This is a genomic window from Streptomyces sp. NPDC020681, from assembly GCF_044334895.1.
Classification (GTDB): Bacteria; Actinomycetota; Actinomycetes; order Streptomycetales; family Streptomycetaceae; genus Streptomyces.
On record NZ_JBIRTX010000003.1, the window covers coordinates 229,230 to 285,758 of the forward strand.

Annotated in this window: 55 protein-coding genes, 1 tRNA gene and 1 pseudogene (2 of these 57 running past the window's edge); 11 read left to right on the top strand and 46 right to left on the bottom strand. The window is 68.5% G+C overall.

The features are described from left to right. Nucleotides 1-553 carry the 5' portion of a 3-hydroxyacyl-CoA dehydrogenase family protein gene (locus tag ACH4YL_RS08130; RefSeq protein WP_398505958.1) on the bottom strand. Its footprint begins 296 nt before the window's first position, so 553 of the gene's 849 nt are visible here — the first part of the coding sequence; it begins with the start codon at nt 551-553; the stop codon falls past the left edge of the window. Nucleotides 554-809: 256 nt separating this feature from the next. Here ACH4YL_RS08130 and ACH4YL_RS08135 point away from each other — a divergent pair, with 256 nt between their 5' ends. Continuing rightward, complete coding sequence (locus ACH4YL_RS08135) at nt 810-1,382, top strand: cob(I)yrinic acid a,c-diamide adenosyltransferase (RefSeq protein ID WP_398505960.1); 573 nt, start codon at nt 810-812, stop codon at nt 1,380-1,382. Nucleotides 1,383-1,504: 122 nt separating this feature from the next. On the opposite strand, the gene ACH4YL_RS08140 is transcribed toward ACH4YL_RS08135, so the two are convergent. Further along, nucleotides 1,505-2,080 carry a hypothetical protein gene (locus ACH4YL_RS08140; protein ID WP_398505962.1) on the bottom strand — a complete coding sequence of 192 codons (576 nt, stop codon included), beginning with the start codon at nt 2,078-2,080 and terminating at the stop codon, nt 1,505-1,507. A gap of 163 nt (nt 2,081-2,243) precedes the next feature. Here ACH4YL_RS08140 and ACH4YL_RS08145 point away from each other — a divergent pair, with 163 nt between their 5' ends. From ACH4YL_RS08145 to ACH4YL_RS08155, 3 genes are all read left to right on the top strand, one after another. Next, nucleotides 2,244-3,440, top strand: coding sequence for a sensor histidine kinase (locus ACH4YL_RS08145; RefSeq protein ID WP_398505964.1), 1,197 nt, complete (start codon nt 2,244-2,246; stop codon nt 3,438-3,440). Then, complete coding sequence (locus ACH4YL_RS08150; RefSeq protein ID WP_398505966.1) at nt 3,437-4,087, top strand: response regulator; 651 nt, start codon at nt 3,437-3,439, stop codon at nt 4,085-4,087. Before ACH4YL_RS08145 ends, ACH4YL_RS08150 begins: the two co-directional genes overlap by 4 nt. Nucleotides 4,088-4,350: 263 nt before the next feature. Further along, nucleotides 4,351-6,111 carry a glycosyl hydrolase family 18 protein gene (locus ACH4YL_RS08155; RefSeq protein WP_398506621.1) on the top strand — a complete coding sequence of 587 codons (1,761 nt, stop codon included), beginning with the start codon at nt 4,351-4,353 and terminating at the stop codon, nt 6,109-6,111. Nucleotides 6,112-6,241: 130 nt separating this feature from the next. On the opposite strand, the gene ACH4YL_RS08160 is transcribed toward ACH4YL_RS08155, so the two are convergent. From ACH4YL_RS08160 to ACH4YL_RS08280, 25 genes are all read right to left on the bottom strand, one after another. Next, the gene (locus ACH4YL_RS08160; protein ID WP_398505968.1) at nt 6,242-6,691 is read right to left on the bottom strand and encodes a DUF2550 domain-containing protein; all 450 of its coding nucleotides are present in this window, start codon (nt 6,689-6,691) and stop codon (nt 6,242-6,244) included. Nucleotides 6,692-6,830: 139 nt separating this feature from the next. Beyond that, nucleotides 6,831-7,214, bottom strand: a complete 384-nt coding sequence (locus tag ACH4YL_RS08165; protein ID WP_398505970.1) for a F0F1 ATP synthase subunit epsilon — start codon at nt 7,212-7,214, stop codon at nt 6,831-6,833. Nucleotides 7,215-7,325: 111 nt separating this feature from the next. Beyond that, entirely contained in the window at nt 7,326-8,768 is a 1,443-nt protein-coding gene (gene atpD / locus ACH4YL_RS08170; protein ID WP_398505972.1) for a F0F1 ATP synthase subunit beta, read from the bottom strand. Further along, nucleotides 8,768-9,685, bottom strand: a complete 918-nt coding sequence (locus tag ACH4YL_RS08175; protein ID WP_398505974.1) for a F0F1 ATP synthase subunit gamma — start codon at nt 9,683-9,685, stop codon at nt 8,768-8,770. Before ACH4YL_RS08175 ends, atpD begins: the two co-directional genes overlap by 1 nt. 20 nt (nt 9,686-9,705) lie before the next feature. Further along, nucleotides 9,706-11,298: a F0F1 ATP synthase subunit alpha gene (gene atpA / locus ACH4YL_RS08180; protein WP_398505976.1), complete on the bottom strand. Its 1,593-nt coding sequence runs from the start codon at nt 11,296-11,298 to the stop codon at nt 9,706-9,708. Between the two features lie 133 nt (nt 11,299-11,431). After that, nucleotides 11,432-12,247, bottom strand: a complete 816-nt coding sequence (locus tag ACH4YL_RS08185; RefSeq protein ID WP_398505977.1) for a F0F1 ATP synthase subunit delta — start codon at nt 12,245-12,247, stop codon at nt 11,432-11,434. Further along, on the bottom strand, nt 12,244-12,792 hold the full coding sequence (locus ACH4YL_RS08190) for a F0F1 ATP synthase subunit B (protein WP_398505979.1): 549 nt from the start codon (nt 12,790-12,792) through the stop codon (nt 12,244-12,246). Before ACH4YL_RS08190 ends, ACH4YL_RS08185 begins: the two co-directional genes overlap by 4 nt. A gap of 50 nt (nt 12,793-12,842) precedes the next feature. Continuing rightward, on the bottom strand, nt 12,843-13,073 hold the full coding sequence (gene atpE, locus ACH4YL_RS08195) for an ATP synthase F0 subunit C (protein WP_137993321.1): 231 nt from the start codon (nt 13,071-13,073) through the stop codon (nt 12,843-12,845). 81 nt (nt 13,074-13,154) lie between these two features. Beyond that, nucleotides 13,155-13,967: a F0F1 ATP synthase subunit A gene (gene atpB / locus ACH4YL_RS08200; protein WP_398505981.1), complete on the bottom strand. Its 813-nt coding sequence runs from the start codon at nt 13,965-13,967 to the stop codon at nt 13,155-13,157. 225 nt (nt 13,968-14,192) lie between these two features. Further along, on the bottom strand, nt 14,193-14,630 hold the full coding sequence (locus ACH4YL_RS08205) for a hypothetical protein (protein WP_398506623.1): 438 nt from the start codon (nt 14,628-14,630) through the stop codon (nt 14,193-14,195). Between the two features lie 262 nt (nt 14,631-14,892). After that, nucleotides 14,893-16,245, bottom strand: a complete 1,353-nt coding sequence (locus tag ACH4YL_RS08210; protein WP_398505983.1) for an MraY family glycosyltransferase — start codon at nt 16,243-16,245, stop codon at nt 14,893-14,895. Between the two features lie 94 nt (nt 16,246-16,339). Beyond that, complete coding sequence (gene glyA / locus ACH4YL_RS08215) at nt 16,340-17,605, bottom strand: serine hydroxymethyltransferase (protein ID WP_398505985.1); 1,266 nt, start codon at nt 17,603-17,605, stop codon at nt 16,340-16,342. 118 nt (nt 17,606-17,723) lie between these two features. Beyond that, nucleotides 17,724-18,368, bottom strand: a complete 645-nt coding sequence (locus tag ACH4YL_RS08220; protein WP_398505987.1) for a protein-tyrosine-phosphatase — start codon at nt 18,366-18,368, stop codon at nt 17,724-17,726. Next, on the bottom strand, nt 18,365-19,012 hold the full coding sequence (locus ACH4YL_RS08225; RefSeq protein ID WP_398505989.1) for an L-threonylcarbamoyladenylate synthase: 648 nt from the start codon (nt 19,010-19,012) through the stop codon (nt 18,365-18,367). Before ACH4YL_RS08225 ends, ACH4YL_RS08220 begins: the two co-directional genes overlap by 4 nt. Nucleotides 19,013-19,049: 37 nt before the next feature. Next, nucleotides 19,050-19,895 (bottom strand): peptide chain release factor N(5)-glutamine methyltransferase, encoded by an 846-nt coding sequence (gene prmC / locus ACH4YL_RS08230; protein WP_398505991.1) that lies wholly within the window; start codon nt 19,893-19,895, stop codon nt 19,050-19,052. A 24-nt stretch (nt 19,896-19,919) separates the two neighbouring features. Next, nucleotides 19,920-20,999: a peptide chain release factor 1 gene (gene prfA, locus ACH4YL_RS08235; protein ID WP_398505993.1), complete on the bottom strand. Its 1,080-nt coding sequence runs from the start codon at nt 20,997-20,999 to the stop codon at nt 19,920-19,922. Nucleotides 21,000-21,158: 159 nt separating this feature from the next. After that, nucleotides 21,159-21,383: a 50S ribosomal protein L31 gene (rpmE, locus tag ACH4YL_RS08240; RefSeq protein ID WP_398505994.1), complete on the bottom strand. Its 225-nt coding sequence runs from the start codon at nt 21,381-21,383 to the stop codon at nt 21,159-21,161. 160 nt (nt 21,384-21,543) lie between these two features. Beyond that, the gene (locus tag ACH4YL_RS08245) at nt 21,544-22,647 is read right to left on the bottom strand and encodes an LCP family protein (protein ID WP_398505995.1); all 1,104 of its coding nucleotides are present in this window, start codon (nt 22,645-22,647) and stop codon (nt 21,544-21,546) included. A 179-nt stretch (nt 22,648-22,826) separates the two neighbouring features. Next, nucleotides 22,827-24,872, bottom strand: coding sequence for a transcription termination factor Rho (gene rho, locus ACH4YL_RS08250; protein WP_398505997.1), 2,046 nt, complete (start codon nt 24,870-24,872; stop codon nt 22,827-22,829). 391 nt (nt 24,873-25,263) lie between these two features. Beyond that, the gene (gene thrB, locus ACH4YL_RS08255) at nt 25,264-26,184 is read right to left on the bottom strand and encodes a homoserine kinase (protein WP_398505999.1); all 921 of its coding nucleotides are present in this window, start codon (nt 26,182-26,184) and stop codon (nt 25,264-25,266) included. A 364-nt stretch (nt 26,185-26,548) separates the two neighbouring features. Next, nucleotides 26,549-27,619, bottom strand: a complete 1,071-nt coding sequence (thrC, locus tag ACH4YL_RS08260) for a threonine synthase (RefSeq protein WP_398506000.1) — start codon at nt 27,617-27,619, stop codon at nt 26,549-26,551. Nucleotides 27,620-27,626: 7 nt separating this feature from the next. Continuing rightward, nucleotides 27,627-28,919, bottom strand: a complete 1,293-nt coding sequence (locus ACH4YL_RS08265; protein ID WP_398506002.1) for a homoserine dehydrogenase — start codon at nt 28,917-28,919, stop codon at nt 27,627-27,629. Nucleotides 28,920-29,042: 123 nt separating this feature from the next. After that, nucleotides 29,043-30,434 carry a diaminopimelate decarboxylase gene (gene lysA, locus ACH4YL_RS08270; protein ID WP_398506004.1) on the bottom strand — a complete coding sequence of 464 codons (1,392 nt, stop codon included), beginning with the start codon at nt 30,432-30,434 and terminating at the stop codon, nt 29,043-29,045. Nucleotides 30,435-30,468: 34 nt separating this feature from the next. Next, the gene (gene nrtL, locus ACH4YL_RS08275) at nt 30,469-31,437 is read right to left on the bottom strand and encodes an ArgS-related anticodon-binding protein NrtL (RefSeq protein ID WP_398506006.1); all 969 of its coding nucleotides are present in this window, start codon (nt 31,435-31,437) and stop codon (nt 30,469-30,471) included. Nucleotides 31,438-31,492: 55 nt separating this feature from the next. Further along, the gene (locus ACH4YL_RS08280) at nt 31,493-31,927 is read right to left on the bottom strand and encodes a response regulator (protein ID WP_398506007.1); all 435 of its coding nucleotides are present in this window, start codon (nt 31,925-31,927) and stop codon (nt 31,493-31,495) included. Nucleotides 31,928-32,182: 255 nt separating this feature from the next. Here ACH4YL_RS08280 and ACH4YL_RS08285 point away from each other — a divergent pair. Continuing rightward, nucleotides 32,183-32,254: transfer RNA gene (locus tag ACH4YL_RS08285), tRNA-Arg, on the top strand. A 492-nt stretch (nt 32,255-32,746) separates the two neighbouring features. On the opposite strand, the gene ACH4YL_RS08290 is transcribed toward ACH4YL_RS08285, so the two are convergent. From ACH4YL_RS08290 to ACH4YL_RS08315, 6 genes are all read right to left on the bottom strand, one after another. Further along, a complete protein-coding gene (locus ACH4YL_RS08290; protein ID WP_398506009.1) occupies nt 32,747-33,667 on the bottom strand; it encodes an NADP-dependent oxidoreductase in 921 nt (306 codons plus the stop codon). A gap of 228 nt (nt 33,668-33,895) precedes the next feature. Further along, nucleotides 33,896-34,315 (bottom strand): site-specific integrase, encoded by a 420-nt coding sequence (locus ACH4YL_RS08295; RefSeq protein ID WP_398506011.1) that lies wholly within the window; start codon nt 34,313-34,315, stop codon nt 33,896-33,898. 305 nt (nt 34,316-34,620) lie between these two features. After that, a complete protein-coding gene (locus ACH4YL_RS08300; RefSeq protein ID WP_398506013.1) occupies nt 34,621-35,601 on the bottom strand; it encodes a GNAT family N-acetyltransferase in 981 nt (326 codons plus the stop codon). A 479-nt stretch (nt 35,602-36,080) separates the two neighbouring features. Next, complete coding sequence (locus tag ACH4YL_RS08305; protein WP_398506015.1) at nt 36,081-36,746, bottom strand: dihydrofolate reductase family protein; 666 nt, start codon at nt 36,744-36,746, stop codon at nt 36,081-36,083. Then, nucleotides 36,746-37,252, bottom strand: a complete 507-nt coding sequence (locus ACH4YL_RS08310; RefSeq protein WP_398506017.1) for an SRPBCC family protein — start codon at nt 37,250-37,252, stop codon at nt 36,746-36,748. The genes ACH4YL_RS08305 and ACH4YL_RS08310 overlap by 1 nt, the downstream gene beginning before the upstream one ends. Nucleotides 37,253-37,255: 3 nt before the next feature. Then, nucleotides 37,256-37,597 carry a metalloregulator ArsR/SmtB family transcription factor gene (locus ACH4YL_RS08315; RefSeq protein ID WP_359114055.1) on the bottom strand — a complete coding sequence of 114 codons (342 nt, stop codon included), beginning with the start codon at nt 37,595-37,597 and terminating at the stop codon, nt 37,256-37,258. A 285-nt stretch (nt 37,598-37,882) separates the two neighbouring features. On the opposite strand from ACH4YL_RS08315, the gene ACH4YL_RS08320 reads away from it, so the two are divergent. Next, a complete protein-coding gene (locus tag ACH4YL_RS08320; protein ID WP_398506019.1) occupies nt 37,883-38,245 on the top strand; it encodes a hypothetical protein in 363 nt (120 codons plus the stop codon). A 105-nt stretch (nt 38,246-38,350) separates the two neighbouring features. On the opposite strand, the gene ACH4YL_RS08325 is transcribed toward ACH4YL_RS08320, so the two are convergent. Continuing rightward, on the bottom strand, nt 38,351-38,836 hold the full coding sequence (locus ACH4YL_RS08325) for a DUF4234 domain-containing protein (protein ID WP_398506020.1): 486 nt from the start codon (nt 38,834-38,836) through the stop codon (nt 38,351-38,353). Nucleotides 38,837-39,481: 645 nt separating this feature from the next. Between ACH4YL_RS08325 and ACH4YL_RS08330 the strand changes: the two genes are divergently transcribed. Further along, on the top strand, nt 39,482-40,411 hold the full coding sequence (locus tag ACH4YL_RS08330) for a calcium-binding protein (protein WP_398506022.1): 930 nt from the start codon (nt 39,482-39,484) through the stop codon (nt 40,409-40,411). A 164-nt stretch (nt 40,412-40,575) separates the two neighbouring features. Here ACH4YL_RS08330 and ACH4YL_RS08335 read toward each other — a convergent pair whose 3' ends face one another. Next, nucleotides 40,576-41,859: a phosphatase PAP2 family protein gene (locus tag ACH4YL_RS08335; protein WP_398506024.1), complete on the bottom strand. Its 1,284-nt coding sequence runs from the start codon at nt 41,857-41,859 to the stop codon at nt 40,576-40,578. 582 nt (nt 41,860-42,441) lie between these two features. On the opposite strand from ACH4YL_RS08335, the gene ACH4YL_RS08340 reads away from it, so the two are divergent. Both ACH4YL_RS08340 and ACH4YL_RS08345 read left to right on the top strand, forming a co-directional pair. Continuing rightward, the gene (locus ACH4YL_RS08340; protein WP_398506026.1) at nt 42,442-43,053 is read left to right on the top strand and encodes a hypothetical protein; all 612 of its coding nucleotides are present in this window, start codon (nt 42,442-42,444) and stop codon (nt 43,051-43,053) included. Nucleotides 43,054-43,076: 23 nt separating this feature from the next. Further along, nucleotides 43,077-43,811: a hypothetical protein gene (locus tag ACH4YL_RS08345; protein ID WP_398506028.1), complete on the top strand. Its 735-nt coding sequence runs from the start codon at nt 43,077-43,079 to the stop codon at nt 43,809-43,811. Between the two features lie 23 nt (nt 43,812-43,834). Here the strand turns inward: ACH4YL_RS08345 and ACH4YL_RS08350 are convergent, their stop codons facing one another. After that, a complete protein-coding gene (locus ACH4YL_RS08350) occupies nt 43,835-44,836 on the bottom strand; it encodes an ArsR/SmtB family transcription factor (RefSeq protein ID WP_398506029.1) in 1,002 nt (333 codons plus the stop codon). 123 nt (nt 44,837-44,959) lie between these two features. On the opposite strand from ACH4YL_RS08350, the pseudogene ACH4YL_RS08355 reads away from it, so the two are divergent. Then, a pseudogene (locus ACH4YL_RS08355) lies at nt 44,960-45,100 on the top strand (peptidoglycan-binding protein); the annotation flags it as partial. Nucleotides 45,101-45,184: 84 nt separating this feature from the next. After that, entirely contained in the window at nt 45,185-45,583 is a 399-nt protein-coding gene (locus tag ACH4YL_RS08360) for a peptidoglycan-binding protein (RefSeq protein WP_398506031.1), read from the top strand. On the opposite strand, the gene ACH4YL_RS08365 is transcribed toward ACH4YL_RS08360, so the two are convergent. The 10 genes from ACH4YL_RS08365 to ACH4YL_RS08410 all read right to left on the bottom strand — a co-directional run. After that, the gene (locus ACH4YL_RS08365; protein WP_398506033.1) at nt 45,556-47,049 is read right to left on the bottom strand and encodes a metallophosphoesterase; all 1,494 of its coding nucleotides are present in this window, start codon (nt 47,047-47,049) and stop codon (nt 45,556-45,558) included. The genes ACH4YL_RS08360 and ACH4YL_RS08365 overlap by 28 nt on opposite strands. A gap of 101 nt (nt 47,050-47,150) precedes the next feature. Beyond that, on the bottom strand, nt 47,151-48,296 hold the full coding sequence (locus ACH4YL_RS08370) for a helix-turn-helix domain-containing protein (RefSeq protein ID WP_398506035.1): 1,146 nt from the start codon (nt 48,294-48,296) through the stop codon (nt 47,151-47,153). A gap of 72 nt (nt 48,297-48,368) precedes the next feature. Next, on the bottom strand, nt 48,369-49,406 hold the full coding sequence (locus tag ACH4YL_RS08375; protein ID WP_398506037.1) for an alpha/beta hydrolase: 1,038 nt from the start codon (nt 49,404-49,406) through the stop codon (nt 48,369-48,371). A 184-nt stretch (nt 49,407-49,590) separates the two neighbouring features. Then, entirely contained in the window at nt 49,591-50,094 is a 504-nt protein-coding gene (locus ACH4YL_RS08380; protein WP_398506039.1) for a hypothetical protein, read from the bottom strand. A 15-nt stretch (nt 50,095-50,109) separates the two neighbouring features. Next, nucleotides 50,110-51,750: a restriction endonuclease fold toxin-2 domain-containing protein gene (locus ACH4YL_RS08385; RefSeq protein WP_398506041.1), complete on the bottom strand. Its 1,641-nt coding sequence runs from the start codon at nt 51,748-51,750 to the stop codon at nt 50,110-50,112. A 132-nt stretch (nt 51,751-51,882) separates the two neighbouring features. Further along, nucleotides 51,883-53,139, bottom strand: a complete 1,257-nt coding sequence (locus tag ACH4YL_RS08390; protein ID WP_398506043.1) for a transcriptional regulator — start codon at nt 53,137-53,139, stop codon at nt 51,883-51,885. Nucleotides 53,140-53,388: 249 nt separating this feature from the next. Next, nucleotides 53,389-54,153: a phosphate ABC transporter ATP-binding protein gene (locus ACH4YL_RS08395; RefSeq protein ID WP_398506625.1), complete on the bottom strand. Its 765-nt coding sequence runs from the start codon at nt 54,151-54,153 to the stop codon at nt 53,389-53,391. 89 nt (nt 54,154-54,242) lie between these two features. Further along, nucleotides 54,243-55,178, bottom strand: coding sequence for a sortase (locus ACH4YL_RS08400; RefSeq protein WP_398506044.1), 936 nt, complete (start codon nt 55,176-55,178; stop codon nt 54,243-54,245). Continuing rightward, entirely contained in the window at nt 55,175-56,473 is a 1,299-nt protein-coding gene (locus tag ACH4YL_RS08405; RefSeq protein WP_398506046.1) for an Ig-like domain-containing protein, read from the bottom strand. The genes ACH4YL_RS08400 and ACH4YL_RS08405 overlap by 4 nt, the downstream gene beginning before the upstream one ends. Nucleotides 56,474-56,493: 20 nt before the next feature. Then, a protein-coding gene (locus ACH4YL_RS08410; protein ID WP_398506048.1) for a hypothetical protein crosses the window boundary here: on the bottom strand, nt 56,494-56,529 show its 3' end. Its footprint extends 870 nt past the window's final position; the window shows 36 of its 906 coding nt (coding positions 871-906); its start codon lies beyond the right edge, outside the window — the gene reads right to left on this strand; its stop codon occupies nt 56,494-56,496.

A 56,529-nucleotide genomic window follows, 5' to 3' on the forward strand; every position in this document is an offset into this window, starting at 1 on the left:
CGACGTCGCGGTTGACGACGATGCAGGTCTTGCCGACGGACTCGGCGAACTCCCGTGTGGTGGCGAGGGTTTCGTCGCTCGTCTTGTAGCCGCGTACGAGCTCGCACAGCTGCATCATCGGGACGGGCGAGAAGAAGTGCGCGCCGACGACGCGCTCCGGACGCTCCGTCACCGCCGCGATCTTGGTGATCGGGATGGCGGAGGTGTTGGAGGCGAGTACGGCGTCCTCGCGCACGATCTTGTCCAGCGCGCGGAAGATCTCGTGCTTGACCTCGAGCTTCTCGAAGACCGCCTCGACGACGATGTCCGCGTCGGCGACGGCGTCCAGCTCGGTGGTGGCGGTGATGCGCGCCAACGCCGCGTCCGCGTCCGCCGCTTCGAGCTTGCCCTTGGCGACGAACTTGTCGTACGAGGCCTTGATGCCGTCGGTGCCGCGGGTCAGGGCCTCGTCGGTGACATCACGCAGCACGACGTCCCAGCCCGCCTGGGCCGAGACCTGCGCGATACCGGACCCCATGAGTCCGGCTCCGATGACGGCGAGCTTCCTGGCCACTGCGGCACCCCTTAACACCTGTTTACATTTCTGCTCTCCGGCGGAGGTTAGCGCTCGTGAGGTGCCGTGTGGCGGTGAAGAGATGCGCGTCACGTCTCAGCTGACGGACATCACACCGGTACGCGCCATTCCATGGGCCGTACTGAGTAATTGAGCCCCTCCGGTAGCCCCGCCGCGCCGTGCACGGGCGCGCCTTCGGCAGCGGTTCGCAGGCGCCCGCGTGCCACGACGGCCGGTGCGTAACTACGCTGGACCCATGGTCAATCTGACGCGCATCTACACCCGTACCGGCGACCAGGGCACCACGGCGCTCGGCGACATGAGCAGGACTGCCAAGACGGATCTGCGGATCGCCGCGTACGCCGACGCAAATGAGGCGAATGCCGTCCTTGGGACGGCGATCGCGCTCGGACAGCTTTCCGAGGACGTCGTCAAGGTCCTCGTCCGCGTCCAGAACGACCTGTTCGACGTGGGCGCGGACCTGTCGACGCCGGTGGTCCAGGACCCCGAGTACCCGCCGCTGCGGGTCGAGCAGTTCTACATCGACCGGCTCGAGGCGGACTGCGACCGGTTCAACGAGGAGCTGGAGAAGCTCCGCAGCTTCATCCTGCCGGGCGGCACACCGGGCGCGGCGCTGCTGCACCAGGCGTGCACGGTGGTACGCCGCGCGGAGCGCTCGACGTGGGCGGCGCTCGAGGTCCACGGCGAGACGATGAACCCGCTGACGGCGACCTACCTCAACCGCCTGTCCGACCTCCTGTTCATCCTGGCGAGGACGGCGAACAAGGAAGTCGGAGACGTGCTCTGGGTCCCCGGCGGAGAACGCTGACTCCGGCCCCGGACACACCCCCTGCCGGGGGTCCGGGGGTCGCCCCCCGGAAAATGCAGCATCCTGGCGAGGACGGCGAACAAGGAAGTCGGCGACGTGCTCCGGGTCCCCGGCGGAGAGCGCTAGCGCTCGATCCGGACCGGCTTGCGTTCGGACTTCGCCTCAGCCGGCTGCTTCTTCGGCCAGATCGTGTACGTGAGCGCGATCAGGCCGTGGATGCCGGCTGCCCTCAGCGCGGTGAACTGCCAGGAGCTGAGCGAGCCCGTCCGGCCGTCGTCCCCGACGTACCAGATCGCGATCTGCAGCAGGGCGACGGCGACCGCGGCGGCCAGCACCGTGCGCAGCCACAGCTTTGCCTCGTGCTTGGCCCGGGCCGTGCCGTACTGCGGCGGTTTCACCGGCGGCGGGCCGCCCGCGAAGCGGTGGGCGACGCGGGCGTCGATCCACTTGATCGTGTAGTGGCCGTACGCGACCGTGTAGCCGATGTAGAGCGCCGCGAGCCCGTGCTTCCAGTCCGGCTCCGCGCCGTTCTTGAGGTCGATCGCCGTCACGACGAGCAGCACGATCTCCAGCAGCGGCTCCAGGAGCAGCAGGCCCGCTCCCAGGCGCGGCATCTTCAGCAGATAGCGGGTGGCGAGTCCGGCTGCCAGCAGCACCCAGAAGCCCACCTCGCAGATCACGATCAGCGTGACGATCACGGCACTCTCCTCTCTCGGTTCCCTTCAAGGCTCCCGTCCCCAAGGCCGCCGATCGTCGTCGCCAGTGACGAAGTGGCACTGCATCCTTCGATGTAGCGCGATGCGGCAGGGCTTCACCCGGGACGTGGAGGACCGCACGCCGCCCGCCGTGTTTGATGGGTGCGTGACCGGTCTCCCCCGCCCCCACCGCGACGATGTACTCATCGCCGTCGCCGGACTCCTCGGCGGCCTGCTGCTGTGGGCGCTGGGTCTGGACACGCACCGCGAGCAGGGCGTCGGCCCGCGCTGGCTGGCGCTGCTGCCGCTGGCGGTGATGAGCGCGGCCGAGCTGCTGCGCCGGACGATGCCGAGCACCGCGCTGGCCATCGGCTGCGCGGCGATGCTCGCCGACCAGTTCACGGCTGGCAACGTCGGCACCATCGCGCTCTTCACGGATCTGGTCTACGCGGCCGTGCTGTACGGCTCACCCGCCGCGGCCCGCCGTATCCCCGCCGTGTCGATGATGGCCACCGCCGCCGTCACGGTCACCCTGCTGGTCGTCTTCCAGCAGGCGGAGGCCATCCTGGTGGGCCTGCTCTTCGGTCTGGTGACCGTGGCGCCGGCCTGGACCGGAGTGAGCGTGCGCACGCATCGCGACGCGGCCGAGGCGGCGCGGCTGCGGGCCGAGCAGACCGCGCTGCTCGCCGAGATCGACCGTACGCAGGCGGTGACCGCGGAACGCGCCCGGATGGCCCGCGAGCTGCACGACATGGTGGCCAACCATCTCTCGGCGATCGCCATTCACTCCACGGCCGCGCTCTCCATCGACGAGCCGAAAACCAGCCGCGACGCGCTGTCGGTGATCCGCGAGAACAGCGTGGAGGGTCTGGCCGAAATGCGTCGGCTCATCGGGCTGCTGCGGGACAGCGGTGGCGGAAACGAGCCCGCCGCGGCGCCGACCCTGGCCGCGGTCGACGCGCTGCTCGCGCAGGCGCGGACCAGTGGCGCGTCCAGCGGTCTGGAGTTCGCGCTCGCCGACCGGCGCGACGAGGGCGTGCCGCTGCCGGCGCCGGTGGAGCTCGCCGCGTACCGCATCATCCAGGAGTCGCTGACCAACGCGCTCAAGCACGCGTCGCCCGGCGAGGTCTCGGTCGCTCTGGTCCAGGACCGGCGGACGCTGACCGTGGAGATCACCAGCCCGTACGGCGACCGCCCGGGTCCGCGTGCCCCGGGCTCGGGAGCCGGTCTCGTCGGGATGCGCGAGCGGGTGGCGCTGCTGGGCGGTGAGTTCGCGTCGGGTCCGGTCACCGCCGCCGAGGGCGTGAAGATCTGGCAGGTACGGGCCGAACTGCCCGTCGACGAAGGGAACGCGCGGCCATGACGATCCGGGTACTGGTGGCGGAGGACCAGAGTGCCGTACGCGCCGGTCTGATCCTGATCCTCGGCAGCGCGCCGGACATCGAGGTCGTCGGTGAGGCCGCGGACGGCGAGGCGGCGGTGCGGCTCGCCCGTGAGCTGCGGCCCGATCTGGTGCTGATGGACGTTCAGATGCCGCGTCTGGACGGGGTGTCGGCGACCCGGCAGGTGGTGGCGGAGCGGCTCGCGGATGTGCTCGTGCTGACGACGTTCGATCTGGACGAGTATGTCTTCGGTGCGCTGCGGGCCGGCGCGGCGGGTTTTCTGCTGAAGAACACCGACGCCAGGGATCTGCTGGCGGCGGTGCGCACGGTGGCGGGCGGCGAGGGGCTGATCGCGCCGGCCGTGACGCGCCGGCTGATCGCGGAGTTCGCCTCGCCGACGCCCGTACGGTCGCCGGACGCGCCCGATCCGGCGATCCTCGATGTGCTCACCAGGCGCGAGCGCGAGGTCCTTTCGTGTCTCGGCGAGGGCCTGTCGAACGCCGAGATCGCGGTGCGGCTCTCGATGGCGGATGCGACGGTGAAAACCCATGTGAGCCGCCTCCTGGCCAAACTGGAGCTGCGCAGCCGGGTCCAAGCGGCGGTGCTGGCGCAGGAGTTGGGTGTCTGACTTGCCCCTCTGAAGCACCCGTCACACCTATGGTCTGGACCTATTGACGATTGGTCCAGACCTTCCTACTCTCACCGCAACACCCACTGCGGTGAGCCACGCAGGGTGCGCAGTGCACGGACCACCCCCGATCGTCCGGACCTCCTCGAGGAGCACGCGTGAACACGCAATCCCCACTGCACAGCACCGGAACCAGACACAGATCCAGATCCAGATCGAGAATCGTCGCGGCCCTGACCGCGCTGGTGCTCCCGCTGGCCGCCATGGTCGGCCTCGCCACTCCCGCCGAGGCAGCCACTTCGGCGACCGCCACCTACGCCAAGACCCAAGACTGGGGCACCGGCTTCGAAGGCAAGTGGACGGTGAAGAACACCGGAACCACGACGCTCAGCTCGTGGACCGTCGAGTGGGACTTCCCCTCCGGAACCGCCGTCACCTCGGCCTGGGACGCCGACGTCACCAGCTCCGGCACCCACTGGACCGGCAAGAACAAGAGCTGGAACGGCACCCTCGCCCCGGGCGCCTCCATCTCCTTCGGCTTCAACGGCACCGGCTTCGGCTCGCCGTCCGGTTGCAAGATCAACGGTGGCTCCTGCGACGGCGGCACCATCCCCGGCGACAACCCGCCGTCCGCGCCCGGCACTCCGAGCGCGAGCAACATCACCAACACCGCGGTGACGCTCAGCTGGACGGCCGCCACCGACGACAAGGGCATCAAGAACTACGACGTGCTCCGCGACGGCACCAAGGTCGCGACCGTCACCGGACTCACGTACACCAACACCGGCCTGACCGCCGGCACGGACTACTCGTACTCGATCCAGGCGCGTGACACCGTCGACCAGACCGGGCCGGTCAGCGGCGCCCGCGCCGTGCGCACCACCGGCACCCCGCCCGACCCGCAGCCCGGCAACAAGATCAAGCTCGGCTACTTCACGGAGTGGGGCGTCTACGGCCGCAACTACCACGTGAAGAACCTGGACACCTCGGGCTCCGCGGCGAAGATCACCCACATCAACTACGCCTTCGGCAATGTCACCGGCGGCCGCTGCACCATCGGTGACGCCTACGCCGACTACGACAAGGCGTACACCGCCGACCAGTCCGTCGACGGCGTAGCCGACACCTGGGACCAGCCGCTGCGCGGCAACTTCAACCAGCTGCGCAAGCTGAAGGCGAAGTACCCGCACATCAAGGTGCTCTGGTCGTTCGGCGGCTGGACCTGGTCCGGCGGCTTCGGCCAGGCCGCGGCCAACCCGGCAGCGTTCGCCGACTCCTGCTACCAGCTGGTCGAGGACCCGCGCTGGGCCGATGTCTTCGACGGCATCGACCTGGACTGGGAGTACCCGAACGCCTGTGGTCTGTCCTGTGACACCAGCGGCCCTGCCGCGTTCAAGAACATGATGCAGGCCATGCGCGCCAGGTTCGGCACGAACAACCTGGTCACCGCGGCGGTCACGGCGGATGCCTCGTCCGGCGGCAAGATCGACGCGGCCGACTACGGCGGCGCGGCGCAGTACCTCAACTGGTACAACGTGATGACGTATGACTTCTTCGGCGCCTGGGCGGCGCAGGGTCCGACGGCCCCGCACTCGCCGCTGACCTCGTACCCCGGCATCCCGCAGGCGGGCTTCAACTCCGCAGAGGCGATTGCCAAGTTCAAGGCGAAGGGCGTGCCCTCCTCGAAGCTGCTGCTCGGCATCGGCTTCTACGGCCGCGGCTGGACCGGCGTCTCGCAGTCCGCACCGGGCGGCTCGGCGAGCGGACCGGCCCCCGGCACGTACGAACAGGGCATCGAGGACTACAAGGTCCTCAAGAACAGCTGCCCGGCCAACGGCACGGTCGCCGGCACGGCGTACGCGCACTGCGGCAGCAACTGGTGGAGCTACGACACTCCTTCGACCGTCAACTCGAAGATGAGCTGGGCGAAGGGTCAGGGCCTGGGAGGCGCGTTCTTCTGGGAGTTCAGCGGTGACACCACGAACGGAGAGCTGGTCAGCGCGATCAACAGCGGACTGGGCTAGCCGTACGCGAAGGGGCCGGGGAGATCGCTCTCCCCGGCCCCTTTCGCCGTTTCAGGCGCTTTGCCTAAGCCACATTGACCCTCCCCCAGACTCCGTCCGGGGGGACCCCCATCCAACGAGAAAGCCCTATTTAAGCCACATTGACTCGTTGCCCGGGCGGTGCCGCCTCCAGCCAGGCGAGAAAGCCGGTGAGCGCGTCCTCGCTCATCGCCAGCTCCAGCCGGGTCCCGCGGTGCAGACAACCCAGCACCACCGCGTCGGAGAGCAGCGCCAGCTCCTCCTCGCCCTCGGGAGTGCGGCGGGCGACGACCTCGATCGCCGAGCGCTCGAGAGTCCTGCGGGGCCGAGGGGCGTACGAGAACACGCGGAACCACATGATCCGGTCACCGCTGTAGCGCGCGACGCCGTACACCCAGCCCTTGCCGGAGAGATCCGTCCCCTCGCGGACGTTCCACCGCAGGCTGCAGTCGAAGGTGCCGCCGGAGCGCTGGATCAGCCGTCGTCGCAGACCGAAGACGAACAGCGCGATTCCCACCAGTGCGACAACGACCAGACCGCTCACAAGCAGAGCGAGGAACATCTCCACCGACCTCCTCGCATCGTTCTCGTCCTCGTGCGCAAACGCGTTCCCCCTGGCACCTGCATCGCCTCAGCCGCGGCACGGTCTGGAGGAATCCAGCCCGGGCCGCGGCTGAGGGCGTCGACTGTCTGCGGGGTGCTCAGCGCACCGCCACCGCACGCAGCCGGACGTCGGCGCGACGCTCGGCGGCGTCGTCCTCGCCCGACTTGGCGCGCTCCAGCGCACGCTCGGCGCGCTGTTCGTCGATCTCGTCCGCAAGCTCGGCGATCTCCGCCAGCAGGGACAGCTTGTTGTCGGCGAACGAGATGAATCCGCCGTGCACCGCGGCGACGACCGTCCCCGCTCCGTCTTCGGAGCTTGTACGGATTGTCACCGGGCCCGACTCCAGCACACCGAGCAGCGGCTGGTGACCGGGCATGACGCCGATGTCGCCGGACGTGGTGCGCGCGACGACCAGGGTGGCCTCGCCGGACCAGACCTTTCGGTCCGCGGCGACCAGCTCGACATGCAGCTCAGCAGCCAAGGGTGGCTCCTCGGGTCACCACCCGGCGGTTCTGCCGGGTGTTAGGTCAATTCTACGGGGCGTACGAAGAGGGGCGGGACGGACCCCGCCCCCCTTCACGAGTCAGCGGACTCAGGAGACGCCGAGCTCCTTGGCGTTGGCCTTGAGGTCCTCAATGCCACCGCACAGGAAGAACGCCTGCTCGGGGAAGTGGTCGTACTCACCGTCGCAGATCGCGTTGAACGCGGCGATCGACTCGTCGAGCGGCACGTCCGAACCGTCCACGCCGGTGAACTGCTTGGCGACGTGGGTGTTCTGCGACAGGAAGCGCTCGACGCGACGGGCACGGTGGACAACGAGCTTGTCCTCCTCGCCCAGCTCGTCGATACCGAGGATCGCGATGATGTCCTGGAGGTCCTTGTACTTCTGCAGGATTCCCTTGACGCGCGTGGCGGCGTCGTAGTGCTCCTGCGCGATGTAGCGCGGGTCCAGGATCCGGGACGTGGAGTCCAGCGGGTCCACGGCCGGGTAGATGCCCTTCTCGGAGATCGGACGGGAAAGCACCGTCGTCGCGTCGAGGTGGGCGAACGTGGTGGCCGGGGCCGGGTCGGTCAGGTCGTCCGCGGGGACGTAGATCGCCTGCATCGAGGTGATCGAGTGTCCACGCGTCGAGGTGATGCGCTCCTGCAGCAGACCCATCTCGTCGGCCAGGTTCGGCTGGTAACCCACCGCGGACGGCATACGGCCGAGCAGGGTGGACACCTCGGAGCCGGCCTGGGTGTACCGGAAGATGTTGTCGATGAAGAAGAGCACGTCCTGCTTCTGCACATCGCGGAAGTACTCCGCCATGGTCAGACCGGCCAGCGCGACGCGCAGACGCGTGCCCGGCGGCTCGTCCATCTGACCGAAGACAAGCGCCGTCTTGTCGATGACGCCGGACTCGGTCATCTCCTCGATGAGGTCGTTGCCCTCACGGGTACGCTCACCGACGCCCGCGAACACCGACACACCGTCGTGGTTGTTGGCGACGCGGTAGATCATTTCCTGGATCAGAACGGTCTTGCCGACACCGGCGCCACCGAACAGACCGATCTTTCCACCCTTGACGTACGGGGTGAGCAGGTCGATGACCTTGACGCCCGTCTCGAACATCTCGGTCTTCGACTCGAGCTGGTCGAAGCGCGGCGCCTTGCGGTGGATCGGCCAGCGCTCGGTGATCTCGACCGTGGACGGGTCCACGTTCAGGATCTCACCGAGGGTGTTGAACACCTTGCCCTTGGTGATGTCACCGACCGGGACGGTGATGCCCGCACCCGTGTTGGTCACCTGGGCCTGGCGGACCAGACCGTCGGTGGGCTGCATCGAGATCGCGCGGACCAGGCCCTCGCCGAGGTGCTGGGCAACCTCGAGCGTCAGGGTCTTCATGGCCCCGTCGAGGGCCGGGTCGGCCACCTCGACGGTGAGCGCGTTGTAGATCTCCGGCATCGCGTCGACGGGGAACTCCACGTCGACGACCGGGCCGATGACCCGGGCGACGCGGCCCGTGGCGGCGGCCGTCTCAACAGTGGTCGTCATTACTTGTCACTCCCCGCGGTCGCGTCGGCCAGGGCGTTGGCGCCACCGACGATCTCGCTGATTTCCTGGGTGATTTCGGCCTGGCGGGCCGCGTTGGCAAGCCGGGAGAGGCTCTTGATGAGCTCCCCGGCGTTGTCGGTCGCCGACTTCATCGCGCGGCGGGTGGCAGCGTGCTTGGAAGCAGCGGCCTGGAGCAGCGCGTTGTAGATCCGGCTCTCGACGTACCGCGGCAGCAGGGCGTCGAGGACGTCCTCCGCCGACGGCTCGAAGTCGAACAGCGGAAGGATCTCGCCCTTCTTCTCCGACTCCTCGGCCGCCTTCTCCAAGCTGAGGGGCAGCAGCCGGTTCTGTACCGGCGTCTGCGTCAGCATCGAGATGAACTCGGTGAAGACGATGTGGAGCTCGTCCACGCCGCCCTCGGCCGTGTCCTGCTGGACGGCCGCGATCAGCGGGCCGGCCACCTTCTTGGCGTCCGTGTAGGTCGGGTTGTCGGTGAAGCCGGTCCACGACTCCGTGACCTTGCGCTCACGGAAGCCGTAGTACGAGACACCCTTGCGGCCGACGATGTACGTGTCGACCTCCTTGCCCTCGCCGCGGAGCCGCTCGGTGAGCTGGTCCGCCGCCTTGATGGCGTTGGCGGAGTAGCCGCCGGCCAGACCGCGGTCGCTCGTGATGAGCAGGATCGCGGCACGGACCGGAGACTCCGCCTCGGTGGTGAGGGGGTGCTTCGTGTTCGACCCGGTCGCCACCGCGGTCACCGCGCGGGTGAGCTCGGTCGCGTACGGCGTGGAGGCCGCCACCTGGCGCTGCGCCTTGACGATGCGCGAGGCGGCGATCATCTCCATCGCCTTGGTGATCTTCTTGGTCGCGGTGACGGATTTGATGCGACGCTTGTAGACCCGGAGCTGGGCTCCCATGAGTCAGGTCCCTTCCGTCGTCACTTGGCCGTGCTGACCGGCGCGTCGTCGCCCAGAAGCTTGCCGTCCGAGGTCTCGAACTGACGCTTGAAGCCGGCGATCGCGTCAGCGACCGACTGCAGCGTGTCGTCGGACATCTTGGCGCCCTCGGCGATGCTGGTCAGCAGCTCCTTGCGCTCACGGCGCAGGTGCTCGAGCAGCTCGGTCTCGAAGCGGCGGATGTCATTGACCGGGACGTCGTCCATCTTGCCGGTGGTGCCGGCCCAGACGGAAACGATCTGCTCCTCGATGGGCATGGGCTGGTACTGAGCCTGCTTGAGCAGCTCGACCATGCGCTTGCCGCGCTCCATCTGCGCCTTGGAGGCCGCGTCCAGGTCGGAGCCGAAGGCGGCGAACGCCTCGAGCTCGCGGTACTGGGCGAGGTCCACGCGAAGTCGGCCGGACACCTGGCGCATGGCCTTGTGCTGGGCCGAGCCACCGACGCGGGAGACCGAGATACCGACGTTCAGGGCCGGACGCTGGCCGGCGTTGAACAGGTCGGACTCCAGGAAGCACTGGCCGTCGGTGATGGAGATGACGTTGGTCGGGATGAACGCCGACACGTCGTTCGCCTTGGTCTCGACGATCGGCAGGCCCGTCATCGAACCGGCGCCCATGTCGTCGGAGAGCTTGGCGCAGCGCTCCAGCAGACGCGAGTGCAGGTAGAAGACGTCACCCGGGTAGGCCTCACGGCCCGGCGGGCGGCGCAGCAGCAGCGAGACGGCGCGGTAGGCGTCGGCCTGCTTCGACAGGTCGTCGAAGATGATCAGGACGTGCTTGCCGGCGTACATCCAGTGCTGGCCGATGGCCGAACCGGTGTACGGCGCCAGGTACTTGAAGCCGGCCGGGTCGGACGCCGGAGCCGCGACGATCGTCGTGTACTCGAGGGCGCCGGCCTCCTCCAGCGCGCCGCGCACGGACGCGATGGTGGAGCCCTTCTGGCCGATGGCGACGTAGATGCAGCGGACCTGCTTCTTCGGGTCGCCCGAGCGCCAGTTGTCGCGCTGGTTGATGATCGTGTCGACGGCCAGAGCGGTCTTGCCGGTCTGACGGTCACCGATGATCAGCTGACGCTGGCCGCGGCCGATCGGCACCATGGCGTCGACAGCCTTGTAGCCGGTCTGCATCGGCTCGTGCACCGACTTACGGACCATGACGCCAGGGGCCTGCAGCTCGAGGGCGCGGCGTCCGTCGGTCTCGATCTCGCCGAGGCCGTCGATCGGGTTGCCGAGCGGGTCGACGACGCGGCCGAGGTAGCCCTCGCCGACGCCGACGGAGAGAACCTCACCGGTGCGCTGCACCGGCTGGCCCTCCTCGATACCGCTGAACTCACCGAGGATGACCGCACCGATCTCGCGCTCCTCGAGGTTGAGGGCGAGACCGAGGGTGCCGTCCTCGAACTTCAGCAGTTCGTTCGCCATGGCCGAGGGCAGACCCTCGACCTTCGCGATGCCGTCGCCGGCAACGCTGACCGTACCGACCTCCTCGCGCGAGGCCGCGTCCGGCTGGTACGACTGGACAAAGTTCTCCAGCGCGTCCCGGATCTCCTCCGGCCGGATCGTGAGCTCCGCCATCTGGGTTCCCTGCTCTCCTTGTTGGGCCCGAAGTTTCTTAAGGGGGTCTGGGGGCGACCCCCAGGAATCTTCTGCAATTTCTGCACGGCCCAACCGGGCCGCTGTTACTGCTTGTTCAGTTGGTGGCGGCTGATCAGCCGGCCATGCGGCGGGACGCCTCGTCGAGACGGTCCGCGATGGTGCCGTTGATGACCTCGTCGCCGACCCGCACCGAGATCCCGCCGAGGACCTCGGGGTCCACGTCGAGGTTCAGGTGCATCTCGCGGCCGTACATCCTCGTCAGCACCGCGCCGAGGCGCTGCTTCTGCTGGTCGGTGAGCGGTACCGCCGAGACGACGACCGCCACCATCCGGTCCCTGCGCGCCGCGGCGAGCTTGGACAGGGACTCGAGTCCCTGTTCCAGGCTACGTCCACGGGGCTTGGTAACAAGACGGACGACCAGACGCTCGGTGGCCGGATTGGCCTTGCCGCCGAGCAGGCTCCGCAGCAGCTCGCCCTTGGCGGACGAGCTCGCGGTCTTGTCGGTCAGCGCCGAACGCAGCCCGGTGCTGGACGCGACGATCCGGCCGAACCGGAACAGCTCGTCCTCGACGTCGTCGAGCGCACCGGCCCGCTGGGCCGCGGTGAGGTCGGCGGTGGCCGCCAGCTCCTCGATCGCGTCGACCAGGTCGCGCGACCGCGACCAGCGGGAACGGACCATGCCGGAGATCAGATCGACGGCCTCGCCGCCCACCTGACCGCCCAGCAGGCGCGTCGCCAGCTCGGCCTTGGCCTCGCCGGCCTGCGCCGGGTCGGTCAGAACCCGACGCAGCGACACCTCGCGGTCGAGCAGCGCGGTGACGGCGGCCAGGTCCTCGGCGAGCTTCGCCGCGTCGACGGACGTGTTGTCCGTCAGCGCGTCGAGGGACTCACGTGCGGTGGCCAGTGCCTCGCGGCTCGCTCCGTTCATCGCGCGGCCTCGGCCTTCTCCTCGAGCTCGTCGAGGAAGCGGTCGATGGTCCGGCTCTGCCGGGCGTGGTCCTCGAGGGACTCACCCACGAGCTTGCCGGCCAGGTCGGTGGCGAGCTTGCCCACGTCCTGGCGCAGTGCCGCGGACGCGGCCTTGCGGTCGGCCTCGATCTGGGCGTGGCCGGTCGCGATGATCTCTTCACGCTGCCGCTGGCCTTCCGCCTTCATCTCCTGGATGATCGCGGTGCCCTGCTCGGTCGCCTCCTGGCGCATACGAGCGGCTTCGTGGCGGGCCTCGGCGAGCTGAGCCTTGTACTGCTCGAGCACGCTCTCGGCCTCGATCTTGGCCGCATCGGCCTTCTCGATGCCACCCTCGATGGCCTCACGGCGCTCTTCCAGAACCTTGTTGATGTTCGGGAGAAGCTTCTTTGCGAGGAAACCGAAGACGATGACGAAGGCGATCAGGCCGATGATGAGCTCGTCGGGATGCGGGATGAGAGGAGGCTGCTCCTCCGCCTCCGCCGCAAGCAGGAACAGAGCGTTCACATCAGTGCCTTCCGTGAAATGGTGGGGCTGTCGTCCAAGCCGAATCCGGCTTAGTAGACGAAGCCCATGACGATGCCGATGAGGGCGAGCGCCTCACAGAAGGCGAAACCCATGATCTGGTTGGTACGGATCAGACCGGCCGCCTCGGGCTGACGCGCGAGGGCCTGGGTGCCGTTACCGAAGATGATGCCGACGCCGACGCCGGGGCCGATGGCCGCAAGGCCGTAACCGATGGAAGCGACGTTACCTTCGACCGCGGCAAGGGTCTGGAGAGCGGACATGCCGGTTCTTCCTTCTCTTTCAAGGACCCGGTGGGGGTTGGCCACCGGACGACTGGTTGGAGGTGGGCGGGTGGGGCTGACTCAGTGGTGCTCGGCGAGCGCGCCCTGGATGTAGCTGCAGGCCAGGAGGACGAAGACGTACGCCTGGACGGCCTGGATGAAGAGCTCGAAGCCGGTCATCACGATGACCATCACGAACGAGGTGCCGGCGTAGACGACGCCGATGCCGTTGAGCAGGTACCAGCTGGCGATCGTGAACATCACGATGAGCAGGTGACCGGCGAACATGTTCGCGAAGAGCCGGACCGCGTGCGTGAACGGCCGGATGATCAGGTTCGAGAAGAACTCCAGGAACACGATCAGCGGCAGGATCGGGCCGAGCGACTTGTCGTAGCCGGTGATGTTCTTCCAGCCGCCGACAAATCCGTGCTTCTTGAAGGTCAGGCTCACCCAGACCACGTACACGATCAGGGCGAGTGCCGCCGGGAACGCGATGAGCGACGTCACCGGGAACTGGGCGAGCGGAATGATCGACCAGAGATTGAGCATCCAGACGAAGAAGAAGAGCGACACCATCAAGGGGACGTACTTCTCACCGTCCTTCTTGCCGATGATCTCGTAGACGATTCCACGGCGGACGAAGTCGTAACCGGCTTCGCCGATCATCTGGATCTTGCCCGGCACCAGCTTCGGCTTGTTGAAAGCCGCCCAGAAGAATCCGACGACCACGGCGGTGCCCAGGAAAGCAAGCAGCATCGGCTTGCTGAACTCGAAGCCGCCCACCGTGAACAGGGGCTCGTACATGAACGTATGGAGACCCGGGGCCGGGAAGCCACAGCCGGAAAAGATCTGGCAGTTCGCATCAAAGGCGAGCATCTGGGGGTCAGCACTCACCGCGGGCTCCTTCAGCGTGGCGCATGTGTACGGCAACCTCGTTGTGTCGGCGCGGCGCGCAGCCGCGGTTCGGCACTGGACTGGTGTAACGGATGTGGGGGCGGCTGGCAGGCAGTGAGCCTCGCGCATGTGCAGGCGTCAGCTCAGATGCCCGCGCCCGCAGTGCCGCAGTTGGAACCGGACGATAGCAGGAACCCGAACGGGCGCTTATCCCGGCCCTACCCTTCACGTCGAAGACCCCGTCTTCTCGGGCTTTTCACCCTTCGCGGCATCAGGATCCACATAGAGGATCTTGGCCTTCATGTACGCACGGGCCTGTGCGGCGACCCACACGACGGTCGTGGCGACAATCGTGATGGCGAAGGCCTTGGGGTTGAACAGCGTGGTGTCCTTGAACGCCGCCACGAAGATGAACAGCAGCAGAATCTGTGCTGTATAGAGCATCAGCCCCATGGCCTGGAACAGATGCGGCAGCGATTTGGCCGTCCGCTGGAGCACGACGATGCCGATTCCCATGAAGAGGATGACCACCAGAGTGCCGACGGCGGCGCCGATCGCTCCCTTGCCGCCGGCGACCCCCGCGCTGATCGCAACGGCGACAGCGCCGGCGACAGCTGTGGGCACGGCGGTGTGAAGGAGAGTCCGGACGTCATTGGTCGGCATGGCGGCAGCTCCGCTTGCTGGTGGGGGCAGTGGTGTCGTCATGGACGAGCGTAATCCCGGTCCGAGATGGGCCTCGGCGGCCAACAGACCGTCGCACCACGGTCTTTCGGCTCTGTCTCCGGGTCTCGTGAACGGTATCACAAACTATTTGAATAGGTCTTTACCCGGGAGTGTGCCAACCATCACACATGAGAGCTAACGCGCGCGTGTGTGCACGACAGCTCGCCGCTATGTCTGGTAATGGGCGACAAAGCGCGACACGTCAGCCGCGCGTGCCGGCCTTCCGGCGGTCCGGGAAGCGCGAACGGGGGCCCACCGCGGTCGCCCCGTTGACGCCGTTGACGCCCACCGCGACCGGGGCACGCTCCTCGTGCTCCTCCTGCGCCGCATCCGCCTCGTACGCGAGCGAGTCGGGCACCAGCTGCGACCGCACCTTGCGGCGGCGGTAGCGGGGCGGGACGAACGCCTCCGCCCAGCGCGGCGCCCGCGGCGTGAACCGCGGCAGCAGCAGAAGCACCAGGCCGACCGCGCTCAGCCCGACGATCAGCATCACGATCCACATCGACGCCGAGTGCACCGAGTACGCGACGACGCCGAAGGCGATCAGCGCCGACCAGAAGTACATGATCAGCACCGCGCGGCTGTGCGAGTGGCCGATCTCCAGGAGCCGGTGGTGCAGATGGCCGCGGTCGGCCGCGAACGGCGACTGGCCGTTCCACGTACGCCGGACGATCGCCAGCACCAGGTCGGCGACCGGGATCGCGATGATGGTCAGCGGCAGCAACAGCGGGATGAAGACCGGCAGGGCGGCGTGCGTGGCCTCGCGGGTGCTGCCCTCGAAGATCTTCAGCGCGTCCGGGTCCACCTGGCCGGTCACCGAGATCGCGGCCGCGGCGAGCACCAGGCCGATCAGCATCGAGCCGGAGTCGCCCATGAAGATCCGGGCCGGATGCATGTTGTGCGGCAGGAAGCCGAGGCACATGCCCATCAGGATCGCGGTGAACAGCGTTGCGGGGGCGGCCGCTTCGATCATGTACCCGAACCAGATCCGGTACGAGTAGAGGAAGAAGGCCGCGGCGGCGATGCAGACCATGCCGGCGGCCAGGCCGTCCAGGCCGTCCACGAAGTTCACGGCGTTGATGGTGATGACGACCAACGCGACGGTGAGCAGCGTGCCTTGCCACTGGGTCAGCGAGACCGTGCCGACGCCGGGAACGGGGATCCACAGGATCGTCAGACCCTGCATCACCATCACACCGGCGGCGATCATCTGGCCGCCGAGCTTGATCAGGGCGTCGATCTCGAACTTGTCGTCGAGGACGCCGATGATCCAGATCAGGGCCGCGCCGGAGAGCAGCGCGCGCGGTTCGTTGGACAGCTCGAAGACGCTGTTCAGGTTCTGCAGATGGTCGGCGACCAGCAGACCGGCGCACAGGCCGAAGAACATGGCGATGCCACCGAGGCGCGGTGTCGGCTCTCGGTGGACGTCACGGGCACGGATCTCCGGCATCGCGCCGGTCGCGATGGCGAACTTCCGCACCGGACCGGTCAGCAGATAGGTCACCGCCGCCGTGACACAGAGCGTCAGCAAGTAATCACGCACGGGCTGCCCCACAGGAATCGCTGGCCATCTCAGCCCCACACCCTAGCTCTGGTAGCCCCATGGTTGAGGACATACGGGTGCCTGCGATGGTTGCACTCGCTTCCGGCTACCCCTGATAAGGGGGAAATCTACCGGCCAGTTCGCGTACTTCCGTACGTACCTTCCGTGCCTCCTCTCCCTCGCCACGGATCGCCGCCGTGAAGAGGGCGGCGATCCGCGCCATCTCGGTCTCGCCCATGCCCTGCGTGGTGACGGCCGCGGTGCCGAGCCGGATGCCGCGCCCGTCGCCGTACGGCAGCGCACAGGTGTCGAGGACCAGTCCGGCGGCCGCGAGCCGGCCCCTGGCCGTCTTGCCGTCGAGACCCAGCGGAGCGGGATCCGCGCTGATCAGATGGGTGTCGGTACCGCCGGTGAGGATCGCGAAGCCCTCCCCCGCGAGCCCGTCGGCCAGCACACGGGCGTTGGCGACCACCTGATGCGCGTACGCCGTGAAGGCCGGTGTCGCCGCCTCTCCGAAGGCGACCGCCTTGGCGGCGATGGTGTGCATCTGGGCGCCGCCCTGGGTGAAGGGGAACACCGCGCGGTCGATGCGCTCGGCGAGCTCGGAACCGCACAGGATCATCCCGCCGCGCGGTCCGCGCAGCACCTTGTGTGTAGTGGCGCACACCACATCGGCGTACGGGACGGGGTTTGGCGCGGCGCCGGCGGCGATGAGGCCCATCGGATGCGCGGCGTCCGCGATCAGATACGCACCGACCTCGTCGGCGATCTCGCGGAAGTGCGCGTAGTCGGGGTGGCGCGGATAGGAGATCGAGCCGCAGACGATCGCCTTGGGCCGGTGCTGGCGGGCGAGGTGGCGCACCTGTTCGTAGTCGATGAGTCCGGACTCGGCGTCGAGGCCGTATCCGACGAAGTCGAACCAGCGGCCGGAGAAGTTCGCGGACGAGCCGTGGGTGAGATGGCCGCCGTACGCAAGACCCATGGCGAGGACGGTGTCGCCGGGCTTCAGCAGCGCCGCGTACGCCGCGAGGACCGCGGAGGAGCCGGAGTGGGACTGCACGTTGGCGTGCTCGGCGCCGAAGAGTGCGGTGGCACGCCGGACGGCGATCTGCTCGGCGGCGTCGACGAGTTCGCAGCCGCCGTGGTGGCGGGCGCCGGGATAGCCCTCGGCGTACTTGTTCGCGAGCGGCGAGCCGAGGGCGGCGAGGACGGCCGGCGAGGTGAAGTTCTCCGCGGCGATGAGCTGCAGGCTGTCGCTCTGCCGGGCCAGCTCGCCGAGGATCACCTCGGCGATCTCGGGGTCCTGACGGCGCAGGGCATCGACGTCCGCGGGCGCCGCGGAGGCGGCGTGGGGTGCAGTGCTGACCGGCATCTTGGGCTCCGGGCCTCGCGTGGAGTTGCGGCTCCTCCAATGTAGGCCGGGGGGTGCGGGTGTGCCCGGTGTAACGGGGGGTTCGGGTGCCTCGGGGGCGGAGAAGCCCGCAGACGGCCTACTTGCGCGCCGAGATGCCCGTCAGGGCCGTGACCACCGGGTCCAGCGCCTGGTTGATCTCGTCGCCGATCGAGCGGAAGAACGTGATCGGCGCACCGTACGGGTCGTAGACCTCGTCCGCGTCCGGGCTCGGCGCCAGCAGCCAGCCGCGCAGCGCGGCCGCCGCGCGGACCAGGGCGCGGGCCCGTGCGACCACGCCTTCGCGCGGGTCGGGCAGGGTCGCCGGGTCTATCGCCCGTACGAGCCGGGTGAACTCCTTCAGCGTGAAGGTGCGCAGACCCGCCGAGTGGCCCATCGAGATGACCTGCGCGCGGTGGTCCCTGGTCGCGGTGAGGACCAGGTCCGCGCGGATCACATGCTCGTCGAGCAGTTCACGGCCGACGAAACCCGTCGCGTCGGCCCCGAAGTCGGCGAGGACGACCTCCGCGTTCGCCTCCATCGGGGCGCCTTCGTGTCCCCACGTGCCCGCGCTCTCCACGATCAGCCCGCCCGTCATCCGGTCGCCGAGCCGGTCGCTCAGGGCATGACGGGTCAGCCGCTCGGTGATCGGCGAGCGGCAGACGTTGCCTGTGCTGACGTGGAGGATTCTGAACGTGTCGCCCGTGGCGGCCGCACCTATGCCACGCCCCTCAGGGGCAGTCAATTGGCCACCTCGAGGTCGGGTACGACTTTGCGGAGCTCGTCCGCGTCGAGCGCGCCCGCCCGCAGCAGGACCGGAACCTTGCCGGTGACATCGACGATGGAGGACGGCACGATGCCCGGCGTCGGCCCGCCGTCGAGGTAGACGGAGACGGAGTCGCCGAGCATTTCCTGCGCCGCGTCGCAGTCCTCGGGCGCCGGGTGTCCGGTGAGGTTGGCGCTGGAGACCGCCATCGGGCCTACCTCGGTGAGGAGTTCGATCGCGACGGGGTGCAGCGGCATGCGGATCGCGACGGTGCCGCGGGTGTCGCCGAGGTCCCACTGGAGCGACGGCTGGTGCTTGGCAACCAGCGTCAGCGCGCCCGGCCAGAAGGCGTCGACCAGTTCCCAGGCCTGCTCGGAGAAGTCCGTGACGAGGCCGTGCAGCGTGTTCGGCGAGCCGATGAGGACGGGCGTCGGCATGTTGCGGCCGCGGCCCTTGGCGGCCAGCAGGTCGGCGACTCCCTCGGAGCTGAAGGCGTCGACACCGAGCCCGTAGACGGTGTCGGTGGGCAGCACGACGAGCTCTCCGCGGCGGACTGCGGACGCGGCCTCGCGCAGGCCGGTCGTACGGTCGGTCGCGTCATTGCAGTCGTATCGCCGAGCCATTACAGGGCCTCCTCGTACACGTACTGGGTCGGGGTGGTCACGGCATCGCCTTGCGGGCGGTGGCGAAGCGCGGCCGCTTGTTCAGGTCGGGATGGTCGGCCGCGTCCGCCCAGCCGGACTCCTCGCTGAAGATCCACGGCACTTGGCCGCCCTGGGTGTCCGCGTGCTCGATGACGACGAGGCCGCCGGGCCGCAGCAGCCGGTGGGCGGTGCGCTCGATGCCGCGGATAGTGTCGAGCCCGTCCTCGCCGGAGAAGAGGGCCATTTGCGGGTCGTGGTCACGTGCTTCGGGCGCGACATACTCCCACTCGGTGAGCGGGATGTACGGCGGGTTGGAGATGACGAGGTCGACCTGGCCGTCCAACTCCGGGAGCGCGGTGAGGGCGTTGCCCTGGTGGATGGTGACGCGGGAGCCCTCGGCGTTCTTGCGGGCCCAGCCCAGCGCGTCCTCGGAGAGTTCCACGCCGTGCACGCGCGAACGCGGCACCTCCTGGGCCATGGCGAGCGCGATGGCGCCGGAGCCGGTGCACAGATCGACGATGAGCGGCTCGACGACATCCATGGCGCGTACGGCGTCTATGGCCCAGCCGACGACCGACTCGGTCTCCGGACGGGGCACGAAGACGCCGGGGCCGACCTGGAGTTCCAGATATCGGAAGAACGCGCGCCCGGTGATGTGCTGGAGCGGCTCACGGGCCTCGCGGCGGGCGACGGCCTCCCAGTAACGGGCGTCGAAGTCCGCGTCCTTGACGTTGTGCAGCTCGCCCCGCTTCACGCCGTGCACGAACGCGGCGAGCTCCTCCGCGTCGAAGCGCGGTGAGGGCACGCCGGCGTCGGCCAGCCGCTGGGTGGCCTGGGCCACCTCGGATAGCAGCAGGTTCACGCGGGTCCTCCGGGACTTCTTGGGCTACTGGGCGGCGGCGAGCTTGGCGGCGGAGTCGGCGTCCACACAGGCCTGGATCATGGCATCGAGATCGCCGTCGAGCACTTGGTCCAAGTTGTACGCCTTGAATCCGACGCGGTGGTCCGAGATTCGGTTCTCCGGGAAGTTGTACGTACGGATCTTCTCGGAGCGGTCGACGGTACGGACCTGGCTGCGGCGCGCGTCCGCGGCTTCCTTCTCGGCCTCCTCCTGGGCCGCGGCCAGCAGCCTGGAGCGCAGGATACGCATTGCCTGCTCCTTGTTCTGGAGCTGGCTCTTCTCGTTCTGGCAGGAAGCGACGATGCCGGTGGGCAGATGCGTGATGCGCACCGCGGAGTCCGTGGTGTTGACGGACTGCCCGCCGGGGCCGGACGAGCGGTAGACGTCGATACGCAGATCGTTGGCGTGGATCTCGACGTCGATCTCCTCGGCCTCCGGCGTGACGAGGACGCCGGCCGCGGAGGTGTGGATCCGGCCCTGGGACTCGGTGGCGGGCACCCGCTGCACGCGGTGCACTCCGCCTTCGTACTTCAGACGTGCCCAGACGCCCTGTCCCGGCTCGGTGGCGCCCTGGCCGCCCTTGGTCTTCACGGCGACCTGGACGTCCTTGTAGCCGCCCAGCTCGGACTCGGTGGCGTCGATGATCTCGGTCTTCCAGCCGACGCGCTCCGCGTAACGCAGATACATCCGCAGCAGGTCGCCGGCGAACAGCGCCGACTCGTCGCCGCCGGCGCCGGCCTTGACCTCGAGGATGACGTCCTTGTCGTCGCTGGGGTCGCGGGGCACGAGCAGCAGGCGCAGCTTCTCGGTGAGCTCCTCGCGCTGCTTCTCCAGCTCCTTGACCTCGGCGGCGAAGTCCGGGTCGTCGGCGGCGAGTTCACGAGCGGTGAGGACGTCGTCCCCGGTCTGCTTCCAGGAGCGGTACGTGCCGACGATCGGGGTCAGCTCGGCGTAGCGCTTGCCGAGCTTGCGCGCGTTCGCCTGGTCGGCGTGGACCGAAGGGTCGGCGAGCTTCTTCTCGAGATCGGCGTGTTCGCCGATCAGTTCCTCGACCGCCTCGAACATCGGGGGCTCCTGGTTTCGTAACGAGTACTACGGGCCGGCGCTGTGCTTTCCCGGGGACTGCGACACCAGCGGCTGACGCCGCGCGGCCCCCGGACCCCAGCGCGAAAAAACACCGGCCCCGGCCGCCAGAGGCGGCCGAGGACCGGCGCAGTGAGCTCGCTACTTCTTGGCGGAGCCGGAAGCCTTGCCGAAGCGGGCCTCGAAGCGGGCCACACGGCCACCGGTGTCGAGGATCTTCTGCTTGCCCGTGTAGAACGGGTGGCACTCGGAGCAGACCTCGGCCCGGACGGTGCCGGACTCGATGGTGCTACGGGTGGTGAACGACGCGCCACAGGTACAGCTGACCTGGGTCTCGACGTACTGGGGGTGGATGTCGCGCTTCAAGGTGTCTCCTAGTTTCGGGAGGGCACCGGGTCGTACATGCGGATTGCTCGTACGTGAACCGGGGCCGACGTACCAGTCTGCCAGGACTGGCCGCATCTCCCAAAACCGGGGTGCGGCCGGAACTATTCCCGGCGCGTAGAGGGCAGGTCCGGCGAACCGGCTACTGGCCCGCCACGACGGTGCCCGCGTCGCCCTTGTCGCCCGCCGAGTCCTTGACCGCGGACGCCGGAATCGGCAGGTCCGCCTTCAGCGCCGTCCAGACCTGCTGCGACGCGCTCTTGATCGGGATCACCCGGTTCGGGTCGACCGGGTCGTACTCCACCGGCAGCGTGATCATGTGCACGTCCTGCGCGCCGAGGCTCCCGAGGCCGCGGGCGAAGCCCATCAGCTCCGTGACGGAGTTCAGCTCGGAGTCGGGTGTGATCGCCTTGGTGGCGGTGTCGGCGACGTCCAGCAGCTTCTTCGGGTTGGAGAACAGGCCGATGCTCTTGACCTGCGTGATGAAGGCCTTCATGAACGCCTGCTGGAGCTGTATTCGTCCCAGGTCGCTGCCGTCGCCGATGCTCTTGCGGGTCCGTACGAGACCGAGCGACTGCTCGCCGTTGAGCTTGTGCGTGCCGGGCTCAAGGTTCAGATGGCTCTTGGAGTCGTTGATCGGCTTGGACGTGGTGATCTGAACCCCGCCGAGCTTGTCGATCAGCTTCTTGAAGCCGGTGAAGTCGACCTCGATGTAGTGGTCCATGCGGATGCCGGACATCTTCTCGACGGTCTTCACCGCACAGGCCGGGCCGCCGACCTCGTACGCCGTGTTGAACATGGCGCGTTTCTGGCCCGAGACGGTCCTGCCGTTCCCGTCGGAGCAGGCGGGCCGCTCGATGAGCGTGTCGCGGGGGACGGAGACGACGCTGGCCTTCTTGTGGCCCTCGTAGACGTGCACGATCATCGCGGTGTCCGAGCGCGCGCCGTCGTCCGCGCCGTACTCGGCGTTGGCGCCGGCGCGCGAGTCGGAACCGAGGACCAGGATGTCCATGGAGCCGTTGTCGACGTTCTCGGGGCGGTCGGTGCCGAGTGCCGAGTTGATGTCGACGCCCTGAAGGTTGCCGTTGAGCTTGAAGTACACGTACCCGAGGCCGGACCCGCCGACGAGCACCAGACCGGCCACGGACCACGCGGCGACGGTCATCGCCCGGTGGCCCTTGGAGGGCTGTTTACGGCGCTTGCCGCGGCTGCCTATTCGGCTGCCGCTGCTGCTCTCGTCGGCCATGGTCTCCTCAGCTCTCGCGTCTTCCGCCACCCCCGCCCGAGGTGATCAGTGCCCTTTGTCGGCACTTGGTCAGACGGGACAGCAGCGAGAAGGGTTGCACACGTGTCTGAGAACTCCTTGAGAAAGCGCACAGGCCCACCGCGCTCGGCACGGTGGGCCTGTGGACGTCCGGACCAGGCTCAGTCGTTGCCGTTTCCGCCTGCGGACGGCGTGGTCTTCTGGATCTGAAGCAGGAACTCCGCGTTCGACTTCGTCTGCTTCATCTTGTCCAGGAGCAGCTCGATCGCCTGCTGCTGGTCGAGGGCGTGCAGCACCCGACGCAGCTTCCAGGTGATGGCGAGCTCGTCGCTGCCGAGCAGGATCTCTTCCTTACGGGTGCTGGACGCGTCCACGTCCACCGCCGGGAAGATGCGCTTGTCCGAGAGCTTCCGGTCGAGCTTGAGCTCCATGTTGCCGGTGCCCTTGAACTCCTCGAAGATCACCTCGTCCATGCGCGAGCCGGTGTCGACCAGCGCGGTGGCCAGGATGGTCAGCGAGCCGCCGTCCTCGATGTTGCGCGCCGCGCCGAAGAAGCGCTTCGGCGGGTAGAGCGCGGTCGAGTCGACACCACCGGACAGGATGCGTCCGGAGGCGGGCGCCGCGAGGTTGTACGCACGGCCCAGGCGGGTGATGGAGTCCAGCAGGACGACCACGTCGTGACCCAGCTCCACGAGACGCTTGGCGCGCTCGATGGCCAGCTCGGCGACGGTGGTGTGGTCCTCGGCCGGGCGGTCGAAGGTCGAGGAGATGACCTCGCCCTTGACCGACCGCTGCATGTCGGTGACCTCTTCCGGACGCTCGTCGACCAGGACGACCATCAGGTGGCACTCGGGGCTGTTGACGGTGATCGCGTTGGCGATCGCCTGCAGGATCATGGTCTTGCCGGTCTTCGGCGGGGCCACGATCAGGCCTCGCTGGCCCTTTCCGATCGGCGACACGAGGTCGATGATCCGGGTCGTCAGCACGCCCGGGTCGGTCTCGAGACGCAGCCGGTCCTGCGGGTACAGCGGGGTCAGCTTGTTGAACTCCGGGCGGCCACGCCCGGATTCGGCCGCCATGCCGTTCGCCGAGTCCAGGCGGACCAGCGCGTTGAACTTCTCGCGGCGCTCGCCCTCCTTCGGCTGCCGCACGGCGCCGGTGACGTGGTCACCCTTGCGCAGACCGTTCTTGCGGACCTGAGCGAGCGACACGTACACGTCGTTCGGGCCCGGCAGGTAGCCGGAGGTCCGGATGAACGCGTAGTTGTCGAGGATGTCCAGGATGCCCGCGACGGGGATCAGGACGTCGTCCTCGGAGACCTGAGGCTCGTTGGGACCGAACTCCTCGCGGCCACGACGGCCACGGCGGTCGCGGTAACGGCCGCGGCGTCCACGCCTGCCGCCCTCGAAGTCGTCGTCCTCGTCCTGGCGGGGACCGCCCTGACCGCCCTGAGCGCCCTGCTGGCCGCCCTGGCGCTGCTGGCGCTGACCGCCCTGCTGCTGGTCGTCGCCCTTGCCGCCGCGGCGGTCGCGCTGGCGGTCGCCGCGGTCACGGCGGTCGCCGCGCTGTCCGCGCTCCTGGCGGTCCCGGCGGCCCTCACCGTCCTGGGAGGCGCCGACGGCGGTCTCGGCCTTGGCGTCGGGCTGCGCTTCCGTCTTGACGTCCACGGCCGTGTCCGTACGCGCCTCGGCGCGGGCCTCGGTCTGGACGTCCGGGCTGCCCGCCTGCGCGGTGGCCCGACGACGGCGGCGTTCACCGGCCGGCTGGTCGTCGCTGGCCGGCTGGCCCGGAATGTCGATCTGCTGCTGGGCCACGGCCTTCTCGGCCTTGTCCTCGGCAGCGGCGGCAGCGTCGCCCGTACGCGCCTTGGACGTGGCGCGGCGCTTCGGCTTGGTCTCGGCCTCGGCGGTGCCCGCTTCGGCGCTCTTCGGCGCGGACGAGCCGGCGCCCGACTTGGCCGCGGAGGATCCGCTGCCGGCCTGCGCCTCCTTGATGACCTCGATCAGCTGGCTCTTGCGCATACGCGCGGTGCCCCTGATGCCGAGGCCGGACGCGACCTGCTGCAGCTCGGCCAGGACCATGCCCTCGAGGCCGGTGCCGGATCGGCGGCGCCGTGAGGTGGTGCCAGAGGCAGCACCTGCGGCGGGCGCGGCGGTGTCGACGCTGGAGTCGGCAGTCACGCCCATCAGATCGGTGGTGTCGCTCACGAAGGGTCCTTCCCTGGAGCGGACGTCGGCCTTCTGGCTCGGCGACCGGTTGTGCTGTCCGACGGCGGTCTGTGATCTTGCGTATCGCAGTCCGTGCCGGGGCGGTGGTCCCGCCGGTGATGACGGCGGAAGAGATTTACGTGCAAAGTCCGGCCCGAGGTTCCCCCTGCTCGGCCCACTCCTGGCAAAGCGAGGGGTGTCGTGCCGGTTCCGGAGCGTGCTCAAAACTGCTCAGGCAGGCTGCTCAGGCAGTTTGGGGAGGCTCCCGGAAGAATGTTGGTCCCGATGGGGGACACGAAGCACCGCGCCACAAAGACGTCGGGTGCAGACTTGAGGTTAACACTACCGGCTCCAACAAACATTCCCCCTCTCCCTCACCGGCAATCTCGTGTCACTGCGGGGCCAGCGGCAGAACGCTCGCGCCCGCGGCGTCGAAGGTGAGCCGGTTGGCCGCCCACCCCTCGCCCGCCAGCCGTGCGACCTTGTCGGCCGCACTGTCCTCGGCCAGCGCGAGCACCGTCGGGCCCGCACCGGAGATGACTGCAGGGACGCCGTCCGCGCGCAGTCGGTTCACAAGGTCGATGCTCTGCGGCATCGCCGGGGCCCGGTACTCCTGGTGGAGCCGGTCCTCCGTGGCGGGCAGCAGCAGCTCAGGACGCCTGGTCAGCGCCTCGACGAGCAGAGCGGCACGGCCGGCGTTGGCGGCGGCGTCCACATGGGGGACGGTACGCGGCAGAAGTCCGCGCGCCGTCTCCGTGAGCACCGGGTTGCCGGGCACGAAAACCACCGGAACGATCGAATCTGCCGGATCCATCCTGATGGCGCGGGCCGCTCCCCCGTCGGTCCAGGCGAGCGTGAAGCCGCCCAGCAGACAGGCGGCGACATTGTCGGGGTGCCCCTCGATCTCGGTGGCGAGCTCCAGCAGCGCGGCGTCGTCGAGCTTGGCGTCGCCGCCTATGGTCACCGCGCGGGCGGCGACGATCCCGGCACAGATGGCCGCCGACGAGGAGCCGAGGCCGCGTCCGTGCGGGATGCGGTTGGCGCAGACGACCTCGAGGCCGCGCGGCTGCCCGCCGAGCAGGTCGAAGGCCGTACGCAGCGCGCGTACGAGGAGATGGCTCTCGTCACGGGGCAGCGTGTCCTGGCCTTCGCCGGCGATGTCGATGTGCAGGCCGGAGTCCGCGACCCGGACGACGACATCGTCGTACAGCCCCAGGGACAACCCGAGGGCGTCGAAGCCCGGGCCGAGATTGGCGCTTGTGGCGGGGACGCGCACCCGGACGGCGGCGGCGCGGAACGCTGGACCGGCCATCGCTCGATGACTCTCCTTGGTTCTGACTGCGTGGTTCTGACTGCGAGATTCGAGAGGTGTGAAGACCCGTGGGCCGTAACGGCAGCAACACCGCGGCATATGCGGCGGGGCGGGTTCAGTACAGCCTATCGAAGGAAGGTTCAGTGGCGACATAGGGCGCACAGGAGGCGCACGATGCGTGTCGCAAGCCTCCTGTGCCCCTACGTACGCCGATGTCCGGCTTGCCTTGCTTCCCCAAGGGGTACAGCGCATTCCGCAGGCGCTGCACCCTGGGACCGTCAAGGGCTGAGGCCCGATCGCGGGCGGCATTTTTGGCCATCCCTCAAGCGGGGCTCGAGCCCGGGTGGACTCGGCCGGGTTCGACTCAGGCCAGGCCGAGTCGCTCCGCCGCCGCGGCCGCGTCCACCGGCACGGTGACCGGCTGCGGCGCTCCGGCGACGGCCCAGTCCGGGTCCTTGAGCCCGTTGCCGGTGACCGTGCAGACGATCCGCTGTCCCGGGTCGACCTGTCCGGCCTCGGTGGCCTTCAGCAGACCGGCGACCGAAGCGGCCGAGGCCGGCTCCACGAAGACGCCCTCCTGCGAGGCCAACAGCCGGTAGGCACGCAGGATCTCACGGTCCGTCACCTCGTCGATGAACCCGCCGGACTCGTCGCGCGCGGCGAGCGCCTGCTGCCAGGAGGCCGGGTTGCCGATCCGGATCGCGGTGGCGATCGTCGACGGGTCCTTGACCACCTCGCCGCGCACGATCGGCGCGGACCCGGAGGCCTGGAAGCCCCACATGCGCGGCGTACGTGTGGACATGGAGTCCGCGGCGTACTCCTTGTACCCCTTCCAGTACGCCGTGATGTTGCCGGCGTTGCCGACGGGCAGCACGTGGATGTCGGGGGCGTCGCCGAGCGCGTCGACGATTTCGAAGGCGGCGGTCTTCTGGCCCTCGATGCGGTACGGATTCACCGAATTGACCAGCGCCACCGGGTAGTTCTCGGACAGCCGGCGCGCCAGGTTCAGACAGTCGTCGAAGTTTCCGTCGACCTGCAGGATGCGCGAGCCGTAGACCAGGGCCTGGCCCATCTTGCCCAGCGCGATCTTGCCCTGCGGCACCAGGACCGCGCAGACCATTCCGGCCCGTACGGCATAGGCCGCCGCGGACGCGGACGTGTTGCCGGTGGAGGCGCAGATGACGGCCTGCGCGCCCTCCTCCTTGGCACGGGTGATCGCCATGGTCATGCCGCGGTCCTTGAAGGACCCGGTGGGGTTGGCGCCCTCGACCTTGAGGTGCACCTCGCAGCCCGTGCGCTCGGAGAGAACAGGCGCCGGGACGAGCGGCGTACCACCCTCACGGAGCGTGACGACCGGCGTCGTGTCCGTCACCGGAAGTCGGTCCCGGTACTCCTCGATGATGCCGCGCCACTGGTGGGTGCCGTTGGTCGTCATGGGTCCCTTACTCCCCTTCAACACGCATGATGCTGGCGACACCGCGCACGGTGTCGAGCTTGCGCAGCGCCTCGACGGTCCCGGAGAGGGCGGCGTCGGGCGCGCGGTGGGTGACGACGACGAGCGATGCCTCGCCGTCCTTGCCCTGCTGGCGGACCGTGTCGATGGACACGCCGTGCTCGGCGAAGACCGTCGCGACCTGGGCGAGTACGCCAGGCTTGTCGGCCACGTCGAGGCTGATGTGGTACCGCGTCACCACGTCGCCCATGGGGCTCACGGGCAGCTGGGTGTACGCGGACTCGCCGGGGCCGGTGGCCTCGGCGAGCTTGTTGCGGCAGACGGCGACGAGATCGCCGAGCACCGCGGACGCGGTCGGCGAACCGCCCGCGCCGGGTCCGTAGAACATCAGCTGCCCGGCGGCCTCGGCCTCGACGAAGACGGCGTTGTACGCCTCGCGGACGGAGGCGAGCGGGTGGCTGAGCGGAATCATCGCGGGATGCACGCGGGCGGTGACGGACTTGCCGTCCGCGGCGCGCTCGCAGATGGCGAGGAGTTTGACGGTGCAGCCCATGCGCCTGGCCGAGGCGATGTCGGCGGCGGTGACCTCGGTGAGGCCCTCGCGGTAGACGTCGTCGAGGCGTACGCGGGTGTGGAAGGCGATCCCGGCGAGGATGGCGGCCTTGGCGGCGGCGTCGAAGCCTTCGACGTCGGCGGTCGGATCGGCTTCCGCGTAACCGAGCGCGGTGGCCTCGTCCAGGGCCTCGGAGTAGCCGGCGCCGGAGCTGTCCATCTTGTCGAGGATGAAGTTGGTGGTCCCGTTGACGATGCCGAGCACCCGGTTGACCTTGTCGCCGGCGAGGGACTCGCGCAGCGGCCTGATCAGCGGAATCGCGCCCGCGACGGCGGCCTCGAAGTAGAGGTCCTTGCCGTGCTCCTCGGCGGCGGCGTACAGCGTCGCGCCGTCCTCGGCGAGCAGCGCCTTGTTGGCGGAGACCACGGACGCGCCGTGCTCGAAGGCGGCGGTGATGAGGGACCGGGCGGGCTCGATGCCGCCGATGACCTCGATGACGACGTCGATGTCACCGCGTTTGACGAGGGCGGTCGCGTCGGTGGTGATGAGGTCCGGGTCGATCCCTTCCCGCACCTTGGACGGCCGTCGGACGGCGACGCCGGCGAGCTCCACGGGAGCGCCGATGCGGGCCGCGAGGTCGGCGGCGTGCGTCGTCATGATGCGGGCCACCTCTGAGCCGACCACTCCACAGCCCAGCAGCGCCACCTTCAGCGGACGCGTACGCATCATCCGACCTCGATTCCTTCACTTCAACAGTGTGGTCCAGTCTCACGCACCGGACGGAAGTTTCTATCCTCCGTCCGCCATGCGAGACATCTATCTCAATGCCACTGCTCTGATGGCATTTTTCAACTATCCGACGTCAAGACGCAGGAGATCTTCCTCCGTCTCACGCCGGACGATCACCCGCGCCGCACCGTCCTTGACGGCGACGACCGGCGGGCGCAGGGCGTGGTTGTAGTTGCTGGCCATGGACCGGCAGTACGCACCGGTCGCGGGCACGGCGATCAGATCGCCGGGCGCGAGGTCGGCGGGCAGGAAAGCGTCCTTGACGACGATGTCCCCGCTCTCGCAGTGCTTGCCGACGACGCGTACGAGCATCGGCTCGGCGTCACTGCTGCGCGAGACGAGGGCCACGCTGTACTCGGCGTCGTACAGCGCGGTGCGGATGTTGTCGGACATGCCGCCGTCGACACTGACGTACGTCCGCAGTCCGTCGAGCGGCTTGATGGTGCCGACCTCGTACAGGGTGAAGGCGGTGGGCCCGACGATGGCGCGGCCGGGCTCGACGGAGATCCGGGGAGTACGGAGCCGGGCGGCCTCGCACTCACGGGTGACGATCTCGTTCAGGGCCTTGGCGATGTGGTGCGGCTCGCGGGGGTCGTCGTCCGAGGTGTACGCGATCCCGAGCCCGCCGCCGAGGTCGATCTCGGGCAGCTCGACGCCGTGCTCGTCGCGGATCTGCTTGAGCAGCCCGACGACACGGTGGGCGGCCACCTCGAAGCCGGAGGTGTCGAAGATCTGCGAGCCGATGTGGGAGTGGATGCCGATGAGTTCGAGGCTGTCGAGATTGAGCGCGCGGCGCACGGCCTCGGCGGCCTGACCGCCGGCGAGCGGAATCCCGAACTTCTGGTCCTCGTGGGCGGTGGCGATGAACTCGTGCGTGTGCGCCTCGACTCCGACGGTCACACGGATCTGCACCCGCTGACGCTTGCCGAGGGACTCGGCGGTGTGGGCGACGCGGACGATCTCCTGGAAGGAGTCGAGGACGATGCGCCCGACGCCTGCGTCCACCGCATGGTGGATCTCTTGCGCGCTCTTGTTGTTCCCGTGGAAGGCGATGCGCTCGGCGGGCATGCCGGCGTCGAGGGCGACGCTGAGTTCGACGCCGGAGCACACATCCAGATTGAGCCCCTCCTCATGGAGCCACCGCACTACGGCCCGCGAGAGAAAAGCCTTCCCGGCGTAGAAAACGTCCGCGTCCTTGCCGAAGGCATCGGCCCAGGCGCGGCAGCGGGCGCGGAAATCGTCCTCGTCGAGGAAGTAGGCGGGAGTGCCGAACTCCTCGGCGAGCCGCTTGACTTCGATCCCGCCGACGGCGACTTCGCCGTCGGCGTTGCGCGTGACGGTCTTCGACCAGACCTTCTCGTCGAGGAGGTTGAGATCGGTGGGAGGCGCGGAGTAGTGCCCCTCGGGGAACACGTCTGCGTGGCGGGGCCCGGCGGGGTGTGCGGAACGGCTCATTCTTCTCTCACATCTACGTCGTACGTCTATACGTCTACAGGTATTCGGGTGCGCTGACGCCGAGCAGGGACAGGCCACCGACGAGCACCGCCCCGGCGGCTTCGGCAAGCGCGAGCCGGGACCGATGGGCGGCCGAGGGTTTCTCGTCGCCCAAGGGCAGCACGGTGTGCTGGAAACCGAGCAGAGCGTCGGCGGTGACTTCGAGATGCCGGGCGAGCCGATCGGGCGCGCGGAGGCGGGCGGCGGAGGCGAGGAGGGAGGGGTGGTCGGCGATGGCGGTGGTGAGTCGCTCGGCGCCGTCGACATGGACCTCGGGTGCTCCGGTGAACCCGAGATCGGCGGCATTGCGGGTCAGGGCGCGGCTGCGGGCGTACGCGTACTGGACCTTGAACAGCGGATTGCTCTCGTGCCGGGTCAGGAGATGGGGCCCGGTGGTGGGGTGATCGTGGGCGGCGGCTCTCAGGCAGGCCCAGCGGGTGGCGTCGCTCCCGAGGAGGTCCAGCGGATCAGTCCCCGCTGCGAGTACGTGCAGAGTCTCTTCGGGACCGTTCTCGGGGTCGCCGCCCTGGCTGCGGATGAGAGCGCTGACGGCTTCGATCCAGATACGAGACCGCGGATCGTCGCTGCCGCGGAGGCTGACGGCCGTGTCGGCGAGGTCGTCACCGTGCCCGTACGAGCCACCCTGCGCGAGCACCCGCCGTACGAGGCCGGTCTGAGCACCGTCCTCGAGGGTGAAGTTCAAGAACCCCGCCCCGGTGATCTCGATCCCGGCGATCCCGGGAGCGCCGGCAACGCGGGGCCGCAGGATCTCCGCGACTTCACGAGGCGGGAGCCCGGCGGGCCCGGCAAGCTTCAGGGCCACATTGCTGGCGTAGTCGCCCGTGCCACCCGGCCGGGGCCGCTCGACCCCGACGCTCGCGGGCACGGACACATGCAGCGCACCGTCCGCCACCGCGCGGCGCACGGCGTGCAGCACGGTACGGGAGAGCTCAGCGGGGGTCACGGGACCAGCGTATGGGAGGGAGGGGGGCGCTCCGCGAACCGGTTTCGCCATCCGGTCAGCCGCGCGTACTCCCCGCCCGCCCGGCGCCATGCCTGCCGTCTACAGACGGCGGGCCCTCCCGATGCATCAACTGCCGTACGAGACGGACCAGCTCGGCGGGCTCGAAGGGCTTGGCGAGAAAGGCGTCGACGCCGGCTGCGAGCCCGGTCTCGACCTCGTACTGCGTACAGGCACTGATGATCGCGACGGGCAGATGCCGGGTCCGCGGATCATCCCTCAGCCGCGCGGCGGTCCGCAGCCCGTCGAGCCGCGGCATCACCACATCCAGCGTCACGACATCGGGCGCCACATGCTGCACAACCTCCAGGCACTCGGCACCATCGGCCGCGGTCACGACCTCGAAGCCCTCCAGCTCGAGGTTGACCCTGATCAGCTGTCGGATGACCCTGTTGTCATCGACAACGAGCACCCGACCGGACGCGCCTGACACAACTCGAGAGTAGGTCGGCGGGCAGGGCTGCGTCCGGGTTTTCCCTACTTCCACCCCGTGCGGGGGACGCGGGCGGGGGTCTGGTGGGGGTCTCGGGTGAGGTCTGGCGGGGGTCTCGGGTGGGGTGTGATGCGGGTCTGGCGAGGGTCTGGCGTGGGGTCTGGTGTGGGGTGTTGGCGCCGGAAATACCTGTTCACGGGGAGGGTCCGGGAGCTGGTAGGGTTCTACCCGTCGCCAAGCAGCAACACGGCGTACGCCCCCGTAGCTCAGGGGATAGAGCAACGGCCTCCGGAGCCGTGTGCGCAGGTTCGAATCCTGCCGGGGGCACTTCATCCGGACCAGCGTGATCATCCCGCTGACCTGCGGAAGTGCCAGACTTCAAGAGCCGGACCCAGTCCCACTGGGTCCGGCTCTTTGTCGTTCTCTATCGCTGATCGCGAGTGAGTGGCGAGTGAGATCCCGGCGCCTGAACACCCCACGACTCAGAGCCCCTTGGCCAGCTAGCGCGAATGTCTTGACCTTCGCGATCGTTCTCCGCGAGGCCGACGCCCGTGGGCCTCGTAGGCTGTCGAACTCAGGGACACCACCCCCGGGCGTAGCAGTCGATCCGCCCGGCGGACGACGGCTACACGTAGCTCACGGGGTGGGGTGTGGGATGCAGAGGCGTCTTCCGCACAGCGGCAAATCACTAGGTCGTGCCGTGGGTACTCGATTACGACCGTCATGCGATGCGGAAGTTCCCGACGCGTTCGGAACTGTCTCACCTCAGAGGGGGTCCTGGGCTCGCTGGTTTGCGCGGGACTCCAGGGGCTTTCCCGCTCAGTCTTCGGTGACGCGGATGATCGTCTTGCCGGGGGTGCGCTTGTCCGGCGTGAACGCGGAGGCTGCCTCGGCGAGCGGCCGGACGGCGCCGACGATCGGCTTGAGGCGGCCGTCCCGGAGCCGCTGGGCGAGATCGGCCAGGCGGGCCCGGTCGGGTTCGACGACGAAGAAGATGGCTCGCCCGTCGCGGGGGTGGACGGCGACCGGCTCGGCGATGGTGACCAGGGTGCCGCCGGGGCGGACCAGCGCGGTGGAGCGTTCAAGGATCTTGCCGCCGATCACGTCGAAGACCACGTCAACCTCGCCGATGTCCTCCAGTTCCTCGGCCTGGAGGTCGACGAAGGCGTCCGCGCCCAGGCCGAGGGCGGTGTCGCGGTCGCCGGCCCGGCCGGTGCCGATCACCCGGGCGCCGACCTCGCGGGCCAGCTGCACGGCGATGGAGCCGACGCCGCCCGCGGCGCCGTGGATGAGCACCCTCTGGCCGGTGATCAAGTGGGCGTGGTCGAACAGGGCCTGCCAGGCGGTGAGCCCGGAGATCGGCAGTGCGGCGGCCGTGACGTGGTCGACATCGGCCGGGAGCGGGGCGAGGTTGCGGGCCTCGACCGCCGTGTACTGGGCCAGCGAGCCATTGCGGGTCCAGTCGGTCAGACCGAACACGCGTTGACCGACCGTCAGGCCAGTGGTGCCGTAGCCGAGCTCGGTGACCACGCCGGACAGCTCGTGGCCGGGCACGCTCGGGGTCCGGTCACGACCGACCCGGTCGGTCCAGGTGCTGGGCCAGTCCAGCTCGCCCGGGGTGAATCCGGCGGCGTGGACCTCCACGATCACGTCGTTCTCGGCGGCGCGCGGGTGGGGCAGCTCGGAGAGGGCCAGGCCGCTGACACCGGCGTCACGGTCCTGGACGGTGATGGCTTGCATGAGGGGTTCCTCTGAGTAGGGGGACGTTCAGGGAGCGGGCATCGCGCCTGGTAGGCGCAGGCATCGGCCCCGCAGGCCGACCGCTCGCCATGACCAGTCCCAGCGCCCGTACGCCCCTGTCCACCACCACACATAGCGGCAGACGAAGGACGGCTGACAGGTGCCTTGTGATCACGTTTCCGACTCTAGGAGGGAAGCAGCCCAAACGTCTGGGCCACTTGCACCCACTTACGGTGGGCCATTTACTCCGGTTACGCACAGCCACACACGTTCTGACCGTGCCGCTGGCGAAGGCGTCACCTCATCGGAGGCCCGATGGCGCCAGTGGACCCGGGCAGGTTTCGGCGCGATCTGCATCCACCGAGCAAAGTCCCGAGCGTCCAGTCGCGTTGCCCGGCCCCAAGCCAATCCCCACCCGGAGAGGAACCGCCACCACCGCAGCAGATCCATCCCGTACGAACGGATCGTCGTCGCGGGACGCGAGCACGCCTGGAGTTCCGCGAAGAATGCCTCCACGGGGCCGACCACGACACACTCCGCGTCGAGCAGCGCGTAAGGCCGCATTGGGTCCGCCGTCTCCACCAGCGCACCGTTCTCCAGCAGCACTAAGCCCACCAGATCCCGCTCAGAATCGCCCGTCTCAAACATGGCCGGGAAGCAAGCAGATATCGCTCCTGACCTGCGAATATTCCTCTCTTGGTTCAGTCAACAGCACTTCTCTGAACTAGTGCTCTGACTGAGGCGGCTCCGGGCTTTTCGTTGGGGCGGCGGTCTGGCTGCCCCGTCACAGCCAGCGGCAGCGGCCAGCGCGCTTGCAGCCGCCGCAAGCGTCGCCAAGAAGGGACAGCACTTCGACAGTGGTCCGGGAGGTGTCTGGCCGTCGGCGCCGATGCGGAATGTTCACGGGTTCGGGCAGCACCGGGCCTTCCTCGCGGGCCGAGTGTGGCGGGGTCTCAGCGCCAGTCGTCGATCACGTAGGCGTCGGGGTGGCTGTAGCCGGGTTCGTTGGGCCTGTGCATGGCCACGCCCTGCAACCAGGTGCGGAAACCGCGGTCGACCATTCGCCGGTAGGCATCCTGGCGGGCCAGGTTCATTCCGGCGTCCAGTTGCCCCAGGCCGCGCTCGGCGGCGAGCCGCTCGCACGCGGTGAGCAGTCGTTCGAACCGGTCGGCCGCCTCCGGGCCAGGACGCACGGCGCCGAATTTGACGAAGCACACGTCTTCTCCGGCCTCCGACCCGGCTCCGCAGTGGCAGACGGCCAGGCCATCGAGCTCTGAGCCGGCTCCCTGGAGCAGGATGGTGTCACCGAGTCCCTGCGCGTGCGTGGCCACGATCTCGCGTTCCACGCTCAGGCCCTCGAACACGGCCCCGGTCAGTGTGCGACAGAGGCTCAGTGCGTCGAGCCGCTCGGCGTCTGGAAGCTCGCCGTACAGCACTCGGCCGGGGACCGCGGCACTGCCTGCGACCTGCTTCTTCATGATGGCTGTGAGGAATCGGGGCCAGAAACCGTACCGGCGGTAGAGCTCAAGGTGCTTGGGACTGTGCGAGAAGGTGAACAGGCCCAGGTGTCGGTTCTCCCAGGTCTCGAAGCAGTCCATGACCGGCTCCATGAGGCGCCTGCCGACGCCCTGGTCCCACAGGTCCGGACGTACGGTCAGCGGGCCGAAGTACCCGACGCTGCCCCAGTTGACGGCGAAGTTCGATGCAACGACTTCGCCCTCGACCGTCGCTGCGAAGGCCGCCTGTGGATCGGCCGCCCAGCGAGTGCGGACGTAGTCGGCGGTCCCGAAGAATGTCTTCGGCTCGGGAACCCCGAGGAACGTCCCGAAGGCGACCCTGAAGACCTCGTCGGCCCGATCCAGGTCCGCCTCACCCAGCGGGCGGACCGACACAGGGCCCGTGCCACTCTTGCGCTCCCCTGCCGGTGGGATCATCGCCCTCTCCTTCCCGACCCCCTGTTTCATCGCACCACGGGCGTGCGCCGCAAGCGAGGCGAAAGGTCCACCGATACCCAGGGACCGAGGACCGGGCCGGTCTGCCTTGCCTGTCCGGCGGGGAGTACATCACGTCGAGCCAGGCGCTCATGTGCGCCATCTTCCGCTTGGGGGTGTGGGGGCCAGACCAGAGGCGTGCCATTGGGCAGAACATCTATGTCCTGGCGAATCGCGTCTACGAATCCTGGGTGCTATGGGAGGCCGCGCTCAATTCTGGATCTCCAACGGACCAAGTCCGGGAGGGTTTTCGAACTCGTCGGACGGAACTTCACCGCCCGTGGGGAGAGTTCCTCAACCTCGCTGCACGGGCCCTGAGAGAGCCTGAGTAACCCGGCTATTCGCAGTTGGCCGTGGTGGCCTGCTGATTCAAGTGTGTGCGCCGTGGGTGCTCGGGTCGCCAGGGTGGAGTGGTGGCGCGGCTACCGTGGGTGCACGGCGTAGGTCAGGTGCGTCACCCGCGACGACGGCTCCGAACGGACCGGCTCCAGCGCGACCCTGGACGCGTCCACGCCGTCGAACAGGCGGGTGCCGGCGCCGAAAAGCACCGGTGACAGCGTGATCGAGAACTCGTCGACCAGGCCGGCGTTCAGGTGCTCCAGGATCGTCGCGCCGCCGCCGGCGATGCGGACGTCGCGGTCGCCGGCGGCCTCGCGGGCCTGGTCGAGGGCGTGCTCGATGCCGTCGTTGACGAAGTGGAACGTGGTGCCGCCGGGCCGCTCCCACGGGTCACGCTTGGTGTGCGTCACGACGAAGACCGGGGTGTGGAAGGGCGCCTCCTCCGGCCATGCCTGCTCGCCGAGGTCGAACATGCGCTTGCCCATGACGCTCGCGCCGGTGCGCTCGAACGTCTCCCGCGCGATGTCGTTGTCGCGGCCCTCCTCGCCGCCCTCGCCCAGCTTCAGGTTCTCCCGGAAGAACCGCAGCGGGAACAGCCACTGCTGCAGCTCCGTCCACTGCGCCATCCAGCGCTGAACGTCCGGGTCGTCCTGCTTATCGGGCGCGAAGAAGTCGTCAACGGGCACGGACTCGGGCGCGATGAAGCCGTCCAGCGACATCGTCACACTGAAGAACACCTTCCCGGCCATCAGCCCTCCGCCGCCTTCCGCGCGAGGTCGGTGACGTAGGCCGCCAGGCTGCTCAGAGTCTGCCGGCCGCCCTCGATCGCGTGGTACTTCTCGACCGCCTCGTCGCGCAGTTCCTTGGTGGGGAACACCGTGCGCATCACGATCCGGGTCGCCGCGCCGTCCGGCGCGAAGGTCAGGACCGACTCGAAGGCGTTCGGGTCATCGCGGGACTCACCGTGCAGCAGCGCGATCCGCTCCGGCGGAGCGATCCGCAGCCAGCGGATCCACTCGGAGTAGTCGGTCCCGTCCGGCCCGTGCAGCACGAAGTCCCACTCCCCGCCCTCGCGGAACTCGAAGGACCGCGTGGTGGTGGTGAACCCCTCCGGACCCCACCACCGCGACAGGTGCCGGACCTCGGTGAACGCCTCGAACACCAGCTCCCGCGGGGCGTCGATGACCCGGGAGATCACGATCTCCCGGTCGGCCGTCGCCGGCTCCGCCGTCGTTTCTTGCCCTGCCCCTGACATCGGTCATTCCTCCTGCCGTGTCTGCTTGAGGTCCTGCACGTAGGTGTCCAGCCGGTCGAAACTCTCGTTCCAGAACCGCTCGAATCCGCCGACCCACTCGTGGACCGGCCGCAGCCCGCGGGCGTCCAGGCCGTAGAGGCGCTGCTTGCCAGCCCCGCGGACCCGCACCAGCCCCACCTCACGGAGCACCCGCAGGTGCTTGGACGCCCGCGGCTGGCTCATCCCCAGCTCCTGGGCCAGGTCGGTCACCGGCCACTCACCCGCCCGCAGCAGCGCCAGGATGTCCCGGCGCTGCGGCTCGGCGATCGCGTTGAACGCGTCCGACGTCGTCGCTGCTCGTGCCATGGCAGCCATCATATTCCCATATCGGAATACGTCAAGCCGGTTGGGTACCGGGCGAGTCTTGTCGGATGCCGATTGCAGGCTCGTGCCACAACCGCGCCAGATCAAGCGGGGAGCCACGGGGAACCGCGGTCGTTGACAGTGCGCGCAGCCTGCGTTCGTCGAAGTCGACGTGCCGCAGGTCAGGTACCAACTCGCCCCACCTCGCTCCTAAAGCGGGTGTCGCAGGTTCGCATCCCGCCGGGCATACTCTCGGCGGGACAGCATCTCGCCGGGGGAGACCGAGGTATGGAGACACCCACGCCACGTGGCGTTGGAGGCTTCCTGGTCTTCGGTGTCGCGGTGGCCGCCGCCGTCTTCGTCACCGCGTGGTGGGGGTTCGTAGGGCTGGGTACCGAGGACTTCGGGAGCAACTGCCTCTTCCGCTTTGGCGAAACCGGACCGCAGGCCGAGCACTGTCACCGAGTGAACGACCGAGCGGAGGCATGGCTCCCCTGGCTGGTGTCCGTCGCGTGGAGCAGTGCGGTTCTGAGTCTCTTGCTGCCTCGTAGGTTTCCTTCGGGGCGGCGCACCGCCGCCGGCATCGCTGTTGTCTGCCTGGTCGTCGCCGTGGTGCTCGGGGTCCACGCCATGGCAGTTTCCACGCCGTGAGTAGTGAGCCAGCCGTACAACAGCGGAGTACAGCAACCAGGTTTTCTGGGTTCGAACCATATTCGTGCCAGCGGGACGACCCTGGCGAATCACGGTCGGATTCTGTCAGACGGCCAGGGGGACGCTCTCGCCTTCCTCGCGATGCTCGTAGTGGACCCAAATGCGGTTCATTTCTTGCTGGTAGTACAGCGAGTACAGGCCAAGGATGAACATGAGAATAATGCCGATCCATGGATTGCAGGTAGGTTGCAAACCGGCCGATCGCTGCATTCGCGCAATTCGCTCACCCGTGTTGTAAACCGATACGAACGGGGGCACAATCACAATCCAACCTATGGTGATGGCCAGAACTGCCAGCCCTGGCTCGACCTCGATACGCTCATCGAATTCACGAGCTTCGCGGTTCACCTTGAAGTACCAGACCAGGTGATAGATACCCAACGTGATCAGCGGCCAGATGAGCCACACCAGAAAGATGTTCCGAGTCTTTCCTACGCGGCCGGTCATGAGAACCTCCGCTTCGGTGAAGGCGGTGCACAGCGGCTCAGAGCAGGGGCCCCGAAGGGCAGCTGCGGAGGCGCCTTCGTCCACCGCTCATACCTCACACATGTCTTACGGACGATGCGCGGTCCCACTCGTCCAGTGCAGCACGACGGGTCCCAGTGCGCGCGTCAGCGAGGCTCCCTCCGTGAGCCCCATGGAGGCGCTTGCGGCGTAAGAGCCAGTCGACGTTTGAGCACTGGCATGCTTCCCGAAGCCCTGGATGGCTGCACCGTCATCCGCTCGTTGGCGGCCTCGGGTCCTCAAAGGAGGTCACCCAGATCTGACTCTCATGCTGATCGCCGAGCTGCGGCCTATTCGCGGGCAGGATGGGGCGGGGTGATCACTCCCAGCCCTGTGACCAGCGCGAATTCCTGGGACTCAAAACACCCCGCCATCAGCGCTTTAGCTGAGGTCGGGGTCTTGGCGTACTCCTGCGGACCTTCCCGATGGGTCAGGTGGCGGAGCGCTCGTCGGGCGGGCGGCGGCACAGCCCGCCGTGAGAGGGAGGGCGTGGTGGAGCGGCCTGAGTGGGGGACGGCCGTGGGGGTGGTTCTTTCCGTGGTGTGCACGGGCCTGACCTGCGGACGGGGCGGGTGGGGGGTGCGACGGCTGTCGTGGTGGGACGGGCGGGCGGGGCCGGGAGGTGGCCAGCTGTAGGAGTTGTGTCTTTTTCCTGTCGGAGGGTGCACGTTGATGGAACTGAATCTGTTTGTTCGCCGGCACAACCGAAGTGCCCGCACAGGTCGGGATGGTGGGTCGGTCATGGCTCATGGCGCGTGCCGCCCGGCGCGTCGTGTCGGCGGCCTGCTGCCTTTGCTGGCCTTGGTCACCGCGGGATTCATCACTACCGCCGGTCCCGCGTCCGCCGTCGTCCCCGCCGCCCACCCGCGGACCGTCATGGCGGACACCCCAACCTGTGCGGGCGTGGCCGCGACGATCGTCGGTACGAACGGCAACGACAACATCGTGGGCACCCCAGGCGATGATGTGATCGTCGCCCGGGGTGGGAAGGACCGCGTCGACGGCATCGGTGGCAACGACATCATCTGCGGCGACGCCGGTAATGACAGCCTCATTGGCGGTAACGGCAGCGACGAACTCTTTGGCGGCGCCGGCCGCGATGGCCTCGACGGCGGCGCCGGCGGCGACAGCCTCAACGGTGGTGACGGCGACGACGCCCTCTCCGGCGGAGACGGCAACGACGAACTCTTCGGAGACAAGGGCTACGACAGCCTCGACGGCGGCGCCGGCGGCGATGGCCTCAATGGTGGGGTTGGTAACGACAGCCTGAACGGCGGCGGCGGCAACGACACCCTCAACGGCGGCAAGGGCAATGACAGCCTCAACGGCGGTGACGGCGACGACGACCTCTTCGGCGACTCCGGCAACGACGACCTCTTCGGAGGCGAAGCCAACGACGAACTCTTCGGAGGTGACGGCGCCGACGACCTCTACGGCAACACCGGCAACGACACCCTCTCCGGCGAGGCCGGCAACGACGACCTGTTCGGAGGCGAAGGCAACGACGGCCTCGACGGCGGTCCCGGCTTCAACCTCAATGACGGTGGTCCGGGCACCAACACCTGCGCCAACCCCGCAACCGGGCCCGGCTGTCCTGCCTGACGGTCCACGCCAAGTCTTCCCTGGGCTGGGGCTCTGTCGTGGGTGAGGCATTGTCGCCGCACGCCAAACCCGTTCCCGAGCAGCCAGGCACCGAGCCGCCTGTGACTGAGCAACTCCCGGCCCCACCCGGGAGGCGCTCAGCCCACGACCCGCCGCAACATGACTCACACCAGTTCGGGCTGCGATTCGCGTCGCGGTTCCGGCAGATGTGCCGACGCGGCCTGCCGTTCCCACAGCTTGGTGGTCCGTATGTAGCCGTAGATCACTGAGGTCATCGCCAGAATGAGCAACGGCCCGAACACCCACGGATATTCGGCCATCTCCATCGACAGATAGCGATACGACGCCAGGAACGCTGCGAAGACCACGGTGCCGTAGACGACCAGCTGGATTCCCCGCCGGTCCCAGCCGCGGTCGAGCGAGCGCAGCGCCAACTCGATCGTGAGCGTGAACACGACACCGGCGACGATGTCCGCGCCGTAGTGGTAGCCGAAGCCCAGCGTCGCGGCGAGCGTGGCGATCAGCCAGAACGAGCCCGCGAGTCGCAGCGCCCGCGGGCCCTTGCGGGAATGAATGAAGATCGCGGTGGCCCAGGCCGTGTGCAGACTGGGCATGCAATTTCGCGGGGTGATCTCATCGAAGGGCATCAGTTGCGGGGTGCTGACCTGTGGCGGCGTGTCCGGCCACAGATTGGCCACCGCCCACGTGCCCCCGTCGGCACCGTAGGCGAAGACCGGTCCGACCACCGGGAAGAGCATGTAGATGCCCGGCCCGAGCAGGCCGATGACCAGGAACGTGCACACCAGGTGATGGCCCGGGAAGCGGCGCTCGATGCCCACATTGCGCAACTGGTACAGCGCGACGACGACCGAGGCCACCCCGAGCTGTACGTAGACCCAGTCAAGAACGTCGGCGCCGAGCGGGCCGGTTGCCTCGACGATCCGGCCCACCAGCCACGACGGGCTGCCCAACGCGCGATCGGCGGCCGCCATGTACTGGTCGAGCACCATCGGACGTGTCTTCGACGTGATCAGCAGCCAGGTGTCGCCGGTCTTGCGGCCGGTCACCAGCAGCAGGCCCAGTCCGACGCCTTTCAGCAGCAGGACACGGTCCCGGCCGGTGCGGCGCGTGACCGCGATGACGGCATGGGCCAAGACCACCCACAACGCGCCGTTGCCGGCCATCATCTGGGCGCCGACCGCCCACCGCACGAGCCAGAAGACGAGGTCGATGCTGATCGCGGCGCCGATCGCGACGAACCGCTGCCGCCAGGTGAGCACCACCATCATCAACGCCATACCGGCGTACAGCAGCGGCCCTGACTTGGGGGCGAGTATCACCTCGCGCACCTGGTTGGTCATCGGCCCCGGCACGCCGTACCCACGCGCGGCGATCTCCAGTGCGATCAGGAATCCGAGGGCCACCACGCCCACCGCGGCCCACAGCATGACGCGTGGTTGACGCCATGCAGCCGACCCAAGGCGTCCGTCTATTCGCGAAAACACTCGCGTTACCACAGATATCAATTTTTTTCAGCCGATTTGTCATATTTCAACGTGATCAATTACAAGCTCGAACATGTTAGCGGAACGGGTGGGTTTCTGATCACGGTTACGTCAAATACAGCGATGACGGTGGCGATGCCGAGGGCAGCGCGAGCGACGCCGGCAGCGGACAGTGCAGAGTCCAGCGCCGCGCAGGCGGTAGCGCGGCGGCTGCCGGGCCTGGACGAGCGTCGTCCAAGTGAAGGCGCTCGTCCTCCACTCAAGGAGGTGGCCCGACGAGACCCACACCCCTGCGAACCGCCCCCGAAGCATCGAGCTGGACGACGATGGAATCGACGCCGCGATCCGGCTCATGGAGACGATGGCGACCGACGGCATCTCTTGTCGTCGCTGCGCGCTGATCGCGACAGTCATGCGATGCGTGTAACACATCCACACCACTTGATACTTGGCCCCCAGCAAGGCAGGGCACGGCAGGGCACACTGTGGTGCAGCCACATGCGAGCAAGCCAAGGAGCCCACAGCTTGAACGTCGTCATTTCAGGCTTGACTGCGAGCGGTAAGACCAAATTCAGCTTGGAACTGGCACGCCAACTTGGCTTCAACTACGTTTCGGCTTCCGAGATTCTGCTTGAGGGGCTGGGAGTGCCTTTGGGCATGCGCCGCGATACCTGGGGAGACGGTTTCGAAACGGTGGCTCAACTACGTGACCGCAGTGAGGCGGACAGGCGACTGGACGCCGAGATGGCCCATCTTGCCGAAACCCTGGACTGCACGGTCTTTGACTCTTGGGCGCTACCTTGGTTCACCGACAGTTCTGTAATCAAGATCTGGCTGTCGTGCGACCGAAGAACAAGGTATCTCAAAGCGCGGTTGTCTCACGCCGCCACGGAACGACATGTCCTGCAATATTATGCGAACGTCGTCGACAGGAAAGACGAAGACTCCCGAATCAGATTCCAGAAGCTGTACGGATTCGATTACGGACCCGACCCAGATGTCTTCAATTGCATCCTGGACAGTACGGAATACTACGTCGATGCCCCAACGCTCCACTCGGAACAACGAGCCGATGAGTTTTCATCTCACCTCCTGCGAGAGGTGAAGCAGGCCATGAGGGAGACTTCCATTGCGTGAGTCACAGGCCTAGGGGAGCTTAAATGGGAGCCGCATTCTCCTCGATAGCCACCGGAATCGCATCAAGCCTGGTGTACTCTCTCGCCGCCGCCGCGCTTGCCGTGGCCATCTGGAGAGTCCGCGCCAGACGCTACAGAAAGATCTGGGCAGAGGCGTTACGCTTTCGAGCCGAGAGCCTGATCATCCTGTCCGCGCGTGCGGCGAACCACATTCACGATGTGCCGCGTTGCAGCGCAAGCGAGGTCAGAGCGCTGGTAAAAGCAACAGCCCTCCTCCAAAGATTCAGGACGCAGAACTATTTTCGCGTGAGCACTGACGTGTCCGACGACGAACTCCGCTCAAGAAATCTCATCGTCCTCGGCTCCGGAAGAGCAAATGTGGTGGCCGCTCGAGCGTTTCGCTCCCTCAGCCCACCCGGGCTGTCCCTGGATACGGTCGGGCGTACGATACGTCTCAACGGCCGAACCTTCGCCCCTGAATACGATGACGATTCAGGGGCACTTGTGGTCGACTACGCACTGATCATCAAGGCCGCCAATCCGTTTCGGCACTACCAATCCCAGCCGCGAACCCTTCTGATGTTCATGGGCTTGCATGGAATCGGCACAGAAGGCGCTGTGCTGGCAGCCACGGATCGCTCGCCCCTGCTCGACATAGCGCGCCAAGTGGACGGCGACGACTTCATGTCCGTCATCAAGGTGGATGTAAACGGCTTCCTGGTGACAGACACTCAGGTGGAGATTTCTGTCAGGTTGTGATGCGTCACCGCGTTCTTCGCCGTCTACGGCGGTTGGGCCGGGAGGGCTCGATTCCTGCGGAGCAGTGCCGCGCCGAGCGGCGTCAGGGTGTGGAGAACCGTAGCGGCATGGCGCCGGCTGCAGATCAGGCCCGCCTCGCGCAGTGCGCGGGTGTGGAAGCTGACCGATCCGGCGGACATGGCGGTGGCCCGCGCGAGTTCGGAGGAGGTCGCGCCGGCCGCGCATCCCGCGAGGATCACGGCGCGGCTGTGGCCGATGAGCGCGCCGAGTGAGGGTCGGAGGTCGGGTCCGGTCGGGTTCTGGGCTGGTGGGTGGAGCAGTGGGTAGACGAGGACCTGTGGCAGGTCGGGATCGGCGATGGTGACCGGGCTGTGCCAGCAGAAGTAGGAGGGGATCAGGGTCAGGCCCCGCCCGTCGAGGTGGACATCCGCGTCGCTGGTGTGGTGGACGAGCTCCAGGACCGGTGGGCGCCATCTCATGGACGGCGCGAGGCTGTGCAGGAGTCCGTCGATCCCGCCGTCCAGCAGCGCCCGCGTGCGTAGGGCACGTTCGCTGTCGAGCCGGCTCTGGAGGTGTTCGCCGTACGGTGCGATCGCCGCCGTGTGGTAGTCCCGCAGCGCCTTGACCAGTACGGCACGCCCCTCCGCGTCGCCCAGCTCCCGTAACGACGACGAGTGTGGATCAGCGTGAGCAACCCTGCCCAGCTCCGCCAGGACCTGGCGTTGCGGCGCTGCGAGGATGGCCTCAAGACCCGCGTCCAGTCCTTCACTTGCCTCGCTGGGGGTGAGGAAGTCCGGGAAGTACGAGGCGCGCGGGAAAGCGGGCAGCAGCAGGGTGCGCACCATGGCGCCGAGGTCGCGGTCGCGCAAGCGCAGCACGGTTTCTCGGTGCCAGTCGGCGTAGGCCCAGCGTCCGCGTCGCGTTTGGAATCGATGCAGGCTGAGCGTGATCTCCCACAGCGGGTCCGGTACGGATGCCATGCGGGTCCTGACCAGGTCCATGTCCGTGAAATGGATTCGGAGCACCGGATTCCCCCTTGCGACCTGCGCATTTCAACCCAGTTTGCAGAGTCTGATGCTCCCGTGGCGGCGCTGGCAAGATACGTGCCGCCCCACCTCTGAAGCCCGCTTCACCTCTCCCCCAGGACCCAGGCCGCCGTCCGGCGTGTGCAGCAGATCCACGGCATCAAGCAGGACGGCGGTTACGGCCCGCAGACACGCGACGCGATGGTGCACCGCTTCGCGGAGTGGGAGGAGCAGGACCCGAACAACTGCGGCTACCTGCGCTGAAGAGCACGGAAGTTCGCACGAGAGCACTCAGGACCTAAAGCACCTCTCCGATCCCGCACTCACTCACTCACAGATGGGACTTCGATGCGTCACATCCTGCGCCGAGCCGCGACCACCGTCGCGCTCGCCGGCGCCATGGCGGCCGCAACGGCCGGCACCGCGAGTGCCTCGCCCAGCGCGCCCGAAATCCGGTACGGAATGACCGGCTTCAAGGTCTACTGCGTCCAGATCGGCATCAGCAATCACCAGGAGTCACCCAACACCTGGACCGCTCCGGACGGGGAGTTCGGCCGGAACACTTTGAGTACGGTCAAGGCCTTCCAGGGGAACCTGGGACTGCAGGTCGACGGCAAGGTCGGCAAGAACACCGGCGGCCAGGTCCTCTGGGGCATCGAGCACGCCAAGGTCAAGTGGGGCAACTGGACCACACCCTGGGGCGTGCCGATCGACAACTGCTACCAGGTCGTGCCGAGCCACTTCTGAGCGGAAGCCGGCTCGGGCCGCGATGCGGGCGGAGTGATTCCGGAAAGGTCGCGCACAGCGACGCTGTTGCGGTCGCAGACCGACCGGCCGAGGGCGTACTGCGGCCACAGCCCCGCCGCCACATGTCTGCTGCGCTCACTCCATTCCCGGGCCGGTCCACCGCTGGTCTTGTAGTAGTTGAGGGCGTAGCCGCCCGTGTGGATCCGCAGCAGACAGAAGCCGCCGGGATACTCCTTCACGGCACTGACCTCCTGCAAAGTGACGTGCCGCGCCTGCGGAAGGACGGTGCGCTTGTTGCGGTGGGTGTGACCCGCGTGGTGGAGGAAGACTCCTGGGGCTGCGGCGTAGGCGTCGAGGATCGTACGGGCCTGGCGGCGGTTGAGGCGCTGCCCGCTCGTGACGGGGAACGGCGAGTTGCGTACGGTCAGCGGATGGTGCCCGAAGACCACGGTGGGCTGGTCCTTGTGCTCCCTCAACTGGGCTCGAAACCACGACAGTTGGTCCGCAGACAGTCCGCCCGAGTCACCGCCGTTCCCCCGCTTCTCGTACGTGTCCAGTCCGAGGATCCGCAGACCGCCGAGGTCACGGGCGAAGTAGCCGGGCCCGTCGCCGCCGAGGAAGCCGTCCCGGAATCCGTCGCCGAACGCCCCTTGGCTGTTGTGCGGCCTGGGGCGGTCATGGTTTCCGCGTACGACGAAGTAGTCCTGCCCGTGCGTGCCGAACCCGTCCAGGATCTGCTTGGCCTCGCCCAGGTCCCGTGGTGCGCCGCCGGCCGAGATGTCCCCCGCGGCCAGCAGATGGCGGGCCCCGCGTCGGTGAGCCTCGGCGACCAGAGCCCTGCCCATGATCTCCGGATACGGGGCGAGGCCGAGCCGCTGCGAGACGCCGCGCAGCAGTGGGACACCGGCCACAAGGCCCGCGGTGGTCTCACCGAGGTGCAGGTCGTTGCAGAGCGCGATCGACAGCAGATGGCGGCCCGGTGGAGGCTGCGGCGTCGTGAAGGAGTAAGGGCCGCCGCGCGAGCCGAAGCCGTGGAGGGAGGTTCCCACGGCGTTGCCCTTCACGAGGTGCAGTGGTGTGGGCGTGGCCGCCGAACCCCGGGAGCGGGCCTGGTAGTAGTACGTCTGACCGGGTTCCAGATCGGTCAACTCCACATAGTGGTAGGCGGTGTGGCTGCCTTCGGCGGCGGTGCGGTTCAGCCGGGCGGGATGGGTTCCGTACACGACTTCCCCCTCGGTCACGGCGGGGAGCATGCGGCCGAGCCCGTCGTCGCTGCCTGGCACGCCGGTGTGCCAGGTGATGACGGCACGGTCCTCGGTGAGAGTGACCAGTTCCAGATTGACGGCGGCTATGGCGTCGGGATCGCGGGAGTAGCGGGCGTGGCGTGCCTGTGCCGTACTGCGATGGGCAGCTGGGAAGAGGGTCCGAAGCAGTGCGGGTGCGAGGGCCGAGAGGCAGCAATGCATGCCTGCTTCGTGCCCACGGGTGATGAACGGGAGCGGTGCGGGCGGAGGCTGCGACTTGAAACGACGGGGAGGCAGGCGTGCCCCCGCGTCACATGAAGTACTCAGGTCTGCTGAGCGATTTCGGCGTTCGGGCCCGGCGCGGTCCGCTGCAACTTCCGTACCGCAAGAGCCAGGTGCAGTCGCAGCCTCCCTTGAGGAGAGTGCACGTCCCAGCCGAGGATGTGTTCGGCTTGCGCCAGACGCTCCTGCAGCGTCGAGTGGTGAACCGTCAGTTCGTTGGCCGCGGCCCGAAGGCTCGGCGACGAGGCCACGGCGTGGAGCGTCGCGGCCGCCCACGGTGCCTCCGCGATCACGCGTTCCACGGCGAGAAGGTCGGGGATCGGCGGCGTGTCCGGGCCGACGGCGGCCGCGAGCAGCGCAAGAGCGCCCAGTTCCTCGGCGTACACCGTGCGCGGACCGGGATCCTGTGCCGTGCCCTCGGCGGTCAGCCGGAGTGCGGTCCGGGCGGCCGCCCACGACTGCGGCAGTTCGGCCGGCTCCACGGCCGGTCCGACGCCGACGCGACGCGCACCGGCCCTTCGTACGTCGACCTGTCGTACGTCGACCTGCCGCACGCCGACCTGCCGCGCGTCGGGGACGGGCTGTCCGGCGGGAGCCAGCTCCGCTCCGCCACCGTGAAGCGCCACCGCCCGCACCAACCTCCCCTGCTTCAGTCCTAGTTGAGCCGCCGCATGCATCCGCGCGGCCAACGGCGCGGATGCGTCCAGTACCACCTCGACCAACGCGGGGTCGCGAGCGGGTACGACAGGCGACGCCGACCCGCGCGTCCGGTCCATGACGGCCCGTACTGCGCGCGCCGCCCGCTCCAGGATCATGGCGTGCACACCGTCCGGCGGTCCGGTTCGCTCGAGCCAGAGAACGCCCGAGGCATCCGCGGCGGTGACCGGTGCGGTGCCTGGGGCGGTGTCCCTAACCGCCGAGGCGGCTGGTTCCAGCGGCGCCCACGGCCAGGCCGGGTCGATGGGCCCACCGGAGTCGTCGCGCCGCCCGTCCGGTTCGACCCGGACGCGTACGCCTCGCCGCTCATCGACCAGCCGGGCCGCGCAGCCGGACAGAACGGCGGCACCGCGCACCAGAGACTCAAGGCCGGCCCGGCTCTCCATCAGGCGGTCGAAGTACGCGATGACCTGCAGCGCGGCACCCGCGTCCGGGTCGAGCGCGGCGAGCCGGCCTGCCAGTTCTTTCACATCACCATCCTGCGACCGGAGGCCCGCCCTGCCAAGCGTCGAGTTTCCTCGGCTCGGGGAAGGAGTGGCCGGTCAGGAGCCCAGGAGCCGTCGCAGCCAGCGCAGCCGGGCCGCCCGGGACTCCTGGGAGAGCGCTGCCTGTGGGGCGAACAGGTCGAAGCCGTGAAAGCCACCCGGCCAGACATGGAGTTCGGCGCTGCCGCCCGCCTGCCACAGGCGGTTGGCGTACGCGACGTCCTCGTCGCGGAACGTCTCCGCCGAGCCCACGTCGATGAAGGCGGGAGGCAGCGCGGACAGGTCGGTGGCCCGGGCCGGGGCCGCGTACGGCGAGACGTCGGCCCCGCCACGCGCCTCCCCGAGCAGCGCGCCCCACCCGGTCTCGTTGGCCGTACGGTCCCAGACGCCGCGACCGGCCATCTGCCGGGCGGACACGGAGTCGTTGCGGTCGTCCAGCATCGGACACATCAGCAGCTGCCCGATCAGGTCCGGCCCGCCACGGTCCCGGGCCAGCAGGGCAAGGGCCGCGGCCAGTCCGCCACCGGCGCTCTCCCCGGCGACGAGGATGCGTCCGGGGTCGATCCCGAACTCCTCGGCGTTCTCGGCAGTCCATACGAGACCCGCGTAGCAATCCTCGACCGGCGCGGGATGCGGGTGCTCCGGCGCGAGCCGGTACTCCACCGACACCACCGCCAGCCCGAGCGCCTCCGCCCAGTCGAGCGCCTCGGTCACACCCATCCGGTTGTCGCCGACGATCATCCCGCCGCCGTGGGTGAAGTACACGGCCGGCACCGGTCCGCGCACACCCGTCGGCCTGCAGATCAGCAACGAGATCTCCGGCGCCCCATCGGGTCCCGGCACCGCCCGCTCCTCGACCTGGAAGACCTCGCCCCTGGCCAGCTCCTCGTCCGAAACCTGGTACTCGCGCGAGCCCTCCCGCATCGCGGGGATCGCCTCGGGCGGGAAACCGGGCGGAATCTGCTCCGCAACCAGTTCGAGTGCCGCCGCGAGCTCGGGGTCGAAGGGCGGCGGCGGATACGCGCGACCGGCGGCGGGAACGTCGTCGGCGTCAGCGTCGGCCTCTGCCGCGGAGGTCGTCGACTCAGTGGGCATGGGAACTCCTCGCGTCACGGTCACGGCGGTGTGGCCAGTGCGTTCATGGTGCCCGGCGAGGAAGGGGCCGGGTACGCGCCGTTCGGCGGGAATCACCCGCCGAACGGCGGGGCGGGTCGCCCGCGGGGGCAGCCGCCTCGTGCCTTTGCCGTGGTCGGCGGCGCTTGTCGCCTCTGCCTGCGATTCAGGAACGATCGGTCGCGTCGATGTGCTGCTGGAGCGTCTGGGCGATCTCATCGACGCTTCCGGTCGGCGGGAGAACCCAATAGGCGTCGTCGCCGTTGTTGAGCGCCAATTCGCTGGTGAAATTGACCAGGTCGGGAGAGGGGACGTACGAGTCGCGCAACCAGGCGGCGAAACGTGCGGCCTCGACTGCCGATGCCTGCATCACCATGACCGAACCGACTTCGGGGTACGGGGTGGTGGCCAGCCCTTCCAGCCACACCCCCTCGCCCAGTGGCACTTCGAAGGACAAGGCATCGGCCGAGCGCGGGCCGAGGTCTCCGCCCAGGGAGGTGGATGCTCCGGGGAAGGCTTCGACGATCTTCGCGGCGAGGTCGTCGAGCCGAAGACGCCAGGCCGCGGCGTCGTCGACCGGCGGAGCGAAACTGAACGTCGTCCTGAGCGCGTCTGCGTCCGTCGAGTCCGCTGAGTCCGTCGAGTCGGTTGAGTCGGTTGAGTCCGTCATCGTGTCTCCGTACTTCTACGGCACGTAGCGTGCGGTGCCTGTCACTCCGCTCATGGCCATCATGCTCTGCCAATAGGGAGCGGATCGCTTGTCGTTCGTGATGATCTCGAAGCCGCGTATTTCGGAATTACGTGGATCGGCGAGCGCTGCGCGATAGCGCGCCAATTCGTTCGCGTCCTTCACGTACATGCCGTCACGGTGCGGGTCGAACTTTACTTTTCCGTTCTCGTCGATCTTGGGCGGGGTGCCGAGGGTCTTGTCGACCTGGTCCAGGTCCCGGAAGGTCTTTTTGCAGTCGGGTTCACGCACGTGCTTCGCCTCGATCGCGTAGCCGTCCATGGGGCGCATGCCGTCGACCATGAGACCTCTGCCGCTCGCTCCGGTCGCCGCGGCGGGCAGCGGAACCTCACGCTCCGGGTAGCCGGCCACACGCATCTGATAGGCGTTGTCCGGGTGGGCCGGGCCACCGCCGCCGGCAAAGCCTCCGGGCGGCAGGGAGTTGACCCACGTACGGAAGGTGGCCTGTTCGCCGGCGCTGAGGATGCGGGTGGTGCCGGGGTCGGGCGGCAAGGGGTCGCGATTGAGCGTCGCGTCGTAGCCGCTGCCCATCGGGACGATGCCTGGCTGTCCGGCGTAGGCGGCAAGTACCAGCGGTACGGGGACCGGTACGCGAATCAGCGGAGGCAGGAAAGGTATGCCGGGGCCGCGAGGGTCGCCCGAGCCCTCGGGCAGCTTCACGCGTCCTTCCGCTACGTCGAGGGCGTTGGCGACGTCGCCGAGTTGGCGAATCCAAGGATCCTCCAGCACGGCGTCCCGTAGACCGCCGTCGTCCCCGTTACCGCCGAACCTCGGCGCATCCCACGGCATTTCCACATGGAACAGGTCCAACTTGTTCTGCTGGATCTGCTTCTTGGCCGCTTCGACGTGCTCGGCATAGCGATCGCATGCCTTGGCAAGCTGGTTGCAGGCCGCGACCAGATTGGTCACCAGCGGTTCGTCCGCCTGGGCACGCTCCGGAGGACAGGTCCTGCCCACGCACATGTTGAAGTACTCCCGGAAAGCGTCCGCGGCCTCACCGGAATGTGCCTTGTCGGCCGTCGACGCGAAAGCCTGGGCATCCTGGAGGAAGCGCAGCATCAGCTTCCCGGCGTGCCGCCACGAGCCGGCCACATCCCGCAGTTTCTCCGGCGATCCACGGAACCGGCCATTCCCTCCGTACCGCTCGAGCCCGGAAGTCTCACCCACCACCTCGGGCAGCTCCTGCCCGAGCCCCAGGTAGTTCTCAGGACAGTCCGCCCCCGGATCGCCCATACCCGCCGTCAGATCGACCTGCTTGCCCAGGATGGCTGATACGACGCTGCTCTCCGTGGCCATGAACTCGCGTGCCGTACGCATCAGCCCTCTGCCGGACTCACCCAACAGATAGGAGCTGAAGCCCATCTGATCGAGCGTGGTGGAGGCGGCCGAATTGTAGACCTTCGCGAAGTCGCGGCCCGCGTCATCGTCGCCGGCCATCCCATGCTGCCGATCCAGCTCATGGGACACGGCGATGGTGGTGTCGCGGGCACCCGTCATCACGTCGGTGGCCAGCCCCATCGAAGCCCGGATCATGCCCTCGGCTATGACCTTCACATGGGGCAGCAGCCCGCCACTCACACGCATCCCCTCCCGTTTCCGGCAGTGCGGACGCGAATGACCGCTCGCCTTCGCACAGTTGTACCTCAGGATGATCATCAGTGCGTAGCGGGATTTGATGAGGCGCGGGACGGAGGGCGGGACTGCTGGTGCTCAGGGGCTAGCGGTGCCGAGGAGCAGGTCTTTGTGCTCCAGTGCCAAGTGGAGCAGGCCTGCGGCGGGCGGAGCAATCCGCGATGAGTGAAGATCCCGGATCGCCTCCTCGCTCAGCGGCAGACCGGGGATTTCAGCCCCTTGACGGGGACCGCTGACGAGGATGCCTTCCTCATTCACGAGGACGGCCTCGGCAAAGATCGTGTCGAAGACGGCAGACTCGAACACGGCGACGGTCAGCAGGCATACGGCCAGATTGAGCGGTTCGAGGCCCATGCCGAAGCACCAGACGCGCAGGCTGCCTTCAGCGAGTGCGCTGTCGAGCGCGCCGTACGGAGGTGCCGTGTAGTCGACCTCCTGGCCGCCGGCTCCGGCCGCTTCCGGAGCACCGAGCAGTTCTTCGTTGTACTCGCGCATGATGGTGCGCCACAGCGGGAGGTCTCGGCGATACCCGAGCGGCGAGAGAGAGGCCGGCTGGTGCATCCCGGCGGGTATCGGGCCGTACACGCCTCCGCCGGTCGCCACCTGGCCCACTCCTCTGTGGAGGAGAAAGAACGTGCCCTGCCCGTCGGGCGTGCGCCTCACCGTCAGCGTGGCGATGGCCGGGAGGACCACGCGTTTCCCGAGTGAGAGCGGATCGCGCTTGAGCGCGGCGCGCATGGGCACGCGTCGCCATGAAGGCTGCCGCAGCGACTTGCCCGTCGCCACGGCGAGTTCGTGCGCGACAGCTTCGTTCTGGTCGACGAGGTCGAAGTACTGGCCGCCGCCGAAGACGAGGCTCGGGCCCTGCGGGGCATTCCAGTCGGCGCTCACCAGGCGGAAGGAGAAGCGGTCCTCGAAGAGCGAGGGCCGTGCCAGGTCACCCATGGCCAGTGAATAGCGTTTGTAGCGTGTCCGCTTGGCCGCCTTCGGAAGCACGTGTCGCGCGGCCTTCAGCAGCTTCGGGTTCTGCGGAGGGCTCGCCGTGTCCCACGTCAGGCGCACGCGATCCAGCGGTACGGGAGCGGGCGGCCGCATCGCGTCCTCCCACAGCAGGGCGGTGGAGCCGATGCGCGCCAGCGACGGGCGTGCGGCGATGTGCATGTCCGCGGACACCTCGCACAGTTCCCCGAACCGGTCGCTGATGCCGGTCCGTTGCTCCCGGAAGCGCGTCTGGGACGCGGCGACGGCGGGGGCGTCGAGTGCGCGCCATGCGTAGTAGCCGCCTGCCAGGCTCGCAACGGCTCCCAGCGCCGTAAGGACCAGTTGCGAGTCCATGGCCACTCCCCCCTCAGCAAGGCATAGCGAACGGCGCGGCCTCACTATCCACCAGGTCGGGCCGAGGCGTGGAGAGTTCCGGGAACTGCGTCGTCCGTGCCTCGAGCTGCCGGCAGCTGACGCGGGCCCACGCTGCTCTGGCGGGTCGTGCTGCGGATGGCCCAGCCTCAGGCGCGGCTCCTGCTGCAGGTGGTCGAATCGACCGCGGACCGGCTGACGGCGGCGTCGGCGGCGTTTCGGGTTGACGCCCTATCCGAACCGCCCCTCCACGTAGTCCGACGTCCGCGGATCCGACGGAGCCGAGAACATCGCATCCGTCGGGCCGTGTTCGACGATCGCCCCCGGCGTGCCCTGTTCCGCGAGGAAGAACGCGCACTGGTCCGAGACCCGTGCCGCCTGCTGCATGTTGTGGGTGACGATCACGATCGTGACCTCGTGGGCCAGTTCGCGGATCGTTTCCTCGATGCGGCGCGTGGACGTGGGGTCCAGGGCCGAGCACGGCTCGTCCATCAGGAGGACCTTCGGGCGGACGGCCAGCGAGCGGGCGATGCAGAGGCGTTGTTGTTGGCCGCCGGAGAGGGCGCCGCCCGGTTGGCGGAGGCGGGTGTGGACCTCTTTCCAGAGGCCGGCCTTGGTGAGGCATTCCTGTACGAGGTCGTCCTTGGCGGCGCCGCCGAGGCGGATGCCGGTGAGCTTCAGGCCCGCGGTGACGTTGTCGTAGATGGACATCGCCGGGAACGGGTTCGGCTTCTGGAAGACCATGCCGATCTGGCGGCGCGCCTCCGTCAGGCGTTGGCCGGGGGCGTAGACGTCCTGGCCTTCGATCAGGACCTCGCCCGCCAAAGAGGCGGACGGGATCAGCTCGTGCATGCGGTTGAGGATGCGCAGGAACGTCGACTTGCCGCAGCCCGAAGGGCCGATGAGGGCCGTGACCAGGCTCGACGGCATGGTGAGCGACACCCGGTCGAGGACCTTGTGATCGCCGAACCAGGCCGAGATGCGGCGGGCCTCCAGCGTCGCGCCAGAGGTACCGGACGGGTCCGTTTGCCGCGGGAGGAGGAGGGTTGTCTCAGGCTGAGAAGGTGAGTTGGTCACGGGTGTCCTTAGAGGAGGTTGGGGAGCAGAAGCGCCGCTTGGTCCGCAGTTGCCAGGCCCAGCGCTCCCAGCAGCGGCACGCCGACCACCCACGCGTGGCGACGGCCCCACCGCGCGTGCGCCCAAGCCAGCGCCCCGGCCGCGAGGACCAGAGCCTGGGCCCACAGGACCAGGGGCAGCCAGGCCGTGTGCTGCATGGCCATCGGCTGCTCGTCCGCGGGCAGCGCGCCCAGCGGGACCGAGGGCGGTGGTGTCGGCTGGACCGCCGAGACCAGGTCCGCGTCCACCCGCAGGATGCCCCGGGGCATGAACGGCCTCCCGTCGGCGGTGATGAGAGTGACCCGCCCGCGGCCCGCGGCCGGCGCCGGCGGCTGGATGTCGCCGGCGCGGCGGGGGCCGATCACCTGGTACGTGTGCTTTCCCTGGCCCGTCGTGACGGAGAACCTGTCCCCCGCCGTCAGATCGCGCAGCCGCCGGAACGGGCCGCCGTACGCCGCCTGGCGGGCCATGATCACGCTGACTCCGGCCTGGCCGGGCAGCGTGGTGTCGCGACGGTGGCCCGCGCCCCTGGCCAGGTCCTCCGATGCGGTGCCCTCGCGGACGACTTCGCGGAGCTGGAGTACGGGGATCTCGAGCAGCGCCACCGGAGCGCCGGGCTCCGGCGCGACGCCGCCGCCCGCCGAACGGCCCACCGGGGCCGTTCCGTTGGCGAGCTCCAGCCGGAAACCGGCGTAGTCGACCTGGCGGTCGCGGGCGTGCCGGAGGTCGCCGACGAGGCCGACGTCGACGACAAATCCGAGCAGCAGGGCCGCCAGGATGCTCAGCGCAGCACTGGCGATGCGGAGTCCCGGGCCCGCGGTCGGGCGAGGCGACGGGGTGCCCGCCGCCTCCTTCGTCTCGGGCTCCGTGAGTTCGACCTCGGCGAGGGCCGTCGGCGGTGTCATCCGATTCTCCGCGACAACGACGTGGCGTAGGCCCACTGGTAGCCCGGGCGCTTCGCGGTGATGGTGACGGTGAGCAGGTGCCGCCGGTCGGCCGCCGTCGGGTAGTACGTCGCCCGTGTCGCACCGCTGATCGTCCGGCCGTCGCGCTTCCAGGTGTAGGCGTACGTCGTGGCCGCCGGGGTCCACGTGCCGGGCCTGGCGGTCTGGCGGTAGCCGACGCGGGCGGTGCCGACGATCGTCGGGCGCGTGACGTTACGGAGCGGGTTGCCCGCCGCCACCGAGACGGACGGGCTGGTCGATGCCGTACTGCCCGTGGTGTTGGTACCGGTCGCGCGGCACGAGGTCTTGTGCTGGTAGTCGGCGGCGACGAGCGGGCGCGTACGGGCCGTCGCGCCGCTGATCACCGCGGTGTCGCGGAGCCAGACATACGTGGTGGACGTCGCGCCGCTGAAGGTCACCGCGCAGGTCGCCGTGTAGCCGACCTTCAGCGTGCCGGTCACCTTCGCCGCGGTGACCACGGCCGGGGGCTTGATCTTGACCGTGAAGGGCAGCGCGGTGGAGGCCGACGAGCCGTACGCCAACGGGTCGGCGGGCGTGAACTCCGCCTTCAGGGCGTGGCTTCCGACCGCCAGAGCGCTGGTCGTGAGGGATGCCGTACCCGCCGAGACGGCGACCGGGGTGCCGAGCTGGGTAGCACCGTCCAGGAAGCGGACCGAACCGGCCGCTTCCGCCGGGGCGATGGTCGCGGTCAGCTTCACCGACGCGCCCTGGACCACCGGGCTCGCCGGGGCCGTCCCGAGAGTGGTGCTGGTCGCGGCGGCGGGCGCGGTGCTCTGGTACGCCGTGTTCGAGGTGAACCAGACCGGGGCGGTGAAGTCGCCGTACGTCGTCGAGCCGAAGGCCGCCCGGCAGGTCAGCGTGAAGTCGTAGCGGCCCTGGAGCGTGGTGAAGCCCGCCGTGCTCGCGTAGTCCCGCATCGTCTGCGTCAGTGGCACCACGATCCCGCCGGACGGTGACGTGGCGTACGTGTCGACCGGCGAGTTGCTGACCACGATCTGGCCCTCGGCCGGGAAGCCCGAACCCGCCACGGAGACAATGAGGTTGGTCGCCTCGGCCGGGCAGGGCGCGGCCGTGGTCAGCGAGATACCGGTGGTGTCCGCGCCGGTGGCCGGGGTCACCTCCATCGGGCCGAGGACATCGGCCTGCGCGCCGGTGGTGCCGAACGCGAGCGCGCCGACGGCGAGCACGGACGCCAGAGCGACCGAGAGCGAGCTGCGTACAGTCGTGAGCTTCATCAGAAGGGTCTCTTTCCGGCTCAGACGTTCCGGGTGTCGGTCAGCGTGTCGGTGAA

Excerpts from the sequence above, each read along its gene's own strand:
- thrC (WP_398506000.1), bottom strand. The coding sequence starts at position 27,619 with ATGACGACCAACGGCACCCACCAGTGGCGCGGCATCATCGAGGAGTAC.
- ACH4YL_RS08405 (WP_398506046.1), bottom strand. The coding sequence starts at position 56,473 with ATGAAGCTCACGACTGTACGCAGCTCGCTCTCGGTCGCTCTGGCGTCC.
- ACH4YL_RS08205 (WP_398506623.1), bottom strand. The coding sequence starts at position 14,630 with ATGCCGACCAATGACGTCCGGACTCTCCTTCACACCGCCGTGCCCACA.
- thrB (WP_398505999.1), bottom strand. The coding sequence starts at position 26,184 with ATGGCCGGTCCAGCGTTCCGCGCCGCCGCCGTCCGGGTGCGCGTCCCC.
- ACH4YL_RS08320 (WP_398506019.1), top strand. The coding sequence starts at position 37,883 with ATGGAGACACCCACGCCACGTGGCGTTGGAGGCTTCCTGGTCTTCGGT.
- ACH4YL_RS08380 (WP_398506039.1), bottom strand. The coding sequence starts at position 50,094 with ATGACGGACTCAACCGACTCAACCGACTCGACGGACTCAGCGGACTCG.
- ACH4YL_RS08330 (WP_398506022.1), top strand. The coding sequence starts at position 39,482 with ATGGAACTGAATCTGTTTGTTCGCCGGCACAACCGAAGTGCCCGCACA.
- lysA (WP_398506004.1), bottom strand. The coding sequence starts at position 30,434 with ATGAGCCGTTCCGCACACCCCGCCGGGCCCCGCCACGCAGACGTGTTC.
- atpA (WP_398505976.1), bottom strand. The coding sequence starts at position 11,298 with ATGGCGGAGCTCACGATCCGGCCGGAGGAGATCCGGGACGCGCTGGAG.
- ACH4YL_RS08305 (WP_398506015.1), bottom strand. The coding sequence starts at position 36,746 with ATGGCCGGGAAGGTGTTCTTCAGTGTGACGATGTCGCTGGACGGCTTC.
- ACH4YL_RS08160 (WP_398505968.1), bottom strand. The coding sequence starts at position 6,691 with ATGTTCCTCGCTCTGCTTGTGAGCGGTCTGGTCGTTGTCGCACTGGTG.
- ACH4YL_RS08400 (WP_398506044.1), bottom strand. The coding sequence starts at position 55,178 with ATGACACCGCCGACGGCCCTCGCCGAGGTCGAACTCACGGAGCCCGAG.
- ACH4YL_RS08155 (WP_398506621.1), top strand. The coding sequence starts at position 4,351 with ATGGTCGGCCTCGCCACTCCCGCCGAGGCAGCCACTTCGGCGACCGCC.
- ACH4YL_RS08295 (WP_398506011.1), bottom strand. The coding sequence starts at position 34,315 with ATGTTTGAGACGGGCGATTCTGAGCGGGATCTGGTGGGCTTAGTGCTG.
- ACH4YL_RS08290 (WP_398506009.1), bottom strand. The coding sequence starts at position 33,667 with ATGCAAGCCATCACCGTCCAGGACCGTGACGCCGGTGTCAGCGGCCTG.
- ACH4YL_RS08365 (WP_398506033.1), bottom strand. The coding sequence starts at position 47,049 with ATGCATTGCTGCCTCTCGGCCCTCGCACCCGCACTGCTTCGGACCCTC.
- ACH4YL_RS08265 (WP_398506002.1), bottom strand. The coding sequence starts at position 28,919 with ATGATGCGTACGCGTCCGCTGAAGGTGGCGCTGCTGGGCTGTGGAGTG.
- ACH4YL_RS08360 (WP_398506031.1), top strand. The coding sequence starts at position 45,185 with ATGCGTCACATCCTGCGCCGAGCCGCGACCACCGTCGCGCTCGCCGGC.
- ACH4YL_RS08175 (WP_398505974.1), bottom strand. The coding sequence starts at position 9,685 with ATGGGAGCCCAGCTCCGGGTCTACAAGCGTCGCATCAAATCCGTCACC.
- ACH4YL_RS08245 (WP_398505995.1), bottom strand. The coding sequence starts at position 22,647 with ATGGCCGACGAGAGCAGCAGCGGCAGCCGAATAGGCAGCCGCGGCAAG.
- prfA (WP_398505993.1), bottom strand. The coding sequence starts at position 20,999 with ATGTTCGAGGCGGTCGAGGAACTGATCGGCGAACACGCCGATCTCGAG.
- ACH4YL_RS08300 (WP_398506013.1), bottom strand. The coding sequence starts at position 35,601 with ATGATCCCACCGGCAGGGGAGCGCAAGAGTGGCACGGGCCCTGTGTCG.
- atpE (WP_137993321.1), bottom strand. The coding sequence starts at position 13,073 with ATGTCCGCTCTCCAGACCCTTGCCGCGGTCGAAGGTAACGTCGCTTCC.
- ACH4YL_RS08335 (WP_398506024.1), bottom strand. The coding sequence starts at position 41,859 with ATGCTGTGGGCCGCGGTGGGCGTGGTGGCCCTCGGATTCCTGATCGCA.
- ACH4YL_RS08375 (WP_398506037.1), bottom strand. The coding sequence starts at position 49,406 with ATGCCCACTGAGTCGACGACCTCCGCGGCAGAGGCCGACGCTGACGCC.
- ACH4YL_RS08390 (WP_398506043.1), bottom strand. The coding sequence starts at position 53,139 with ATGGACTCGCAACTGGTCCTTACGGCGCTGGGAGCCGTTGCGAGCCTG.
- glyA (WP_398505985.1), bottom strand. The coding sequence starts at position 17,605 with ATGCCGGTCAGCACTGCACCCCACGCCGCCTCCGCGGCGCCCGCGGAC.
- ACH4YL_RS08150 (WP_398505966.1), top strand. The coding sequence starts at position 3,437 with ATGACGATCCGGGTACTGGTGGCGGAGGACCAGAGTGCCGTACGCGCC.
- ACH4YL_RS08185 (WP_398505977.1), bottom strand. The coding sequence starts at position 12,247 with ATGAACGGAGCGAGCCGCGAGGCACTGGCCACCGCACGTGAGTCCCTC.
- ACH4YL_RS08315 (WP_359114055.1), bottom strand. The coding sequence starts at position 37,597 with ATGGCACGAGCAGCGACGACGTCGGACGCGTTCAACGCGATCGCCGAG.
- ACH4YL_RS08135 (WP_398505960.1), top strand. The coding sequence starts at position 810 with ATGGTCAATCTGACGCGCATCTACACCCGTACCGGCGACCAGGGCACC.
- atpD (WP_398505972.1), bottom strand. The coding sequence starts at position 8,768 with ATGACGACCACTGTTGAGACGGCCGCCGCCACGGGCCGCGTCGCCCGG.
- ACH4YL_RS08225 (WP_398505989.1), bottom strand. The coding sequence starts at position 19,012 with ATGGCTCGGCGATACGACTGCAATGACGCGACCGACCGTACGACCGGC.
- ACH4YL_RS08310 (WP_398506017.1), bottom strand. The coding sequence starts at position 37,252 with ATGTCAGGGGCAGGGCAAGAAACGACGGCGGAGCCGGCGACGGCCGAC.
- ACH4YL_RS08345 (WP_398506028.1), top strand. The coding sequence starts at position 43,077 with ATGGGAGCCGCATTCTCCTCGATAGCCACCGGAATCGCATCAAGCCTG.